Annotated in this window: 53 protein-coding genes and 1 pseudogene (1 of these 54 only partly in view); 41 read left to right on the forward strand and 13 right to left on the reverse strand. The window is 68.8% G+C overall.

The features are described from left to right. Together AC5Y36_RS17055 and AC5Y36_RS17060 are read left to right on the forward strand one after the other, a co-directional pair. Window positions 1–234 (forward strand): cupin domain-containing protein (locus AC5Y36_RS17055; protein WP_500042118.1); only part of this gene is annotated, 234 nt, incomplete at its 5' end. A gap of 7 nt (window positions 235–241) precedes the next feature. Beyond that, window positions 242–1189: an NAD(P)H-dependent flavin oxidoreductase gene (locus AC5Y36_RS17060; RefSeq protein WP_500042119.1), complete on the forward strand. Its 948-nt coding sequence runs from the start codon at window positions 242–244 to the stop codon at window positions 1187–1189. On the opposite strand, the gene AC5Y36_RS17065 is transcribed toward AC5Y36_RS17060, so the two are convergent. Next, window positions 1190–1876, reverse strand: a complete 687-nt coding sequence (locus AC5Y36_RS17065) for a helix-turn-helix transcriptional regulator (RefSeq protein WP_500042120.1) — start codon at window positions 1874–1876, stop codon at window positions 1190–1192. A 95-nt stretch (window positions 1877–1971) separates the two neighbouring features. Here AC5Y36_RS17065 and AC5Y36_RS17070 point away from each other — a divergent pair, with 95 nt between their 5' ends. Beyond that, window positions 1972–2427 (forward strand): Rv2617c family stress response/phage resistance protein, encoded by a 456-nt coding sequence (locus AC5Y36_RS17070; RefSeq protein ID WP_500042121.1) that lies wholly within the window; start codon window positions 1972–1974, stop codon window positions 2425–2427. Between the two features lie 16 nt (window positions 2428–2443). Here AC5Y36_RS17070 and AC5Y36_RS17075 read toward each other — a convergent pair whose 3' ends face one another. Next, window positions 2444–2941 carry a DUF1990 domain-containing protein gene (locus tag AC5Y36_RS17075; RefSeq protein WP_500042122.1) on the reverse strand — a complete coding sequence of 166 codons (498 nt, stop codon included), beginning with the start codon at window positions 2939–2941 and terminating at the stop codon, window positions 2444–2446. Between the two features lie 48 nt (window positions 2942–2989). Here AC5Y36_RS17075 and AC5Y36_RS17080 point away from each other — a divergent pair, with 48 nt between their 5' ends. From AC5Y36_RS17080 to AC5Y36_RS17115, 8 genes are all read left to right on the forward strand, one after another. After that, window positions 2990–3598, forward strand: a complete 609-nt coding sequence (locus AC5Y36_RS17080; RefSeq protein ID WP_500042123.1) for a PaaI family thioesterase — start codon at window positions 2990–2992, stop codon at window positions 3596–3598. A gap of 72 nt (window positions 3599–3670) precedes the next feature. Next, window positions 3671–5773 carry a threonine--tRNA ligase gene (gene thrS, locus AC5Y36_RS17085; RefSeq protein ID WP_500042124.1) on the forward strand — a complete coding sequence of 701 codons (2103 nt, stop codon included), beginning with the start codon at window positions 3671–3673 and terminating at the stop codon, window positions 5771–5773. A gap of 38 nt (window positions 5774–5811) precedes the next feature. After that, a complete protein-coding gene (locus tag AC5Y36_RS17090; RefSeq protein WP_500042187.1) occupies window positions 5812–6408 on the forward strand; it encodes an ATP adenylyltransferase in 597 nt (198 codons plus the stop codon). Then, complete coding sequence (gene pgsA / locus AC5Y36_RS17095) at window positions 6405–7076, forward strand: phosphatidylinositol phosphate synthase (protein ID WP_500042125.1); 672 nt, start codon at window positions 6405–6407, stop codon at window positions 7074–7076. Before AC5Y36_RS17090 ends, pgsA begins: the two co-directional genes overlap by 4 nt. Further along, complete coding sequence (locus AC5Y36_RS17100) at window positions 7073–8017, forward strand: phosphatidylinositol mannoside acyltransferase (RefSeq protein ID WP_500042126.1); 945 nt, start codon at window positions 7073–7075, stop codon at window positions 8015–8017. The genes pgsA and AC5Y36_RS17100 overlap by 4 nt, the downstream gene beginning before the upstream one ends. After that, complete coding sequence (locus AC5Y36_RS17105) at window positions 8017–9141, forward strand: glycosyltransferase family 4 protein (protein WP_500042127.1); 1125 nt, start codon at window positions 8017–8019, stop codon at window positions 9139–9141. The genes AC5Y36_RS17100 and AC5Y36_RS17105 overlap by 1 nt, the downstream gene beginning before the upstream one ends. Next, window positions 9141–10175 (forward strand): NUDIX hydrolase, encoded by a 1035-nt coding sequence (locus AC5Y36_RS17110; RefSeq protein ID WP_500042128.1) that lies wholly within the window; start codon window positions 9141–9143, stop codon window positions 10173–10175. Before AC5Y36_RS17105 ends, AC5Y36_RS17110 begins: the two co-directional genes overlap by 1 nt. 103 nt (window positions 10176–10278) lie before the next feature. Next, entirely contained in the window at window positions 10279–11292 is a 1014-nt protein-coding gene (locus tag AC5Y36_RS17115) for an alcohol dehydrogenase catalytic domain-containing protein (RefSeq protein ID WP_500042129.1), read from the forward strand. Between the two features lies 1 nt (window position 11293). Here the strand turns inward: AC5Y36_RS17115 and AC5Y36_RS17120 are convergent, their stop codons facing one another. Then, window positions 11294–12082, reverse strand: a complete 789-nt coding sequence (locus AC5Y36_RS17120; protein WP_500042130.1) for a Coq4 family protein — start codon at window positions 12080–12082, stop codon at window positions 11294–11296. Between the two features lie 57 nt (window positions 12083–12139). Here AC5Y36_RS17120 and AC5Y36_RS17125 point away from each other — a divergent pair, with 57 nt between their 5' ends. The 8 genes from AC5Y36_RS17125 to AC5Y36_RS17160 all read left to right on the forward strand — a co-directional run bounded on the left by AC5Y36_RS17125 (window position 12140) and on the right by AC5Y36_RS17160 (window position 20141). Next, window positions 12140–12829 (forward strand): TetR/AcrR family transcriptional regulator, encoded by a 690-nt coding sequence (locus AC5Y36_RS17125; protein WP_500042132.1) that lies wholly within the window; start codon window positions 12140–12142, stop codon window positions 12827–12829. Window positions 12830–12923: 94 nt separating this feature from the next. Further along, window positions 12924–13841, forward strand: a complete 918-nt coding sequence (pdxS, locus tag AC5Y36_RS17130; protein ID WP_500042133.1) for a pyridoxal 5'-phosphate synthase lyase subunit PdxS — start codon at window positions 12924–12926, stop codon at window positions 13839–13841. A gap of 10 nt (window positions 13842–13851) precedes the next feature. Continuing rightward, window positions 13852–14691, forward strand: coding sequence for an acyl-CoA thioesterase II (locus AC5Y36_RS17135; RefSeq protein WP_500042134.1), 840 nt, complete (start codon window positions 13852–13854; stop codon window positions 14689–14691). After that, on the forward strand, window positions 14688–15287 hold the full coding sequence (gene pdxT, locus AC5Y36_RS17140) for a pyridoxal 5'-phosphate synthase glutaminase subunit PdxT (protein WP_500042135.1): 600 nt from the start codon (window positions 14688–14690) through the stop codon (window positions 15285–15287). The genes AC5Y36_RS17135 and pdxT overlap by 4 nt, the downstream gene beginning before the upstream one ends. Window positions 15288–15363: 76 nt before the next feature. Further along, window positions 15364–16725, forward strand: a complete 1362-nt coding sequence (locus tag AC5Y36_RS17145) for an ABC1 kinase family protein (RefSeq protein WP_500042136.1) — start codon at window positions 15364–15366, stop codon at window positions 16723–16725. A 91-nt stretch (window positions 16726–16816) separates the two neighbouring features. Further along, window positions 16817–17572 (forward strand): YebC/PmpR family DNA-binding transcriptional regulator, encoded by a 756-nt coding sequence (locus AC5Y36_RS17150; RefSeq protein WP_500042137.1) that lies wholly within the window; start codon window positions 16817–16819, stop codon window positions 17570–17572. A 118-nt stretch (window positions 17573–17690) separates the two neighbouring features. Then, on the forward strand, window positions 17691–19061 hold the full coding sequence (locus AC5Y36_RS17155; protein WP_500042138.1) for a DUF2252 domain-containing protein: 1371 nt from the start codon (window positions 17691–17693) through the stop codon (window positions 19059–19061). A gap of 69 nt (window positions 19062–19130) precedes the next feature. After that, window positions 19131–20141 (forward strand): class I SAM-dependent methyltransferase, encoded by a 1011-nt coding sequence (locus tag AC5Y36_RS17160; RefSeq protein WP_500042188.1) that lies wholly within the window; start codon window positions 19131–19133, stop codon window positions 20139–20141. A 20-nt stretch (window positions 20142–20161) separates the two neighbouring features. Here AC5Y36_RS17160 and AC5Y36_RS17165 read toward each other — a convergent pair whose 3' ends face one another. After that, complete coding sequence (locus AC5Y36_RS17165; RefSeq protein ID WP_500042139.1) at window positions 20162–23941, reverse strand: PE family protein; 3780 nt, start codon at window positions 23939–23941, stop codon at window positions 20162–20164. 602 nt (window positions 23942–24543) lie between these two features. Here AC5Y36_RS17165 and ruvC point away from each other — a divergent pair. The 6 genes and pseudogenes from ruvC to AC5Y36_RS17195 all read left to right on the forward strand — a co-directional run. Then, window positions 24544–25101, forward strand: coding sequence for a crossover junction endodeoxyribonuclease RuvC (ruvC, locus tag AC5Y36_RS17170; RefSeq protein ID WP_500042140.1), 558 nt, complete (start codon window positions 24544–24546; stop codon window positions 25099–25101). After that, window positions 25098–25688 carry a Holliday junction branch migration protein RuvA gene (ruvA, locus tag AC5Y36_RS17175; protein ID WP_500042141.1) on the forward strand — a complete coding sequence of 197 codons (591 nt, stop codon included), beginning with the start codon at window positions 25098–25100 and terminating at the stop codon, window positions 25686–25688. Before ruvC ends, ruvA begins: the two co-directional genes overlap by 4 nt. Next, window positions 25685–26740: a Holliday junction branch migration DNA helicase RuvB gene (gene ruvB / locus AC5Y36_RS17180; protein WP_500042142.1), complete on the forward strand. Its 1056-nt coding sequence runs from the start codon at window positions 25685–25687 to the stop codon at window positions 26738–26740. The genes ruvA and ruvB overlap by 4 nt, the downstream gene beginning before the upstream one ends. Window positions 26741–26858: 118 nt before the next feature. Beyond that, window positions 26859–27479 carry a hypothetical protein gene (locus tag AC5Y36_RS17185; protein ID WP_500042143.1) on the forward strand — a complete coding sequence of 207 codons (621 nt, stop codon included), beginning with the start codon at window positions 26859–26861 and terminating at the stop codon, window positions 27477–27479. A 104-nt stretch (window positions 27480–27583) separates the two neighbouring features. Continuing rightward, the gene (locus AC5Y36_RS17190; protein ID WP_500042144.1) at window positions 27584–28177 is read left to right on the forward strand and encodes a hypothetical protein; all 594 of its coding nucleotides are present in this window, start codon (window positions 27584–27586) and stop codon (window positions 28175–28177) included. Window positions 28178–28259: 82 nt separating this feature from the next. After that, window positions 28260–28760, forward strand: a pseudogene (locus AC5Y36_RS17195) (hypothetical protein); the annotation flags it as partial. A 13-nt stretch (window positions 28761–28773) separates the two neighbouring features. Here AC5Y36_RS17195 and gabT read toward each other — a convergent pair. After that, window positions 28774–30114 carry a 4-aminobutyrate--2-oxoglutarate transaminase gene (gene gabT, locus AC5Y36_RS17200; RefSeq protein WP_500042145.1) on the reverse strand — a complete coding sequence of 447 codons (1341 nt, stop codon included), beginning with the start codon at window positions 30112–30114 and terminating at the stop codon, window positions 28774–28776. Between the two features lie 101 nt (window positions 30115–30215). Further along, window positions 30216–30542, reverse strand: a complete 327-nt coding sequence (locus AC5Y36_RS17205) for a hypothetical protein (protein ID WP_500042146.1) — start codon at window positions 30540–30542, stop codon at window positions 30216–30218. Window positions 30543–30938: 396 nt separating this feature from the next. Here AC5Y36_RS17205 and AC5Y36_RS17210 point away from each other — a divergent pair, with 396 nt between their 5' ends. Beyond that, complete coding sequence (locus AC5Y36_RS17210; RefSeq protein ID WP_500042147.1) at window positions 30939–32945, forward strand: nuclease/transposase family protein; 2007 nt, start codon at window positions 30939–30941, stop codon at window positions 32943–32945. Window positions 32946–32976: 31 nt separating this feature from the next. On the opposite strand, the gene AC5Y36_RS17215 is transcribed toward AC5Y36_RS17210, so the two are convergent. Then, window positions 32977–33648, reverse strand: a complete 672-nt coding sequence (locus AC5Y36_RS17215; RefSeq protein WP_500042148.1) for a nitroreductase family protein — start codon at window positions 33646–33648, stop codon at window positions 32977–32979. A 160-nt stretch (window positions 33649–33808) separates the two neighbouring features. Between AC5Y36_RS17215 and yajC the strand changes: the two genes are divergently transcribed. The 6 genes from yajC (at window position 33809) to AC5Y36_RS17245 (ending at window position 42132) form a co-directional block, all read left to right on the forward strand. Further along, window positions 33809–34147 (forward strand): preprotein translocase subunit YajC, encoded by a 339-nt coding sequence (gene yajC, locus AC5Y36_RS17220; RefSeq protein WP_500042149.1) that lies wholly within the window; start codon window positions 33809–33811, stop codon window positions 34145–34147. A 108-nt stretch (window positions 34148–34255) separates the two neighbouring features. Next, the gene (gene secD / locus AC5Y36_RS17225) at window positions 34256–36253 is read left to right on the forward strand and encodes a protein translocase subunit SecD (RefSeq protein ID WP_500042150.1); all 1998 of its coding nucleotides are present in this window, start codon (window positions 34256–34258) and stop codon (window positions 36251–36253) included. A gap of 5 nt (window positions 36254–36258) precedes the next feature. Beyond that, entirely contained in the window at window positions 36259–37542 is a 1284-nt protein-coding gene (gene secF, locus AC5Y36_RS17230) for a protein translocase subunit SecF (RefSeq protein WP_500042151.1), read from the forward strand. A 4-nt stretch (window positions 37543–37546) separates the two neighbouring features. Then, window positions 37547–39202, forward strand: coding sequence for an ABC transporter substrate-binding protein (locus AC5Y36_RS17235; protein WP_500042152.1), 1656 nt, complete (start codon window positions 37547–37549; stop codon window positions 39200–39202). Beyond that, the gene (locus AC5Y36_RS17240; protein ID WP_500042153.1) at window positions 39199–39723 is read left to right on the forward strand and encodes an adenine phosphoribosyltransferase; all 525 of its coding nucleotides are present in this window, start codon (window positions 39199–39201) and stop codon (window positions 39721–39723) included. The genes AC5Y36_RS17235 and AC5Y36_RS17240 overlap by 4 nt, the downstream gene beginning before the upstream one ends. Window positions 39724–39807: 84 nt before the next feature. After that, window positions 39808–42132, forward strand: coding sequence for a RelA/SpoT family protein (locus tag AC5Y36_RS17245; protein ID WP_500042189.1), 2325 nt, complete (start codon window positions 39808–39810; stop codon window positions 42130–42132). A gap of 83 nt (window positions 42133–42215) precedes the next feature. Here the strand turns inward: AC5Y36_RS17245 and AC5Y36_RS17250 are convergent, their stop codons facing one another. Both AC5Y36_RS17250 and AC5Y36_RS17255 read right to left on the reverse strand, forming a co-directional pair. After that, window positions 42216–43109 carry a peptidylprolyl isomerase gene (locus tag AC5Y36_RS17250; RefSeq protein WP_500042154.1) on the reverse strand — a complete coding sequence of 298 codons (894 nt, stop codon included), beginning with the start codon at window positions 43107–43109 and terminating at the stop codon, window positions 42216–42218. A gap of 4 nt (window positions 43110–43113) precedes the next feature. Continuing rightward, window positions 43114–43992 (reverse strand): peptidylprolyl isomerase, encoded by an 879-nt coding sequence (locus AC5Y36_RS17255; RefSeq protein ID WP_500042155.1) that lies wholly within the window; start codon window positions 43990–43992, stop codon window positions 43114–43116. A gap of 60 nt (window positions 43993–44052) precedes the next feature. Here AC5Y36_RS17255 and AC5Y36_RS17260 point away from each other — a divergent pair, with 60 nt between their 5' ends. The 3 genes from AC5Y36_RS17260 (at window position 44053) to AC5Y36_RS17270 (ending at window position 46947) form a co-directional block, all read left to right on the forward strand. Continuing rightward, window positions 44053–44718: an MBL fold metallo-hydrolase gene (locus tag AC5Y36_RS17260; protein WP_500042156.1), complete on the forward strand. Its 666-nt coding sequence runs from the start codon at window positions 44053–44055 to the stop codon at window positions 44716–44718. A gap of 2 nt (window positions 44719–44720) precedes the next feature. Then, complete coding sequence (hisS, locus tag AC5Y36_RS17265) at window positions 44721–45977, forward strand: histidine--tRNA ligase (RefSeq protein WP_500042190.1); 1257 nt, start codon at window positions 44721–44723, stop codon at window positions 45975–45977. Window positions 45978–46056: 79 nt separating this feature from the next. Continuing rightward, window positions 46057–46947, forward strand: a complete 891-nt coding sequence (locus AC5Y36_RS17270; RefSeq protein ID WP_500042157.1) for an endonuclease domain-containing protein — start codon at window positions 46057–46059, stop codon at window positions 46945–46947. A 36-nt stretch (window positions 46948–46983) separates the two neighbouring features. Here AC5Y36_RS17270 and AC5Y36_RS17275 read toward each other — a convergent pair whose 3' ends face one another. Beyond that, window positions 46984–48498 carry a purple acid phosphatase family protein gene (locus tag AC5Y36_RS17275; protein ID WP_500042191.1) on the reverse strand — a complete coding sequence of 505 codons (1515 nt, stop codon included), beginning with the start codon at window positions 48496–48498 and terminating at the stop codon, window positions 46984–46986. Window positions 48499–48601: 103 nt separating this feature from the next. On the opposite strand from AC5Y36_RS17275, the gene AC5Y36_RS17280 reads away from it, so the two are divergent. Next, the gene (locus AC5Y36_RS17280; protein WP_500042158.1) at window positions 48602–49009 is read left to right on the forward strand and encodes an Rv2576c family protein; all 408 of its coding nucleotides are present in this window, start codon (window positions 48602–48604) and stop codon (window positions 49007–49009) included. Between the two features lies 1 nt (window position 49010). On the opposite strand, the gene AC5Y36_RS17285 is transcribed toward AC5Y36_RS17280, so the two are convergent. Together AC5Y36_RS17285 and AC5Y36_RS17290 are read right to left on the reverse strand one after the other, a co-directional pair. After that, window positions 49011–49349: a gamma-glutamylcyclotransferase family protein gene (locus AC5Y36_RS17285; RefSeq protein ID WP_500042159.1), complete on the reverse strand. Its 339-nt coding sequence runs from the start codon at window positions 49347–49349 to the stop codon at window positions 49011–49013. Further along, on the reverse strand, window positions 49346–49867 hold the full coding sequence (locus AC5Y36_RS17290) for a helix-turn-helix domain-containing protein (protein WP_500042160.1): 522 nt from the start codon (window positions 49865–49867) through the stop codon (window positions 49346–49348). The genes AC5Y36_RS17285 and AC5Y36_RS17290 overlap by 4 nt, the downstream gene beginning before the upstream one ends. Window positions 49868–49940: 73 nt before the next feature. Between AC5Y36_RS17290 and AC5Y36_RS17295 the strand changes: the two genes are divergently transcribed. The 3 genes from AC5Y36_RS17295 to AC5Y36_RS17305 all read left to right on the forward strand — a co-directional run bounded on the left by AC5Y36_RS17295 (window position 49941) and on the right by AC5Y36_RS17305 (window position 52986). After that, window positions 49941–50738, forward strand: a complete 798-nt coding sequence (locus tag AC5Y36_RS17295; RefSeq protein ID WP_500042161.1) for an aldolase — start codon at window positions 49941–49943, stop codon at window positions 50736–50738. Beyond that, complete coding sequence (locus tag AC5Y36_RS17300; RefSeq protein ID WP_500042162.1) at window positions 50735–51616, forward strand: dihydrodipicolinate synthase family protein; 882 nt, start codon at window positions 50735–50737, stop codon at window positions 51614–51616. Before AC5Y36_RS17295 ends, AC5Y36_RS17300 begins: the two co-directional genes overlap by 4 nt. A gap of 257 nt (window positions 51617–51873) precedes the next feature. Further along, the gene (locus AC5Y36_RS17305; RefSeq protein WP_500042163.1) at window positions 51874–52986 is read left to right on the forward strand and encodes a hypothetical protein; all 1113 of its coding nucleotides are present in this window, start codon (window positions 51874–51876) and stop codon (window positions 52984–52986) included. A 3-nt stretch (window positions 52987–52989) separates the two neighbouring features. On the opposite strand, the gene ypfJ is transcribed toward AC5Y36_RS17305, so the two are convergent. Continuing rightward, window positions 52990–53871 (reverse strand): KPN_02809 family neutral zinc metallopeptidase, encoded by an 882-nt coding sequence (gene ypfJ / locus AC5Y36_RS17310; RefSeq protein ID WP_500042164.1) that lies wholly within the window; start codon window positions 53869–53871, stop codon window positions 52990–52992. A 487-nt stretch (window positions 53872–54358) separates the two neighbouring features. Here ypfJ and AC5Y36_RS17315 point away from each other — a divergent pair, with 487 nt between their 5' ends. Both AC5Y36_RS17315 and AC5Y36_RS17320 read left to right on the forward strand, forming a co-directional pair. Continuing rightward, the gene (locus tag AC5Y36_RS17315) at window positions 54359–54658 is read left to right on the forward strand and encodes a PE family protein (RefSeq protein ID WP_500042165.1); all 300 of its coding nucleotides are present in this window, start codon (window positions 54359–54361) and stop codon (window positions 54656–54658) included. A 12-nt stretch (window positions 54659–54670) separates the two neighbouring features. Continuing rightward, window positions 54671–55725, forward strand: partial view of a PPE family protein gene (locus AC5Y36_RS17320; RefSeq protein WP_500042166.1) — the 5' portion only. The gene runs 142 nt beyond the window's last position; 1055 of the gene's 1197 nt are visible here — the first part of the coding sequence; its start codon is at window positions 54671–54673; its stop codon lies beyond the right edge, outside the window.

Below are 55725 nucleotides of genomic sequence, written 5' to 3' on the forward strand. Positions count from 1 at the left end.
CACGACCTGAGGCAGACACTGGTCGCGCTGAGCGCGGGGCATGGACTGGCCGAACACGACGGTCCCGGCGAGGCGACACTGCAGGTCCTGCAGGGGCATGTTCGGCTGACCGCCGGTGAGGACACCTGGGACGGGCGCGCCGGCGACTACGTCACCATTCCACCGGTGCGCCACGCCCTGGACGCCGTCGATGACTCGGTGGTCGTGCTGAGCGTCTCGATGCGCGTCGGCTAAGCCGCCGGTGTTGGCCACGGCGTGGTCTCGCAGCGCGGGGCTGCGGGTCCCGATCGTCAACGCCCCGATGGGCGGGGTGGCCGGCGGGCGATTGGCCGCCGCGGTCACCGCCGCCGGGGGACTGGGCATGGTCGGCATGGGCAGCACGGCGACCGCAGCGGCACTGCAGAGCCAGCTGCGGCTGCTGGGTGAGGTGCCGCGATTCGGAATCGGCCTGGTGGACTGGGTTGTTCGGTCCCAGCCCGGGCTGCTCGACGTTGCGCTGGAGGCCCGCCCGACGCTGCTGTCGATCAGCTTCGGCGCCGACTTCGCCTGGGTGCAGCGGGCCCACGCCGCCGGAACCGTCGCGGCCACCCAGGTGTACGACGCCGAAACGGCACGTCGCGCCGTCGATGCCGGGGTCGATGTCCTGGTCGCCCGCGGAGCCGAGGGCGGGGGCCACGGTACGACCGGGCTCGCGACGCTGCCATTGCTGGACGTCGTGCTCGACGCGGTGTCGGTGCCGGTGCTCGCCGCCGGCGGAATCGCTTCCGGGCGAAGCCTTGCCGCGGTACTGGCGGCCGGGGCCGCCGGTGGATGGCTGGGTACCTGCCTGTCGGCCTGCGTGGAGGCGCTGAGCACCGACGGCGTGCGCCGCGCCCTCATCGGCGCCGCCGCCGGCGACACCGTCAGCACCCGGGTCTTCGACATCGGTCAGGGCCTGGCGTGGCCGGCGCAGTATCCGTCGCGCGTGCTGCGCAACGACTTCGTGGCGCGCTGGAGCGGTCGGGAGGAGGCGCTGGCTGCCGACCCTGCGGCCCACGCCGAGCTGGCCGACGCCGACGACGCCCAGGACTACCGGATCGCGCCGGTGGACGCCGGACAGGGCGTGGGCATGGTCACCGCGGCGCGCCCGGTGGCCGAGGTCATCGAGGAGCTGTGCACCGATGCGCAGCGGCTGCTGACCCGCTGGTAGTCAGACGCTGAGCACCACGCAGCAGCGCTCGGCTCCCGGACACAGCCGCGCGCGCGGCGGGTAGGGGTCCAGCGCCTCGGTCACCCCGGTGACCAACGCGTGGTTCATGGTGCACGCCAACTGGGTCTGCGCCTGGGCCAGCGCGTGAAACGGGCAGTTGGCCAGGTGCACCTCGCCGGCCAGGTGGCGGGGCTCGTAGCCGTGCTCGCGCAGCACCGCCACCGCCAGTTCGAGGGCGGCCTGGGCATCGGCGGGGGGATCGGCGATCGCCACATCGCCCATCTCGCGACCGTAGTCGCGGGCGATCTGGTTGAGCACCTCTGCGACCGGCGCCCCGGTGCGGGTGGACTCGGCGATGGCGTCGGCCATCAGCCGACCGGCCAGTTCGTAGTCGCGCGGCGGCAGACTCACCGCGATCTCGTCGGAGGCTCGGCGGTAGCGCTTTGACGTTCGGCCGGCGCCCGGGCCGCTTCGCCCGGACAGCCGGGCGAAGTCGGTCTCCAGCAGACCGTCCGCGGCCAACCGGTCCAGATGGAATTTGGCCTGGTGATGGGCGATCCCGACGGCCTCGGCCGCCTGCTCGCGGGTCACCGGGCCGGCCTGGGAGCACACGAATTCGTAGAGCCGGCGGCGCATCGGGTCGGCGAGCGCGCCGATCCCGGCGGCGCGGCGTTCCAGAGATCCCATCGCGATCACCCGCTTCTAAAAGATAAGACCCTTGACGATACATTGTACGAAGTTCTAACGTTTAAAATGTCATCTGTTAGAAAAAGGAGTCAGCAATGAGCAGCACGATCGCCAGCAGCACGCCCAGCCTCGGGGCGCGGTTGAAGGACCCGCTCTTCGAGGCGTTTTTCCTGCTGCGCACCCTGTTCACCGTCGCACCGATCCTGTTCGGGCTGGACAAGTTCTTCAACGTGTTGCCGACCGACCCGGACCGGTGGAGCAAGTACCTGGCCGGCTGGATCGACAACCTGTTGCCTGGCAGCGCGACCAGCGACATGTATCTGGTCGGGGTCATCGAGATCGTGGCCGGGTTGCTGGTCGCGGTCGCCCCCCGCATCGGAGCGTGGGTGGTTGCGGCCTGGCTGGCCGGGATCATCCTGGACCTGCTCACCTTGCCCGGCTACTACGACGTGGCGTTGCGCGACTTCGGTCTGCTGGTGTCCGCCGTGGTGCTGGCCCGACTGGCGCAGGCCGTGCACACCGCCGGCCACGGAACACGGCGGCGGACCTAGCCGCAACGCAGGGGCGTCACACCGCGCGCAGGTAGCGCGCGGTGATGACGCGCTGCGCCAGCGAGACAACCGGGGCGCCGAGCCTGCTCCACCAGGTGGCGGGCCTCGAGAACGCCCGCACCTCGGCGTACACGCTGTCGTCGGCGGGGTCATAGCGCACCGAGAACATTTCTTCGCCGGACTCGGGGTGTCCGGGCAGCGTGCCGTAGGCGAACCCGCGCCGATCGGGTTCGGCGACGACGTAGACCACACGGCACGGCGCCGGCAACACGCCCAGGCGCACCACCAGCACCGTGTCCACGGCGGCGACATCGCTGCTGGCCGTAACCCGCAGGCCGGAGCCGCGCTGCATGCCGTAACGCATGACGGCGTCGGCGGCGTCTTCGAAGCGTTGCCGCCCGGTTCCGATGCGCGCCGACACGGTGATGTGGTGATAGCCGTGCGGCAGTGCACCCGCGGTGGCGCCCACATCCGGATAGGTGAACGGCTGCCCTGCGAGCTTGGTGATATCCACGGGTCCAGCTTGACATTTCCCCGGCTGCCCGCCCGATACGGTGTGGTGATGGTCGAACACCCCGGTGGCGGATTCAACCCGCCGCAACCCACCACCAAGGGCGGACCCGACTACGGTCGGTTCATCGCGGCGGTCCGCACCATGCAGGATCACGCCCGGCTCGTCGATGCGCCCGACGACGTGATCACCGAGGCCGCCGACCTGCTGGAGAAGGTCTCGACGCTGCTCGCGCCGTTCGACTCCGACGAATGGTCGGCCCCGTCGGGCCGGCGGATGGATCTGCCGAATCGCGGCAACATCCTGGGGGTGCCGATGGAGATGCGGCGCGACGGCGACCGGATGCGCGGCACCGCCCGATTCGCCCGCTTCCATCTGGGCCGCAACGGCGCCGTGCACGGTGGCGCGTTGGGTCTGCTGTTCGATTCGGTGCTGGGCATGACGTCGGCGCTGCTGACCGGCAACCTGTTCCAGCGCACCGCCTACCTGCACATCGACTACCGCAGCATTGTGCCGATCGAGAAGGAGTTGCAGGTCGACGGCGGCGTGGACCGGGTCGACGGGCGCAAGATCTTCGTGTCCGGCAGGCTGTGTGACGGCGACACCCTGCTGACCGAGGCCCAGGGGCTGTTCATTCTGCTGAAGCCGGGCCAGCCGTGAGGGCTGCCCTGCGGCCGCCCCGATAGCATGGTCGCGACCGTATCCACCGCCTGCACACCTGGAGAGCCCGCCATGAGCGCCCCTGCATCACCCGGAGCCGATGGCGGCGACCCGGCGCGCCCGGCTGCGCCGGCCTTGCGCTCCCCGCAAGCTCCGATCCGGGTGACTGCCGGGGCCACCGCCGCCGCCGCGGTGCGCGACGCCGGGTTGCCCAGCCGTGGCGCCCCGGACGCGATCGTGGTGGTGCGCGACGCCGAGGGCAAGCTGCGCGACCTGAGTTGGATCCCCGATGCCGACGTCGAGGTCACCCCGGTCGCGGCCAACACCGACGACGGTCGCAGCGTGATCCGGCATTCTTGCGCTCATGTGCTGGCCCAGGCCGTACAGGAGCTGTTCCCGGCGGCCAAGCTGGGCATCGGCCCGCCGATCACCGACGGTTTCTACTACGACTTCGATGTGCCCGAGGCGTTCACCCCGGACGACCTGGCAGCCCTGGAAAAGCGGATGCGGGCGATCGTCAAGGACGGCCAGCTGTTCGCCCGGCGGGTTTACGAGTCGAAGGACCAGGCCCGCACCGAGCTGGCCAACGAGCCCTACAAGCTGGAACTGGTTGACGACAAGTCCGGCGACGCGGAGATCATGGAGGTGGGCGGCGACGAGCTGACCGCCTACGACAATCTCAATCCGCGTACCAAGGAACGGGTTTGGGGTGACCTGTGTCGCGGCCCGCACATCCCGACCACCCGCTTCATTCCGGCGTTCACCCTCACCCGTTCCTCGGCGGCGTACTGGCGCGGTGACCAGAAAAACGCCAGCCTGCAACGCATCTACGGCACCGCCTGGGAGTCGCAAGAGGCATTGGATCGCCACCTCGAGGTGATCGAGGAGGCGCAGCGTCGGGATCACCGCAAGCTCGGCGTCGAGCTCGACCTGTTCAGCTTCCCCGACGAAATCGGTTCGGGTCTACCGGTTTTCCATCCCAAGGGCGGCATCGTGCGTCGCGAGTTGGAGGACTACTCGCGGCGCAAGCACATCGAGGCCGGATACGAGTTCGTCAACACCCCGCACATCACCAAGTCTCACCTGTATGAGACCTCCGGGCACCTGCAGTGGTACCGCGACGGCATGTACCCGCCGATGCACATCGACGCCGAATACAGCGACGACGGTGAGCTGCGCAAGCCGGGCCAGGACTACTACCTGAAGCCGATGAACTGCCCGATGCACCACCTGATCTACCGCGCCCGGGGGCGTTCGTATCGGGAACTTCCGTTGCGGCTCTTCGAATTCGGGTCCGTGTACCGATACGAACGCTCCGGTGTGGTGCACGGGTTGACCCGGGTGCGCGGCATGACCCAAGACGATGCCCACATCTACTGCACCCGCGAGGACATGCGCAACGAGCTGACCTCGTTGCTGCAGTTCGTGCTGGATCTGCTCGCCGACTACGGGTTGAACGACTACTACCTGGAGCTGTCCACGAAGGATCCGGAGAAATACGTCGGGTCCGACGAAGTGTGGGACGAGGCAACCGACACGCTGCGGGAGGTCGCCGAGGCGTCCGGGCTGGAACTGGTTCCGGACCCGGGCGGCGCGGCGTTCTACGGGCCGAAGATTTCGGTGCAGGTCAAAGACGCGCTCGGGCGGTCCTGGCAGATGTCGACCATCCAGCTGGACTTCAACATGCCGGACCGCTTCGACTTGGAATACACCGCGGCCGACGGGACGCGGCAGCGGCCGGTGCTGATCCACCGGGCGTTGTTCGGCTCGATCGAGCGGTTCTTCGGGGTGCTCACCGAGCACTACGCCGGCGCGTTTCCGGCCTGGCTGGCCCCGGTGCAGGTGGTCGGTATCCCCGTCGCCGACGAGCATGTGCCCTACCTGCAATCTGTTGCCGCGCAGTTGAAGACCGCCGGGGTACGAGTGGACGTCGACTCCGGTGACGACCGGATGGCCAAGAAGATCGTCACCCACACCAACCAGCGGGTGCCGTTCATGCTGCTGGCCGGTGACCGCGATGTCGAGGCCGGAGCGGTCAGCTTCCGGTTCCCCGACCGCACCCAGATCAACGGGGTTCCCCGCGATCAGGCCGTCGCCGCGATCGTTCGGTGGATCGCTGAACGCGAAAACAGCGTTCCCACAGCAGATCTGGTGAAGGTGGGCGGCGCGACGTGAGCGAGGCCGAGCACGACGCGCGCGAGGAGACGGCGACCGTGGCGGACTCCCGTGGTGGCGACGACGAGCGCTCGCGCGAGGAGACGGCGACCGTGACCGACAGAGGCGTCGGGCGCCCCGATCATCTGGAGCGGCTGTGGACGCCCTACCGGATGACGTACCTCGCCGAGGCCCCGCTGCAGCGCGACGCGTCGGGGTCGGCCCGATCCGAACGGCCCTTCACCGACATCCCGACACTGTCCGATGAGGACGGCCTGGTGGTGGCCCGCGGTGAGCAGGTGTACGCGGTGCTGAACCTGTACCCGTATAACCCCGGGCACCTGATGGTGGTGCCCTACCGGCGCTTCTCGGAGATGGAGGACCTCACCGACACCGAGAGCGCCGAGCTGATGGCGTTCATCCAGAAGGCGATTCGGGTGATCAAGGCGGTTTCACGGCCACACGGGTTCAATGTCGGCCTGAACCTGGGATCCTCGGCGGGCGGCTCGCTGGCCGAACATCTGCATGTGCACGTGGTGCCGCGGTGGAGCGGCGACGCCAACTTCATCACGATCGTCGGCAACTCCAAGGTGATCCCGCAGCTGTTGCGCGACACCCGGGCGCTGCTGGCCGCCGAATGGGCCAGACAGTCATGAGCGCGTTCAGCTTCCTGTCGCGGGCCTCGGTGTCCGGGCTGACCAACCCGGTGGGCCGGGCCCTGCTGCGGATGGGCTTCACCGCCGACGGCGTGACGATCTTCGCCACCGCTGCCGCGGTGCTGTCCGCGCTCACGCTGTTTCCCAGCGGACACTTGTTCGCTGCCGCGCTGGTGATCTGGTTCTGGGTGATGTTCGACCTGGTTGACGGGGCGATGGCGCGGCAGAGCGGCGGCGGTACCCGGTTCGGCGCCGTGCTGGACGCCACCTGCGACCGGATCAGCGACGGCGCGGTGTTCGCCGGGTTGCTGTGGTGGGCCGCGTTCGGGCTGCACAGCCCGTCGCTCATGGTGGCGACGCTGATCTGTCTGGTGACCTCGCAGGTGATCTCCTACATCAAGGCCCGGGCCGAGGCCAGCGGGCTGCGCGGTGACGGCGGGCTGATCGAGCGCCAGGAGCGGCTGATCATCGTGCTGACCGGCGCGGGACTGTCCGACCTGCCGGTCATCCCGCTGGCACCGGCGCTGCCGATCGCCGTGTGGGGGCTGGCCGCGGCCAGTCTGATCACCTGCGCGCAGCGGTTGCACGCGGTGCGGATATCGCCCGGTGCGGCGCAACCGTTGCAGCCGGCGGACCCGGACCAGCGCCGCGAGAAGCCCGAGCCGTGAGCGAGGTCCCGGCCGGGTGGGAGCTGCCCGGGCGAAGCCTGCTGGAGGGGCAGCTGACCGACTGGGGGTATGCCACCGGCTGGCGGATGGTGCGCGCCATGCCAGAGTTCGCAGCCCGCAACGTGTTCGACGCCGGTGCCCGCTACGCGGCGCTCGGAGGCGGTCCAGAGCAGCTGCGCAAGAACCTGGCCCGGGTCATCGGCGTCGCACCGAAATTCGTGCCGGCGTCGCTGATGCGGGCCTCGTTGGCCTCCTACGGCCGCTACTGGCGCGAGGCGTTCCGGCTGCCGTCGATGGACCATGCCGCGCTGGCCCCGCAGCTGGACGCCGCGGTCACCGGCAAGGACAACGTGGTCGCCGCGCTGGCGGCCGGGCGTGGCGTCGTGCTGGCGCTGCCGCACAGCGGGAACTGGGACATGGCCGGGGTGTGGCTGGTCCAGACCCACGGCAGGTTCACCACCGTCGCGGAGCGGCTCAAACCCGAGTCGCTGTACCGGCGTTTCGTCGACTACCGGGAAAGCCTCGGGTTCGAGGTGCTGCCGTTGTCGGGTGGCGCGCGGCCGCCGTTCGAGGTGCTGGCCGAACGATTGGCCGACAACCGGCCGGTGTGCCTGATGGCGGATCGCGACCTGACCCGCTCCGGGGTGCCGGTCGACTTCTTCGGTGAACCCACCCGGATGCCGGCCGGCCCGGCCAAACTCGCCATCGAGACCGGAGCGGCACTGGTACCGGCCCACTGCTGGTTCACCCGCCGCGGCTGGCGGGTCAACCTGCATCCACCACTGGACACCAGCAGCGGCGACGTCGGTGTCATCACCCAGGCGCTCGCCGACCAGTTCGCCCGCAACATCGGCGCGCATCCCGCCGACTGGCACATGCTGCAACCCCAGTGGCTGGCCGACCTGTCCGACGAGCGACGGGCCCGGTTGGAGGAGCGCTGATGCGGATCGGCATGGTGTGCCCCTACTCGTTCGACGTGCCTGGCGGGGTACAGGCACACGTGTTGCAACTGGCCGCGGTGCTGCGCGAGCGAGGCCATGGGGTCAGCGTGCTGGCGCCGGCGTCACCGCACGTGGCGCTGCCGGACTACGTCGTCTCGGCCGGCAAGGCCGTCGCCATCCCGTACAACGGGTCGGTGGCTCGGCTTCAGCTCAGCCCGGCCGCCCACCGCAAGGTCAAGAAATGGCTTTCCGAGGGCGATTTCGATGTGCTGCACCTGCACGAGCCGAATGCTCCCAGCCTGTCGATGCTGGCGCTGAACGTGGCCGAGGGCCCGATTGTGGCGACGTTTCACACCTCGACGACCAAGTCGCTGACACTGAGCGTCGTGCAGTCCTTCCTGCGGCCGATGCACGAGAAGATCATCGGACGCATCGCGGTGTCCGACCTGGCCCGGCGCTGGCAGATGGAGGCGCTGGGAACCGATGCGGTGGAGATCCCCAATGGTGTTGACGTCGCCGCGTTCTCGTCGGCTCCACTGCTGGATGGTTATCCGCGGCCGGGCCGTGCCGTGCTGTTCGTGGGCCGCTACGACGAATCCCGAAAGGGGATGGCGGTACTACTCGGGGCGCTGCCGGCGCTGGTGCAGCGGATACCCGACGTGCAGGTGTTGATCGTCGGACCCGGTGACGAGGATGAATTGCGCAGCCGGGCCGGAGATTTGGCGGGACATCTGCGGTTCCTCGGGCAGGTCGACGATGCCGAGAAAGCATCGGCGTTGCACAGCGCCGACGTGTACTGCGCGCCCAACACCGGCGGGGAGAGTTTCGGCATCGTGCTGGTCGAAGCGATGGCCGCCGGCACCGCGGTCGTGGCCAGCGACCTTGACGCTTTCCGGCGGGTGCTGGGCGATGGCGAGGCCGGTCGGCTGGTGCCGGTCGGCGACGAGGCAGCGCTGGCAGCCGGGCTGGCCGAGGTGCTCGAGGATGATGCACTGGCCGCACGCTACGTCGAGGCCGGCTCCACGGCGGTGCGCCGCTACGACTGGCCGGTGGTGGCTGCCCAGATCATGCGGGTCTACGAAACCGTGGTCAGTCCGGGCAGCAAGGTGCAGGTGGCCAGTTGATGATCTCGGCGGTCGTGGCGCTCGCGCTGCTGGTCGTTCTGGTGCTGCTGCTGCTCGGCGGCTGGGCCTACCAGACGGCGCATCGGCTGGACCGGCTGCACGTCCGCGGCGACCTGTCCTGGCAGGCGCTGGACGCGGCGCTGGCCCGCCGCTCGGTGGTGGCCCGCGCGGTGGCTGTCGACGCCTACCACGGTGCGCCGGAGGGAAAGCGGTTGGCGGCCTTGGCTGATACCGCCGAACGTGCGCCCCGGATCGCCCGGGAGTCGGCCGAGAACGAGCTGTCGGCGGCGCTGGCGCTGGTTGATCCGGCAGCATTGCCGGCCGCACTGGTCGCCGAACTGGCCGACGCCGAGGCCCGGGTGCTGCTGGCCCGCCGATTCCACAACGATGCGGTACGCGACACGCTCGCGTTGCGGGAACGGCCGGTGGTGGGAATGCTCCGGCTGGGCGGGCGGGCCCCGCTGCCCAGCTACTTCGAGATCGCCGAGCGGCCCGACGCGGTCGCCGCGGTCGCGCACACCGATCACCGGGTCCCGCGCACGTCGGCGCGGGTCGCGCTGCTCGACGACGACGGCGCGGTGCTGCTGCTGTGTGGGTCGGACCCGGCCCTGCCCGGACCCGATTCCTCGCGCTGGTGGTTCACCGTCGGCGGTCAGGTGCGGCCGGGGGAGCGGCTGGCCCGCGCCGCGGTCCGCGAGTTGGCCGAGGAAACCGGACTGCGGGTGGATGCGGCCGAGCTGATCGGGCCGGTCTGGCGCCGCGACGCGAGATTCGAGTTCAACGGCGCCGAAATCGACAGCCAGGAGTTCTTCTTCGTGTGCCGTACCCGGCGCTTCGAGCCCTCCGACGCCGGGCGCACCGGCCTTGAGCAGCGCTACCTGCACGGGTATCGCTGGTGTGATGCCGCCGCCATCGCGGAGCTGTCCGACGCCGGCCAGACGGTGTATCCGCGCCAGCTCGCCGAGCTACTGGATGAGGCGAACACCCTGGCGGACAGCCCGCGCCCCGGTGAAGGCCCACGGTCAATCGAGTGAGCATCCCCGCCACGAGGGTGCGCACCTGTACGCATGCACGGCGTCATACCCCGGCATGGTGGTCACCCTCGCGACGTGGTGGGTCAGTGCTTACGATGAGCCGATGCCGACCCATCGCGCCGTCCACGTAGCATCCGCCGGCGGGGAGCTGGCCGTCGTCGAAACCGAAACCATCGCCCCGCTGCGACATCAGGTGCGCATCGCCGTCGCGGCCTGCGGGGTCTGCGGTACCGACCACGGCATCGTCAACGGCGGGTTCCCCGGCCTCACCTGGCCGCTGACCCCCGGGCACGAAATCGCGGGCACCATCGCCGAACTCGGAGCGGCCGTGGCGGGCTGGGAAGTCGGCGACCGGGTCGCGGTGGGCTGGTTCGGCGGTCACTGCAACCACTGCATCCCTTGCCGAAAAGGTGATTTCATCCACTGCGCCAATGGGCAGGTGCCCAGCTGGCACTACCCGGGCGGATATGCGGAGTCGGTGACGGTTCCGGCCAACGCGCTGGCCAAGATTCCCGACGGTCTGTCGTTCGCCGAGGCCGCCCCGATGGGTTGCGCGGGAGTGACCACGTATCACGCACTGCGCTCGACGCGCGCGATCGCCGGTGATCGCGTCGCGGTGCTCGGCCTCGGCGGCCTGGGCCACCTCGGGGTCCAGTTCGCCCGGGCCATGGGTTTTGAAACCATCGCCATCGCCCGCGGCGCCGCCAAAGCCGAGGATGCCCGAGCACTCGGCGCCCATCACTACATCGACTCGACGGCGGGCGATGTGGCGGCCGCGCTGCGGGACCTCGGTGGCGCGTCGGTGGTGCTGGCCACCGCCGCCAATTCGCGCGCCATGGCAGACACGCTCGGCGGGCTGTCGCCACGGGGTGAGCTGGTGATCATCGGCGTCACCCCCGATCCACTGCCCATCTCCCCGGTGCAGCTGATCTCGCCCGGGCTCAGCGTGGTGGGCCACCCGTCCGGCACCGCACGCGACGTCGAGGAGACCATGCAGTTCGCGGTGCTGTCCGGGGTGCGGGCACGCATCGAAGAGCGGCCGCTGGACCACGCCGCGGAGGCCTATGCCGCCATGGCGGAGGGCAGGGCCCGCTACCGCATGGTGTTGACCATGTGAGCTACGCGCTCTGCAGCACCGCGTCGTAGTCCCATCGCGTCGGCGGTTTCATCCCCGGCGGCATCCAGCCGACGAACATGTGCCCGTCGCGGTGGGCGCGCCGCGTCGGCTCGACCCCGAGCAACTCCCGCACCTCGGTGATCGGCTTGTCCAGGAGTTCCTCGTAGGGGGCGGCCATCAGGTTGTCGGCACGCTGCCCGCGGCGAACCGCCTCGCGGAAGTAGCGCAATTTGCGACGCGGCGAAACCGGGATGATGGACCCGAGCCCGGCGAGGGTGAGCGCCTTGAGCGCACCCGACGGCTCCATCTGGCCGCAGTGGAAGCCGAGGTTGCCGAACTCGCCGCCGATGTCGGGGCCGTAGCCGCCCAGGGTGTGGAACATGTCGTGCAGGGCGGTCCCGCGCCGGATCATGTAGAAGAAGTCGTCATCCCAGCCCCGGCGTTCGGCGATCGGCCTTATCACCGTGTCCACGTCGAACACGCCGGCGTCCAGCCGGTTGGTACGCAGAAACGACCGGTAGGCATGGCCCAGCGACCCGACCGGCAGCGACGCCAGGTAGTCATCGTCGCCGAGCACGGCGAGCAAATCCGGCTTCTCGGCGAACAAACGCCGGCCGTTGGGATGCGCCCGCAGTTGGTGGTAGCTGCGCGCCAGGATGGGGGCCGCCAGGCCTACGATCAGCTCGAATGACCAGCCTTGATTCTTGCCCGGATTGACCAGCAGCCGCCACGAACCCAACACCGCCTGCCAGTCGCGCTGCTCGGGTACTCCGGCAAACGTAGCAACCATGCGACGATCCCTTCGTTGGAAACGCACCTTCCACCAATAATAAACATTTGAACGGAGATGTCCATATATGTCGGCGAGGCGATTCGACGCGAGGGGCAGGCGATGACGGTGCGGGGACGGGGCCGCCCGCCCGGCGGCGGCAATCCGCCCGAGCATGCCCGCGAGTTGCTGCTCGATGCCGCCGAACGATCCTTCGGCCAGCGTGGCTACCGGGCATCGACGATGCAGGCCATCGCACGCGAGGCCGGTTACACCCGCGGCGTGATCTATCGGCACTTCGCCACCCGAGATGAGTTGCTGGACGCGCTGGTGGTGCGGGTCGCCGCGCGCAAGATGGCCGAGATCGCCACCCGGCTCCAGACGGCGGCTGACCCCGCCGAACTGGTGACCGAGTCGCTGGTGATCGTGGCCACCGAAGTCGGTCAAGACCCGCTGCTGCGGGTGATCTCCGAGCACACCGAGGAGGGCAACGTTGCCGCGCTGATCGCTGAGTCGGCGACGTTGAGCGAGATGCTGGCCGGGCAGTACGAGCTGGGGTTTGCGGAGGCGGGCGAGTATTTGCGGGCCGGGCTTCTACCCGGGGACGCCGCCCGTTTCGTGCTGTCGGTCGCCCTGGGGCTGCTGCTGGGGCTGATTCCCGGCGTCGATGACGCCGAGCAGGTCCGTCGCTACGTGCGGGTGTTCGTGTTGCCCGCGCTGGTCGCCGATCCGCCACCGGCCGGACCGGTCTTCGTGGCATCCGAGTAACACCGCTGTAGCGCTGCAGCGGCGAGGCCCGAAATCCGCTGGCGGCTGCCCACTACACTGAGCGAGTATCCCGGGTCAGCAAGGAGAAGCATCAGTGGACAGCGCGGCGCAGAACGGATCGCCCGCCGGCGGGCAGACCGGAACGGCGCGGGTTAAGCGGGGGATGGCCGAGATGCTCAAGGGCGGCGTCATCATGGATGTCGTCACCCCCGAGCAGGCCCGCATCGCCGAGGGTGCCGGCGCCGTCGCGGTGATGGCCCTGGAACGTGTGCCCGCCGACATCCGCGCCCAGGGCGGGGTGTCGCGAATGAGCGACCCCGACATGATCGAGGGCATCATCGCCGCGGTCACCATCCCGGTGATGGCCAAGGCCCGCATCGGGCACTTCGTCGAGGCGCAGATCCTGCAGAGCCTCGGGGTGGACTACATCGACGAATCCGAGGTGCTCACCCCCGCGGACTACACCAACCACATCGACAAGTGGAAGTTCACCGTGCCGTTCGTGTGTGGGGCCACCAACCTCGGTGAGGCGCTGCGCCGGATCACCGAGGGCGCGGCGATGATCCGCTCCAAAGGCGAGGCGGGCACCGGGGATGTCTCCAACGCCACCACCCACATGCGGACGATCGGCGCGGAGATCCGCCGGCTGGGCACGTTGGGCGACGACGAACTCTATGTCGCGGCCAAAGACCTGCAAGCCCCCTACGAGTTGGTCGCCGAGGTGGCCCGGGCCGGGAAGCTGCCGGTCACGCTGTTCACCGCCGGCGGTATCGCCACCCCCGCCGACGCGGCGATGATGATGCAACTCGGTGCCGAGGGTGTGTTCGTCGGCTCGGGCATCTTCAAATCCGGCGACCCGGCGTCGCGCGCCGCTGCCATCGTCAAGGCCACCACCTTCTACGACGACCCGGACGTGCTGGCGCGGGTGTCGCGCGGCCTGGGCGAGGCCATGGTCGGCATCAACGTCGAGGAGATCGCGCAACCGCACCGGCTGGCCGAGCGCGGCTGGTAATACAACCTGTATGGCGATCGAAGAGATCCTTGATCTCGAGCAACTCGAGATCAACATCTTCCGAAGCACGGTGGTCAACACCACCCCCGGCGCGCGGAACCGTGCCTTCGGAGGCCGGGTCGCCGGACAGTCTCTGGTGTCGGCCGTGCGCACCGTGGACCCGCGCTACCAGGTCCACTCCCTGCACGGATATTTTCTGCGGCCCGGAGATCCGGTGGCGCCCACCGTGTTCCTGGTCGAGCGAGTGCGCGACGGCGGCTCGTTCTGCACTCGCCGGGTCAGTGCGGTGCAGCACGGCGAGGCCATCTTCCACATGTCGGCGTCGTTCCAGGTCGCTCAGCACGGCATCAGCCACCAAGACGCGATGCCCGGTGCGCCGTCTCCCGAGGACATGCCGCCCATCAGCGCGATGATCGCCTTCGACGACGAAGGCTTCCGGCAGTTCGAGGAATGGGACCTGCGCCGGGTGCCGCGCGATCAGCTGCCGCACATGCCGGGCAAGATCGCCGAGCAGCAGGTGTGGTTCCGCCACCGCGACCCGCTGCCGGACGACCCGGTCCTGCACATCTGCGCCCTGGCCTACATGAGCGACCTGACCCTGCTGGGCACGTCCTGGTCGATTCACCCCGGGGAGAGGGACCACCTGGAGGTGTCGTCGCTGGACCACGCGATGTGGTTCATGCGACCGTTTCGGGCCGATGAGTGGCTGCTGTATGACCAGTCCTCGCCGTCGGCGGGAGCCGGCCGGTCACTGACCCAGGGCAAGATCTTCAACCAGCGCGGAGAGATGGTGGCTGCGGTGATGCAGGAGGGCCTGACCCGCTACCCGCGCGGCTTCACGCCGTCGTGAACGGGAGCCCCCGCGTCGGAGTGCTGGCCCTGCAGGGCGACACCCGGGAACATTTCGCAGCGCTGGCCGATGCCGGAGCCGATCCGGTGTCGGTGCGCCGCCGTGACGAGCTGGACTCGGTCGACGCGCTGGTCATTCCGGGTGGGGAGTCCACCACGATGAGTCACCTGTTGCGTGAACTGGATCTGCTGGAACCGCTGCGGAAACGACTGGCCGACGGGCTGCCGGCGTACGGATCGTGCGCCGGGATGATCCTGCTGGCCACCGAAATCCTGGATGCCGGAACCGGCGAACGCGTCGCACTTCCGCTGTCCGGGATCGATATCACGGTGCGACGCAACGCGTTCGGCCGTCAAGTCGATTCCTTCGAAGGCGATCTGGAGTTCGCCGGGTTGGACGATCCGGTGCACGCGGTGTTCATTCGCGCCCCTTGGGTGGAGCGGGTCGGGCCCGAGGTGGCGGTGCTGGCCCGCGCGGGCGGGCATCCGGTGGCGGTGCGCCAGGGTCCGGTGCTGGCGACGTCGTTTCACCCGGAGATGACCGGCGATCGCCGTATCCACCGGTTGTTCGTCGACATCGTCACCGGCCGGGCCTGAAAGCGCGGGTACCCGTGCCGACCCGATAGCGGTACCGGCGGTACCACCAGCGGCGGCGGCCAGGCATGATGGGCGGATGGCAGACATCGTGCGGGGACGGTTGGGCCGGGTCGCGAAGTTGGCGAGCCTGCCGGCAGGGGTGGCCGGTCGCGCCGCGTTGGGTGTGGGCAAGCGGATGACCGGCAAGTCCAAGGAGGAGGTCAACGCCGAGCTCCTGGAAAAGGCCGCCGACGAGCTGTTCAAGGTGCTGGGTGAGCTCAAGGGTGGCGCCATGAAGGTCGGCCAGGCGCTGTCGGTGATGGAAGCAGCGATCCCTCCGCAGTTCGCCGACCCGTTCCGCGAGGCGCTGGTCAAGCTGCAAAGCGAGGCGCCGCCGCTACCGGCCGCCAAGGTGCACCGGGTGCTCGACGCCCAACTCGGCACCAAATGGCGCGATCGCTTCGAATCGTTCGATGACACCGCGGTCGCCTCCGCCAGCATCGGTCAGGTGCACAGGGCCATCTGGAAGGACGGCCGCGAGGTCGCGGTCAAGATCCAATACCCGGGTGCCGACGAGGCGCTGCGCGCCGACCTGAAACTGATCCGACGGGCCAGCTGGATCGTCAAGCAGATCGTGCCGCGAGCCGATGTGGACCGGATCATCGCCGAAGTCAGCGAACGCGTCGAGGAGGAGCTGGAGTATCGGCAGGAGGCCGACAATCAGCGTGCCTTCGCCAAGGCGTACGCCGACGACCCGAAATTCTTCGTGCCGGCCGTGGTGGCCAGCTCGCCGAAGGCCATCATCTCCGAATGGGTTGAGGGCCGGCGACTCTCGCAGATCATCACCGAAGGCACCCGCGCCGAACGCGACGCGGCGTGCGCGTTGCTGCTGGAGTTCACCCTGAGCTCGCCGGCACGGGTCGGCCTGGTGCACGCCGACCCGCACCCGGGCAACTTCATGATGCTCGGCGACGGCCGGCTGGGTGTCATCGACTTCGGCGCGGTGGCCGAGCATGCCGGCGGGATCCCGCCCGAGTTCGGTGAACTGCTCTGCTGGGCACGCGACGAACAATGGGACGAGGCGATCCGGCTGCTCAAGCAGCTCGGCTTCATGCCGCACAGCTACAACCTGAGCTCTGAGCAGCTGGTGGAGTACCTGGGCCCGCTGTGGGCCTACATCGACCCGCTGCGCTCCGGCGAATTCCACTTCACCCGGGCGTGGTTCCAGAAGACGGCGTTGGCGACCTCGGATCCGTTCGAGGAAGGGTTCGGTGATCGGTTCAAGGTCGCCCGGCAGCTGACCATCCCGGCCGGCTACGTGATGTTGCTGCGCACCCTCGGGGGCCTGGTGGGGGTGGCCGTGCAGCTCGATGCCCATGTCGACTACGCCGCGCTGATCGAGCGATGGGTGCCCGGTTTCTTCCCGCCCGAGCAGCCCCCAGCGCGCGACCTGGGCTGACGGGGCCCGGGGGAGTCCGCTGGGGTGCGCAGCGGGTGACCCGTAGACTCGGCGAGCGAACTTCTTGAAGTAACAGTGAGGTAGGCGAGCGATGAGCGGCCATTCCAAGTGGGCCACGACCAAGCACCAGAAGGCCGTCAAGGACGCGCGCCGTGGCAAGGAGTTTGCCCGGCTGATCAAGAACATCGAGGTCGCCGCCCGAACCGGCGGCGGTGACCCGGCCGGAAACCCGACGCTGTATGACGCCATCCAGAAGGCCAAGAAGTCCTCGGTGCCCAACGACAACATCGAGCGGGCCCGCAAACGCGGCGCCGGTGAGGAAGCCGGCGGCGCCGACTACGTGACCATCATGTACGAGGGCTACGGCCCCAACGGGGTGGCGGTGCTGATCGAGTGTCTGACCGACAACCGCAACCGCGCCGCAAGCGAAGTGCGGGTGGCGATGACCCGCAACGGCGGCAACATGGCCGACCCCGGTTCGGTGGCCTACCTGTTCGCCCGTAAGGGCGTGGTGACGCTGGGCAAGAACGGGCTCAGCGAGGACGACGTGCTGGCTGCGGTGCTGGAAGCCGGTGCCGAGGATGTCAACGATCTGGGCGACAGCTTCGAGGTGATTTCCGAACCCGGCGATCTGGTCGCGGTGCGGTCGGCGTTGGTCGAAGCCGGCATCGACTACGACTCGGCGGAGGCCGGGTTCCAGCCGTCGGTCAGCGTGCAGGTCGACGTGGAAGGCGCCCGCAAGGTGTTCAAGCTGGTCGACGCGCTCGAGGACAGCGACGACGTGCAGAACGTCTACACCAACGTGGACATCTCCGACGAGGTCGCCGCGGCACTCGACGAGGAGTAGGTCCGGTCGCTGCTGAGATCGACGCCTAAATTTCACAAAACCCCGTTTTGCGGGGCGATAAGTCAATCTGGACGTCGTTTTCAGCAGCGCAGGCGGATGTAGAACCTAAACTCCGGGCATGACAGCCGCGGATCGACACGACTTCGGCCGGTCGCGGCGGGTCGCTTTGCCGCGTTCAGCTCTGGCAGACTACGAACCGGCGCTGGATCGGCCGAATCCGGTGGCGCTGCTGGAATCCCAAGCGGTCACCCGGGTGCCCGAGCTGGTGCCGATCCGATATCAGCGGATGCTGGTGTCGCCGTTCGCCTTCTTCCGGGGTGCGGCGCTGATCATGGCCTCCGATCTGGCCGCCGGGGCGCACACCGGGCTGCCGGTACAGCTGTGCGGCGATGCGCACCTGTCGAACTTCGGGTTGTTCGCCACCCCGGAGCGCAGCCTGGTATTCGACGTCAACGACTTCGACGAAACCCTGGCCGGGCCGTGGGAGTGGGATCTCAAACGGCTGGTGGCCAGTTTGGCGGTCTTGGCCCGCAGCAACGGATTTGGCGTTGACCAACAGCACGCCGTGGTACGCGACTGTGCGCAGGCCTACCGGATCCAGATGCGTGAGCTTGCCGCGCTGGGCGAGCTGGACATGTGGTACGCGCAGGCCGTCGTCGACGATGCGCTGATCGACAGTGTCGATCCGAAGCTGGGCAAGGAGATTCAGCGCGCCGCCGCCAAGGCACGTTCCCGCGACGGGCGGCGGGCGGTCTCGAAGCTGACCCGGGTGGTCGATGGAAAGCGTTGCCTGGCCAGTGATCCGCCGTTGCTGGTACCCGTCGAAGAGCTCGTCGCGCCGGATCTGGCCGCTGCCTACAACCAGCAGATGGGCGAGCTGATCGAAACGTATATGGACAGCCTGCCCAGCCATCGCCGCGTGCTGGCCGGCCGCTACGACTATGTCGGGATGGCCCACAAAGTCGTCGGTGTGGGCAGCGTGGGCACCCACTGCTGGGTGGTGCTGATGCTGGGTCGCGACGACGACGATGCGCTGCTGATGCAGGTCAAGGAGGCGCAGCTGTCGGTGCTGGAGGGCTACCTGCAGCCCAGCCTGTATCCCAACTGCGGCCAGCGAGTCGTGGAAGGGCAGCGGCTGATCCAGGCGGCCAGCGACACCCTGCTGGGTTGGTTGCACGCCGCCGGTCCAGACGGCCACGACGGTGACTACTACGTGCGTCAGCTCTGGGATATGAAGGGTTCGGCGGCGGTGGAGGCGATGGGCCCGAAAGTGCTGGCCGGCTATGGCCGGGCGTGTGGACGGGTGTTGGCCCGGGCGCACGGTCGTTCCGGTGACCGGATCGCGATCGCGGGCTATCTGGGATCCGGTGACACCGCGGACGAGGCGCTGGCCCGGTTCGCGGGCGGCTACGCCGATCAGAACGAACGCGACTACCAGGCGTTGCAGGAGGCGGCGGCCAGCGGTCAGGTTGCCGCGGCCGAGGCGTAACGGGCGCAACGTGCGCGTGTGGTGCAGGATCGGTCAGTGATCTTCGATCCGTTGACCCTGCGTGCGGCGATGACTCGACGCCTGTATCGCCGGATGGTGGCGGAGGGTCAAATCGTGCTGCCCGCCGTTCCAGGCCTGCTCGATGAATACGTCAGAATCTGCGAGCACATCTTCGCCGGCCTGGGTGTGCATTACAGCCCTGAAGAGACCGCTCAGCTCACCAAGGTGCTGCGGGCCGAGCTGGGCAAGGCGTTCAAGGCACCCTCGCGGTCGAACATCGTCGTGTCCTACCAGGTTCCTTTCGGTACGGCGCTGCACTATCGAGTCCAAGCCGAGTGGTCACCGCTCGACGTGCAATACGACCGCTGGCTCGACACGCGCGAGGGACCCCTGTTCGGGAGCGAACCGGATGCACGCGTATGGGCGTTGGCGGAGCAAGCCGCCGATCCGCGGGCCCATCGGGTGCTCGATGTCGGCGCCGGGACCGGGCGCAACGCGCTGGCGCTGGCCCGGCGCGGCCACCCGGTGGATGCGGTCGAAATGGCGCCGGCCTTCGCGGACATCATTCGTTCTGGGGCCCAACAGGATTCGCTCGACATCCGGGTGATCCAAAGTGACGTGTTCACCGCGATGGAGGGTGTTCACGAGGACTACCAGCTGATGGTGGCCGCTGAGGTGGTACCCGATTTCCGGACGGTGAACGAACTGCGTGGCCTGTTCGAACTTGCCGCGGATTGCCTGGCGGTCGGTGGGCAGCTGGTGTTCAACACCTTCCTCGCGCACCCGGGCTATGCACCCGATGATGCCGCGCGAGAACTCGGCCAGCAGTGCAACACCATGATCTTCACGCGAGACGAGCTGGCGGGTGCGCTGGCCGCGCTGCCGCTCGAACTCGTCAGCGACGACTCCGCCTACGACTACGAGAAAACCCACCTGCCCGAGGGGGCCTGGCCGCCGACCGATTGGTTCGATGGCTGGGCCAGCGGACTGGACGTGTTCGACGTCACCCGCGACGAATCCCCGGTCGAGCTGCGCTGGCTGGTCTACCGCAAGACAAGCGTCCCCCTGATCACGAGGTGATCAGGGGGACGCGTTCGGGGCTACGGATTGTTGGCCCCGCCCGTGCCGACGGTGTGTTGGTCGTCGATAACCTGGGCGTTGATGGCGTAGACATCGCCCTCGCTGCCGTTTCCGCCGGTGTGGCCGGAGCCGGTGCCGCTACCGCCATCGCCTCCGGTGCCCGAGGAGTTGGTCACCGTCGGGTGGTCGGTGGACGTCCCGGTGCTGTCGAGACCCGCGGCGACATTGCCGTCGGCACCGTTGCCGCCGGTGCCGAGGAGGGCACCGGCACCACCGTCGCCGCCGGTGGCGTCGTCGCCGGTGGCCAGACTGTTGGCGCCCAGTGCGTTCACCCGGCTCCAGCCCGCCGCGCCGCCCTGGCCGCCGCCGGAACCGGCGCCGCCGGTGCCGCCTTGCGCGGTGCCGCTGGCGACGGCATCCTCGCCGCCGGCCGCGATGCTGGCCTTACCGCCGGCACCGCCGTGGCCGCCGGTGCTGGCCGCACCGCCGTCACCGCCGGTCGACGTACCGCTGGCCGTCCCGCCAGGACCGCCGGCGGTCGGGTTATCGAAGAACTGCGTCGTCTTGGCGCTCTCGATATCCGAACTGCCGCCGTTACCGCCGACGCTGCCGGTGCCGGTCGCATCGCCACCGTTGCCACCGGTAGAGGTGCCGTAGGAGAGTCCGCCCTGGCCGTCGGCCTCAAGTTCACCCCAGGAACCGTTGCCGCCGTGGCCGCCGTCGCTGCCTTCGCCACCGTTACCACCCTGCCCGACAGCGGCATTGCCGCCGCCGACCGTACCGCCGGCGCTGTCGACGATGAGTTGTCCGCTACCGCCGTTGCCGCCGGTGCCCGCGTCACCGAGTCCGCCGACCCCGCCGGTGGCCTTGCCGGTGATGCTGCTGCCGGCGCCGGTTGCCGCGGCGATACCGTCGCCGCCGGTGCCGCCCGTACCGCCGTCGGTGCCGACGCCCCCGGTGTTGCCCGCGACCGTGGTGCCGGTGATGCTGGCGCCGTTGCTCGCGTTGACGTAGGCGTTGCCGCCGGTTCCGCTGCTGCCGCCATCGGCACCGCCGGCTCCGCCGTCCCCGCCGGTGGCGCTGCTGGTGTCGACGGTGCCACCGCCGTTGGCGTCGATGTATGCAGCCCCGCCGTCGCCGCCGTCACCACCGGCGGAGGTGGCGTCGCCATCCGCGCCGGCCCCGCCGTTCCCGCCGGTGGCGGAGCTGTCGGTGATGGAGTTGAGCGGGCCGTAGCCGTTGACGCTGGAATAGCCGCCGGCCCCACCGGCGCCACCGTCGTTCCCGGCGCCGGCGCCGCCTGCTCCACCGGCCCCACCGTTTCCGCCGGTGGAGGTGTTGTCGGTGCCCAGCCACATCTGCGCGTTGCCGCCGGCCCCGCCGGCCCCGCCGAGCGCCCCGCCGGTACCGCCGTCGCCGCCGGCACCACCAGCCCCGCCCTGGGAGACGCCGCCGGAGGTGTTGATAGCGGAATCCAAGTAGCCGTAGCCGCCGTTGCCGCCGTTGCCGTTGCCGACGCCGGTGCCGCTGTCGCCACCGGCGCCGCCGATGGCCGTACCACCGGTGGTGACAGCGCCGTACTGGCCGATGACGAAGCCGGTGCCGCCGTCGCCGCCGGTACCGCTGTCGTAGCCGTTGCCGCCGGCGCCGCCTGTGCCGGTGCCGTTGAGGGCGGTGCCGCCGCTGGGGTTACCGCCGGTGCCGGCGCCAACGATGCCGGTGCCGCCGGCACCGCCGTGGCCGCCGGTGCTGCCGTTGCCGCCGGCGCCGCCGGTGGCGACACCGCTCGCGACGGCGGTGTTGTTGCCATATCCGGTGGCGGCCACCACCCAGCCGTTGCCGCCGTCGCCGCCGGTGCTGCCGGTACCGTCGCCGGTACCGCCGGCGCCGCCGGTCGCGTTGCCGCTGGCCGAGCTGCCGGGGGTGTTCGCGTAGCCGCCCCACACGGTGCCGCGTCCGCCCGCGCCACCGGCGCCGCCGTCAACGCTGGCGCCGCCGGCACCGCCGGTAGCCGTGCCGGTGGCCGTGCTACCGGTGTTGCTCGCCTGAACCAAGGCCCCGCCGCCGGCGCCGCCGGTGCCGCCGTCGGTGCTGCCGTCCGCGCCGGCGCCGCCGATGGCGGTGGCGTTGGTGACGGTGCCGCCGTTCAAGCCTTCGACGCTCGCGTAGCCGCCGGTGCCGCCCGCTCCGCCGGTGGCGGAATCGGTGCCGGCGCCGCCGGCGCCGCCGTCCCCGCCGGTCGCGGTGGCGTTGATGACCCCGCCGCCGGTAGCGGTTGCGATGAGGGCGCCGCCGCCACCACCGCCGCCGCCACCGCCGTAGCCGGGCCCGCTGTCGGTGCCCGCGCCACCGCCGCCGCCGGCGCCGCCGGCGCCGCCGCTTGCACCCGTTCCGATGCTGGCACCGGCCCCACCGGCGCCGCCGTCACCGCCGGCGCCGTTCGCGCCGTCGCCGGTGCCGGTACCGCCGGCCCCGCCGCTGCCGCCGGTACCGCCGGACTGCGCGGTGAACGAGGTCAGCAGGGTGCCGGGGTCAGTTTGGGAGACCACGCCCTGGCCGTCGCCGCCGGCGCCGCCGACCCCACCGGTGCCGCCGGCGCCGCCGCCGGCGCTATCGATGCCGGCGCCGCCGGTGCCGCCGTCACCGCCGTCACCGCCGTTGCCGGCCACCAGCTGGTCGCCGACCCCCGCGACGCCGCCGCCGCCCGCGCCGCCGGCTCCACCGGTGCCGCCGGCGCCACCGGTGCCGTTGGCACCGTCAAGTCCTGCGCTGCCCAAGGATCCGCCGGTGCCGCCATTGCCGCCGGTCGCGGCCTTGCCGCCGGTTCCACCGTCGCCACCGTTGCCGCCTTGACCGGTGCCCGCGGCGTCGAGCGGGCTCGGCGGAACGATGACCCCGGCTCCGCCAGCGCCACCTGCGCCGCCCTCTCCGCCGTCGCCACCCGCTCCGCCGGCGCCGCCGCTGCCAAGGAACGTCGCGCCCTTACCGCCGTCGCCACCGACCCCGCCGTTGCCACCGGTCAGGCCGTTGGTTCCATCGGTTCCGGTGCCGGTGGTGTCGCTGTGGGTGAACCCGGCATAACCGTCGGTTCCCGCTACACCCGTACCGCCGGTACCGCCGGTTCCGCCGGCGCCGCCGATGCCGAAGAACCAGCCGGTCGCGTTGCCGCCGTCGCCACCTGCTCCGCCGTCGCCGCCGGCGACTCCTGTCCCGCCGGTCCCGCCGACGCCGCCTATGCCATAGGCCGTGTTGCCGCCTATGCCGCCATCACCGCCGTCGGCGCCGGCCCCGCCTGCGCCACCGTTGCCGTCGTACGCCAACCCGCCGGCGCCGCCGCTCCCATCGGCGGCGGTGCCGCCCGCGCCGCCGTCGCCGAACCACAATCCGCCGACACCACCGGCGGCCTGGGCGAGCGTGCCGCCGTCCATGCCCGGATCCCCGTTACCGATCAGGATGCCCTGGCCGCCGATGGCCTGCCAGAAGTTGTTCAGCGAGTCGTCGAGTTGCACCGTGAAGTTGCCCAAGAACGTCGTGCCGTTGATCCAGTCCTGGTCCCACTCGTAGCCCGGCATGTAGACGTACTGGTCGTATAACGCCGCCCAGTCGGTTGCGGCCAGACTCGGCGCGTCGAGGGTGGAAGCCCCGTTCAGCGCGGAGTCCAGACCCGCGAGCCAGTCACTCATATCCGTGGCCAGCGTGGGGTCGACACCCGATATGGCGCTGATGATCGGGTCCAGGAGGTTGTCAAGGAAGCCGAAGTCATCGGCCTGCGCCGCAGGTGCAGCGGTTAACGGCGTCATCCCGAACGCCAGAAAAGCACCGGCGGTACCGGTAAGACCGACTGTGCGACGGCGACGCTGCATCTTGCTGTTGCGTGACCGCTGGTTTCCTTTGTTGGAGCGCTGACGAGACATCGACTGAACCTTCCCCGTGGAGAAATGTGAAAATATTCTGGGGCGCCCGGGGGACATGAAGTGCCCCTGCTTTGCCGGATGGTGCGCTGATGTAGCTGTGGAGTGCTCTGGAGTGCTCTGGTGTGCCGAATTGAGGAAGATTCCGTGCGAGCAGTCTGAAGGTTATGTGAGCGGATATTAGGACTCTGATCTAGAACACGCAAGGTTTTTCGTGGAATTCCACGTTAGTAATCGGTCGTCTATAAAACGGCATATTATTGCCGATATGGAGACTTACTAGATTAGCTAGAATATTGACACCGAGGGTAATTCAAATAGGCGAAGACGTCAATTTAAATGTTGGGGCAATCGGAGCCCAGCCCCTGCGGGGCCGAAACTTGCAGCTCCAGCGGCGCTCGGCCAACGCGACCCCGCGTGTCCTGTCCGCCGATGTCGGGCCCAGCCGCTACGATATCGAACAGTTGTTCGGGACAAGGATGGAGCGTGTCGTGCGTGTCATGGGTGTTGACCCGGGGCTCACCCGCTGCGGGCTGTCAGTGGTCGAGGGCGGCCTGGGCCGCAAGGTGACCGCCCTGGACGTCGACGTGGTCCGCACACCCGCCGATCAGCCCCTGGCGCAGCGCCTGCTGATGATCAGCGAACAGGTCGAGTACTGGCTGGACACCCATCATCCCGATGTGATCGCCATCGAGCGGGTGTTCTCCCAGCAGAACGTGTCGACGGTGATGGGCACCGCCCAGGCCGGCGGGGTGATCGCGCTGGCCGCCGCCAAGCGTGACATCGACGTGCACTTCCACACCCCCAGCGAGGTCAAGGCCGCGGTCACCGGAAACGGCGCCGCGGACAAGGCGCAGGTGACGGCGATGGTCACCAGAATCCTTGCACTGCAAGCGAAACCGACACCCGCGGACGCCGCTGATGCGCTTGCGTTGGCGATCTGTCATTGCTGGCGGGCCCCGATGATCAAACGGATGGCCGCAGCCGAAGCGTTGGCCGCCGAGCAGCGCCGCCGCTACAACGCCAAATTGAAGGCGGCCCGAGCATGATCGCCGCAGTGCGCGGGGAAGTGCTCGAGGTGGCGCTGGACCACGCGGTGATCGAAGCCGCCGGGGTGGGCTACAAGGTGATGGCCACCCCCGCCACGCTGGCCACACTGCGCCGCGGTACCGAGGCCCGGCTGATCACCGCGATGATCGTGCGTGAAGATTCGATGACGCTCTACGGGTTTCCCGACGGGGATAGCCGCGACCTGTTCCTGACGCTGATCGGGGTGTCGGGGATCGGACCCAAGATCGCGCTGGCGACGTTGGCGGTCTACGACGCGACCGCGCTGCGCCAAGCGCTGGCCGACGGCGACGTCACCGCGCTGACCCGGGTGCCCGGCATCGGCAAGCGCGGCGCGGAGCGGATGGTGCTGGAATTGCGCGACAAGATCGGGCCGGTGGGGCCGTCGGTGATTGGCTCGGCTCTCAACGGGCACGCGGTGCGCAGCCCGGTGGTGGAAGCCCTTGTGGGGCTTGGCTTCGCCGCTAAACAAGCAGAGGAGGCCACCGACAAGGTGCTGGCCGCAGATGAGGCCGCCACGACGTCGAGTGCGCTGCGCGCCGCTTTGAGTCTGCTGGGCAAGAAATGACCGAGCCCGACGACCGTGAGGCCGAGCGGGACGTCTCTCCGGCGCTGACCGTCGGAGAAGGCGATATCGACGCCAGCCTGCGGCCTCGTTCGCTGCGGGAGTTCATCGGCCAGCCGCGGGTGCGCGAACAGCTGCAACTGGTCATCGAGGGCGCCAAAAACCGCGGCGGCACACCGGATCACATCCTGCTGTCCGGTCCGCCCGGGCTGGGCAAGACCTCGCTGGCGATGATCATCGCCGCCGAGCTGGGGTCATCGCTGCGGGTCACCTCGGGTCCGGCGCTGGAGCGGGCCGGTGACCTGGCGGCGATGCTGTCCAACCTGGTCGAACACGACGTGCTGTTCATCGACGAGATTCACCGGATCGCCCGACCGGCCGAGGAGATGCTGTATCTGGCGATGGAGGACTTTCGTGTCGACGTCGTGGTCGGTAAAGGTCCTGGGGCAACGTCGATTCCGTTGGAGGTAGCGCCGTTCACGCTGGTGGGGGCGACCACCCGGTCAGGGGCGTTGACGGGTCCGCTGCGCGACCGGTTCGGGTTCACCGCGCATATGGATTTCTACGAACCGCCCGAACTGGAGCGGGTGCTGGCGCGCTCGGCCGGCATCCTGGGCATCGAATTGGGTGCCGACGCGGCGTCGGAAGTGGCGCGGCGCTCGCGCGGCACGCCACGCATCGCCAACCGGCTGCTGCGCCGGGTGCGCGATTACGCCGAGGTGCGTGCCGACGGGGTGATCACCCGTGATGTCGCCAAGGCGGCGCTGGCGGTGTACGACGTGGACGAGTTGGGGTTGGACCGGCTGGACCGTGCGGTGCTGTCGGCGCTGACCCGCAGCTTCGGCGGCGGCCCGGTCGGGGTCTCCACGCTGGCGGTCGCGGTGGGGGAGGAAGCCACTACCGTGGAGGAAGTCTGCGAGCCGTTTCTGGTGCGGGCCGGGATGATCGCCCGCACCCCACGAGGCCGGGTCGCCACGTCGGCGGCCTGGACACATCTGGGGATGGTGCCGCCGGTCGGCGCCGGCGGCTTCGGGCCGCCCGGGCTGTTCGAGTAGCTCTTGCGCCGACCGTGACATCGCGGTGACGCTCGGCGGGGGGAGCCGTTGTGCTCCAGCGGTTACTGGTCGGCCCAACAGGGTAGACATCCCGTTGCCCCACCCCGAGGAGATTCTGATGACCCAGGCGGGTTTGCGTGGACTGCAGATGTCCCGCAGTCGTGGTGCGCTCAGTGGACTGCTGTTGATGCTGTTGGGGGTGGGGGGTGCGCTGGCCCCGTTCGTGGGTCCGCGGTTCGGGTTCGCCTATACCCCGGATCATGCGTGGACGTGGACCGCGGCGCGCGGCTGGCTGGAGGTGCTGCCGGGGTCGGCGACCGCGCTCGGGGGCCTGGTTCTGCTGCTGTCGGCCAACCGGGCGACCGCGATGCTGGGCGGCTGGATCACGGTGCTGGGCGGGGCGTGGTTCGTGGTCGGCCGTCACCTGGCGCCGCTGCTGCGTATCGGCGACATCGGTAACCCGGTCGCGGCGACGCAGGCCCGGCGGGTCCTGATCGAGCTGGCCTACTTCTCCGGGCTCGGCGCGGTGATCGTCTTCCTGGCGGCGGTGGTCATGGGACGCGTGTCGACGCCGGTGCTGCGTGGGGCGGCAGCGGTTCGGGCACCCACGCCGCCACCGGCGTCCGCTCCTCTGAGGGGCCGGTCGGCGACGCCGCCGAATCCGCCGCCCCGCAATCCGGGTGAACCGGAGCGGTTCGCTGCTTTCCGACGCAATCGCCGCGCCCGCCTCGGTCTGTGACACAGCGCATCGGTTTAGGCCATCGTCGGCCTCGGGTACTCAGCATCCCTAGTGTGAGGAGGTCCGCGATGGTGGTCTCACGGGCAGGTACCGGCAGATTGAGGATGCCGCGCAGTCGTGGCGCGGTCAGCGGCGTGCTTTTGGTCATCCTGGGTGCGTGGGGCGCATTGGTCCCGTTCATCGGGCCCTATTTCGACTGGGCGTACACCCCGGGCCCGGGTTGGACCTGGACGGCGGACCGCGGCTGGCTGGAGGTTTTCCCGGGGGTGGCGGTGGCCGTGGGCGGCCTGCTGCTGCTGGTGTCCGGTAACCGGGCTACGGCGACGCTCGGCGGATGGTTGGCATTACTGGGCGGTGCCTGGTTCGTCGTCGGGCGGGCGTTCGCCCCGGTGTTGCAGCTTCCGGGTGCGGGCCAGCCGGCGGCGGCGACCGACGCCAAGCGCGCGCTTCTGGAGGTCAGCTATTTCTCCGGGGTCGGTGCGGCGATCGTTTTCCTGGCCGGGGTCGGCCTGGCTCGGTTGTCGGTGCGGATGTCGGCACCGGCGGCGGCACCAGCGCCGGCACCCGACACCGCGACGGACGTGTTGCCGGCAGCCGACTACCCACCGGTGGCCAGTCCCGGCGCACCCGCCCAGCCCGCACCGCAGCGGTTCAGCGGCGGCATTTTCCATCGCCGCCATACCGCCGTCGGGCGCTGACGTGGGCCGAGGAGGCTGAGTCCAAACCGGTTACTCGACAGCCGAATAGGGTGGACATCAAAATCTATCCGAGGAGGCTGCGATGACCCAGGCGGGTTTGCGTGGACTGCGCATGCCCCGCAGTCGTGGTGCGCTCAGTGGACTGCTGTTGATGCTGTTGGGGGTGGGGGGTGCGCTGGCCCCGTTCGTGGGTCCGCGGTTCGGGTTCGCCTATACCCCGGATCATGCGTGGACGTGGACCGCGGCGCGCGGCTGGCTGGAGGTGCTGCCGGGGTCGGCGACCGCGCTCGGGGGCCTGGTTCTGCTGCTGTCGGCCAACCGGGCGACCGCGATGATGGGCGGCTGGATCACGGTGCTGGGCGGGGCGTGGTTCGTGGTCGGCCGTCACCTGGCGCCGCTGCTGCGTATCGGCGACATCGGTAATCCGGTCGCGGCGACGCAGGCCCGGCGGGTCCTGATCGAGCTGGCGTACTTTCCGGCGTTGGGTGTGCTGATCGTGTTCCTCGGCGGCGTGGCGCTGGGGACGCTGTCGGTGGTCAGCGTCCGCGACGTGGAGAAAACCCGCGCACCGCAGCCAGTCGCGTCGGTGCCCTAGCTCAAAGCCCGGACAGCGCCTCGGCCACTACGTCGAGCCCGTCGGTGAGCAGCTCGTCGCTGATCGACAGCGGCGGCACGAACCGCACCACGTTGCCGTATGTTCCGCAGGTCAGCACGATCACCCCGGCGGCGTGTGCGGCGTCGGCCAGCCGACCGGTCAGCTCGGCGTCGGGTTCGGCGGTGCCGGGGCGCACCAATTCCATGCCGATCATCGCGCCCCGGCCGCGGACGTCGCCGATCCGATCGTCGCCGGCCTGCAGCCGGCTCAGCCGGTCCTTGACCAGCCGTTCGATCCGCTGAGCCCGCTCGATGAGCCCGTCGTTCTCGATGGTGGCGATAGCGGCCAACGCTGCCGCACACGCGACGGGGTTGCCGCCGAACGTGCCGCCCAGGCCGCTGACCTGCGGGGCGTCCATGATCTCGGCGCGCCCGGTCACTGCCGACAGCGGCAACCCTCCGGCGATGCCCTTTGCGGTGCAGATCAGGTCGGGTACGACTGCGTCGTGCTCGCAGGCGAACATCGCCCCGGTGCGGGCGAACCCGGACTGCACCTCGTCGGCGATGAACACCACGTTGTTGTCGCGGCACCACCCCGCCAGTGCGGGCAGGAAACCGTCGGCCGGAACGATGTAGCCGCCTTCGCCCAGGATCGGCTCGATGACGACCGCAGCCAGGTTGTCGGCGCCGATCTGCTTGTCGATGACATCGATGGCGCGCGCGGCGGCCAGCTCGCCGTCGGTGGCCAGATCCTTGTCGAGCAGCCCGTCGCGATACGGGTACGACGGCGGTACCCGGTAGATGTCCGGGGCGAAGGGCCCGAATCCGCTCTTGTACGGCATGGATTTGGCGGTCAGCGCCATCGTCAGGTTGGTGCGGCCGTGATAGGCGTGGTCGAACGCGACCACGGCCGACTTGCGGGTGTAGGCGCGGGCGATCTTGATGGCGTTCTCGACCGCTTCGGCGCCGGAATTGAACAGCACCGAACGTTTCTCGCCGGATCCCGGGGTGAGCCGGTTCAACTGCTCGGCGACGGCGACGTAGCCCTCGTACGGCGTGACCATGAAACAGGTGTGGGTGAACTGCTCGACCTGGGTACGCACCGCGTCGACGACCAGCGGCGCGCCGGCACCGACGGTGGTGACCCCGATGCCCGACGCCAGGTCGATCAGCCGGTTGCCGTCGACATCCTCGATGATGCCGCCGCCGGCGCGCACCGCGAAGACCGGCATGGTGTTGCCGACGCCGCGAGCCACCGCGGTGGCGCGGCGGGCGGTCAGTTCCTGCGATCGCGGTCCGGGAATGGAAGTGGCGAGGTGACGGCTCTGCTCGGGTGCGGGCACGGCTGTCTCCTTAGCTCGACGGTTTTTGTGGATACCCCGAGCCTATCGACTGTGGCGCCTGACGACGACCGAACACGTCGCCAGTCGTCGTCCGCGGCGGTTCAGACCTGGCCGAGGGGCCGGCAGACGTTGCCGAAGGGGTTCCACCACTCGCCGGGCGGACAGTCCAGCGGGGTCGGTCCCTGGCCGAGTGGCATGCAGGTGTTGGTGCTCGGCTCCCAATACTGGCCGCCCGGGCAGTCCAGCGGGGTTGGTCCCTGGCCGAGTGGCATGCAGGTGTTGGTGCTCGGCTCCCAATACTGGCCGGCCGGGCAGTTCAGCGGCTCCGCCGAGCCGATCGCCGTGGTGATGCTCATCCCGACTGTCCCGGGCACCGCCAGCACGGCCGCCGCGGCCAGTCTGCAAACCAGACTCTTCATCACCAACATCACCAACCTCCTCGAGTTTCGATGTCAACCCGAACCAGCCTAAGAGGTGGCCCGTAATTGTGTGCGGGCTTTGAGGTTCCGGAGTCTGGTGACGACCTGGAGGCTGTCTTTGATGGCGTCCCCGCGTTGTCGGCATCGCTGAGGGACCTGCCAGTCTTTGATCCTGGCGATGACGTGTTCGGCGCAGGCTCAGATGCGACTGTGCCGGCGGTGGCGGTGATCGCAGATGATCCGGGCGTCGGGCCCTCGCCGGGGCCGGTGATGGTGGTGATGTCGCCGTCGTCGCGGACAGTGCGGCGGCCGTCGATCAGGTCAGCTACGGCGTGACGGGTAGCCAGGTTCGGTATCGCCCGCGGCAGCGGTTCGGTGTCGGTGGCCTGTGATTGCATGAGTTCCATGGCAGCCACGTCCACCGAAATTATGACCGCGACCTGCGGCAACGATGTAGTGGGTGCGCAGCGGTGCCGCGGTAAATCCAAGGCCCGGAACTTCAAATACGACGGGCCCGTGGCGGTGATCCGCCTCGAACTGGATCTCGCCGACGAACACGTCCGACGGCGACTGGAGCGGCAATGGGAGACGGTGTTCCGGTTGCGGCGGGCATTGCAGCGTGATGCCGCCGCGCGGTGTCGCTTGTATTGGGTTGCTCACCATGAACGAGCGCGTGATCCACAGGGGCTACGTGAGCGGTTGGGGTTGACCCGCAAAGGCATGGAAGGCGCCGCGAAACGCCACATCGAAGCATCCGGGTGGATACGGGATCACCTCACGAAGGCAGTTGGATTGCATGTCGCCGATGAGGTGTGGGAAACCGTCGACCGGCATTTGTTCGCTGATGCGTCGGGGCGCCGGCACGGCCCGCCGCGGGTGGGGTCGTGGTGGGATTTCAGGCATATTCCCGGCCGGGCGCGTTCACACACCAAAGCTCAGCCGACGTGGGAGACCTACCGTCTGGTCGGCGCGTTGGATGGGCATCTGGCCGCCTACCGACACCCGCAGCTGCCCGCGTCGGTGTGTACCGCCTATCAGGCGGCGGGCCAGCCAGCAGGGACTTCGATCCTGGCCCAACCCGCCCGGATACCGGCGCCGGCGCGGCCGGCGAGTAAATCGTGGTGGGATCACGCCGGCGCGTTGGCGGTGGTGTTCACGGGGCTGCCCGCCGGCGACCTCGTCCTGCCTGTGCGGCTACCGTCGGGCGCCGGCCAGTGGCCACACCTGGGGCATTTCCTGGCCAACCCGCATATCTGGCACAAGATTGATCTGGTGCGGGTGCGTGACCGCAAAGCGCCTGGGGGCTGGCGCTACTACGCGCATTTGCTCATCCACGGCCGCGGCTATCAGTCGCCGTCGACGATCGCACGCCGCGAACAGATTCCGGGCGGTCGTCGTGCTGGGGTGGATGCCAATGTGTCCAACCTGGCAGTCGCCTCGTTCCCCGCCGAGCATCCCGAACAGTTGGTGGTCGCCCAGATCGAGTGCACTCCGGCCCAGCAGCGTGCCGCAGCGCGTGCGGCCCAGCAGGCGCGGGCGCGGCACAAGGCGTTGGATCGCTCCCGGCGCAACACAAATGCCGGCCAGTACGGCCCCTCGGCGCGACAGCACAAACGCGCCCAGCGCCGCGCAGCGAAAGGACTGGGCGCCAAGCAGGTCGCCAATCCGGGCGGGGCGCGCCATGCCCGTTGCGATGGAGTACCGCTGCGCGCCTACCGCCACGACGAACTGTCCAAGGGGTATCGGCGCGCCCGCTGTGATCACGGCGCCGTTGCGCGCCGCACGAGCCAGGCCAAGCAAGCCCGCGCCAACGAGATCGCCGCCACCATCGTGGCCGCCCACGGCGCCACGGTCACGGTGGAAGACTGCCGCATGTCGGCGTGGGCGCGGTTGTGGGGTAAGCGGATCGCCTTGTTCAGTCCCGGCATGCTGGTGGCTGCCCTGGGGCAGGAATGCCGCGCCGCTGGAGGGTGGTTTTACCGGGCCGGCACGCACGCCACCGCGATGTCTCAGCACTGCCTGTGCGGCGCACGCGTGCCGAAAACCCTCGCTGAGCGCACCCACGACTGCCCACAGTGCGGATTGCGCGGCGGTCGCGACATCGTGTCTGCGGTCTTAGCGGCCTGCAGCGAACTCACCGATCCCGACGATCCGCGCACCGCGCGGGTCGATTACCGACTTGCCCACGCTGTGCGCGATGGGCTGGCCTCCCAGCAAGAGTGGGAGGGTTCAGTCAACCGGTACCAGCCACCAACACCACCCGGTGAGGGATCGGCCAGGACCGGCAGCCACCCGGTGGCCTCTGCTGAACAAGCGGCACCCGGCCTACCCCCGAACAGACCACGCCCACAGCGTGGACGTCACGGGACCAGCCGAAAACAACCAGCACCCAAACTGATTGGCGCCGCGTGACCCATAGCCGGTCAGCTCTTAGGCGGAACCGTTACCCGAACGCTGGGCCATCGAGCGAATCGACCGTGGCGAACGCCGCGGCAGGTTCCCGGCGGAGCCGGCGCGGCGCGCGCACCGGATGTCCGAGGGCGACCACCGCGGCCAACGCCAGCGGGTCGGGAGCGCCGAACAACGCTTTGACCTCTGTTTCCTCCCGGATCGCGATGGTAGTGATGACACCGCCCAGGCCCTCTTGGCGGGCGGCCAGCAGGATGCTCCACGCGAACGGGTAGATCGACGCGCCGCCGGCGAAGGTGTACCGGTCCAGATCGCGGTCCACCGCCGCTAACCGGGACAGGTCGGCGAACAACGCCAACAACACCGGCGAGAAGTCAAAGCGTTCGGCAAAACCCTCGCCGCCCGAGGCGGGTGGCCCGCCCTGCAGTGCCCGGGCCTCGGCGTCGCGGTCATTGGTCGGCGCCCACGGGCGCAGCCCTGCTGCCTGCAGCGTCTGGTAGTCCCGCGATCCGGTCAGATACAGGTCACGCAGCCGGCGGCGGATCGCTCGATCCTTGACGACCACGACACGCCAGGACTGCGCGTTGGCCCCGCTGGGCGCAAACCGGGCGGTGTCGAGCACCCGGGCCACGGTGGCGTCGTCGACGGGTTCGTCGGTGAAGTCACGAACCGCGCCGGTCGTCCGTAATGCCTCGATCAGTTCCATAGGCACATCTTGCCCGCGCCGAAATCGACGGCGGTGCGACCAGGGCATCCTGGGGCGTGCGTCGAGCGACGGTGATGGCAGACTGGTGGCTACCCAGGGGCTGGGACTGTGCTGGTCCGGTGCCCTTTAACTGAACCAACACGAAAGAACTGCTGACCTCATGAGCAACAACCTGGTCTTATTCCTGCCGCTCTTCGTTGTCATGGGCGCGTTCATGTTCTTCGCGTCGCGACGCCAGCGGCGCGCCATGCAGGCCACCATCGATCTGCACGAATCGCTGCAGGTCGGGGACCGGGTGCACACCACCTCGGGGCTGCAGGGAACCATCACCGCCATCACCGATGACAACGTCGATCTGGAGATCGCGCAGGGTGTGGTGACCACCTGGATGAAGCTGGCCATCCGCGACCGCATCGAGCCGGAGGACGCCGAGCAGGATGACGCCGACGACACGGCCGCCGAGTTGACCGCGGACGCGGACCGGTTGCACCAGGATTGAACACGTACCCTTTTGCGGGTGCGGTTGAACTGATCGTCAAAAGCCAGGACTGAGCGCGGGTGACCCGAAGGCCGCGGGATCGCGCACGAACGTAGGAGACTCAACAACGTGGCAACGCCTTCGGCGCCGGTGCACCCCGCCCGCTACCTGTCGGTGTTCCTGGTCCTGCTCATCGGTGTTTTCCTGCTGGTGTTCCTGACCGGGGACAAGCATGCGAAGCCAAAACTGGGCATCGACCTGCAGGGCGGCACCCGGGTGACGTTGACCGCACGCACCCCGGACGGTTCGGCGCCGACCCATGACGCGCTGAACAAGGCGCAGCAAATCATCAGCGCCCGTGTCAACGGGCTGGGCGTGTCCGGGTCGGAAGTCGTGATCGACGGCGACAACCTGGTCATCACGGTGCCCGGCACCGACGGCAACGAGGCCAAGACCCTGGGGCAGACGGCCCGCCTGTACATCCGGCCGGTGATCAACGCGATGCCGGCGGGAGAACAGCCGCAAGGCATGCCGGGAATGCCGGGCGGGATGCCGGGAATGCCCGGTGGAGCACCGGGAATGCCGGGCGGGATGCCGGGAATGCCGGGTGGCGTACCGGGAATGCCGGGTGGCGTACCGGGCATGCCGGGGCGGCCGCCGGTACCGGGTCAGCCGGGCCAGCCGTCGGACTCCGGTCAGGCGCCGGCGCCGGGTCAATCAGGAGCTCAGGCACCCACGCCGGGTCTGCCGGGAGCGCAGAGCCCGTCGCAGCCGCTGGCACCCGGTTCCGCGGATTCGGAGATGCCGCTGCCGGTCGGACCGGCCGACGATTCCGCTGCGGTGCAGCCGCGGCCCTACCCATTGGAGCCGCCGCCGCCGACACCCAGCCCGAACCCGAACCCGCAGCCACCGGGTGCTCCCGCGCCCGGAGCAACGGGAGCTCCCGGGCTGCCCGGTATGCCGGGTGCGGGCGGGCCGGCGCTGGGCCCCAACGGTCAGCCGGACAAGAAGCAGGACCTCGCGGCGCGCATCGCGATGGCCAAGAAGCTGCGGCAGAGCGACAACAAGCTGATCCAGTCGCTGGCGTTGCGGATGCAGGCCACCCAGTGCGGCAAAGAGGGCGTCAAGGACATCCTGGCCGGCAACGACGACCCCAAGCTGCCGTTGGTGACCTGCTCGGAGGACGGCAACGCCGCCTACCTGCTGGCGCCGTCGATCATCAGCGGCGACCAGATCCAGGATGCGACATCGGGATTGGATCAGCAGAGCGGTGGCTACATCGTCGAACTGCGGTTCAAGTCCGATGCGGCTAACACCTGGGCGGACTACACCGCCGCCCACATCGGCACCCAGACCGCGTTCACGCTGGACTCGCAGGTGGTCAGCGCCCCGCAGATCCAGGAGGCGATCCCCGGCGGGCGCACCCGGATCAGCGGCGACTTCACCCAGTCGCAGGCCAGCAACCTGGCCGGCGTGCTGCGCTACGGTTCGCTGCCGCTGTCCTTTGAATCCTCGGAAGCCGAAACCGTGTCGGCGACCCTGGGCATGCAGTCGCTGCAGGCGGGCCTGATCGCCGGGGCGATCGGTCTGGCTTTGGTGCTGGTGTATTCGCTGCTGTACTACCGGGTGTTGGGCGTACTCACCGCGCTGTCACTGATCGCTTCCGGTGCAATGGTTTTCGCGATCCTGGTTTTGCTGGGCCGATACATCAACTACACCCTGGACCTGGCCGGTATCGCTGGTCTGATCATCGGTATCGGGACCACCGCCGACTCGTTCGTGGTGTTCTTCGAACGCATCAAGGATGAGATCCGTGAAGGCCGCTCGTTCCGCTCGGCGGTGCCGCGCGGTTGGGCGCGGGCCCGCAAGACCATCGTGTCCGGCAACGCGGTCACGTTCCTGGCCGCGGCGGTGCTGTACTTCCTGGCCATCGGGCAGGTCAAGGGCTTCGCGTTCACGCTGGGCCTGACCACGATCCTCGACCTGGTGGTGGTGTTCCTGGTGACCTGGCCGCTGGTGTACCTGGCATCCAAGTCGCCGACCCTGGCCAAGCCGGCGTTCAACGGGCTCGGCGCGGTGCAGCAGGTCGCGCGCGAACGGCGAGCCGTGACGACGGGACGGAAATAGCGAACATGGCATCCAAGGCCGACACCAAGCGCAGCAAGGACCTCGCCGGCGAGACCCGCGAGGTGACCGTATCCACCGGGGACACCCCCACCCTGCCGCACCACAGCTGGCTGTCGCGGTTGTACACCGGCACCGGTGCCTTCGAGGTGATCGGGCACCGTCGGCTCTGGTACGGGATCAGCGGCGCCATGATGGTCGTCGCCATCGCCAGCATCGGGATCCTCGGGTTCAACTTCGGCATCGACTTCAAGGGCGGCACCAAGGTGTCGTTCCCGAGGAGCGGCGCGGAAACCAGCCAGGTGGTGGACGTTTACCACAAGACGCTCGGGTCGGATCCCGAGTCGGTGGTGATCGTCGGCAAGGGCGATGCGGAATCGGTGCAGATCCGCACGGAGCACCTGGACAACGACCAGACCAACCAGTTGCGCGATGCGCTGTTCGAGGCGTTCCACCCCAAGGCCAAGGACGGCCAGCCGTCCAAACAGACGATCAGCGACTCCGCGGTCTCAGGGACCTGGGGCGGCCAGATCACCCAGAAGGCGCTGATCGCGCTTGGCGTGTTCCTGGTGCTGGCCTCGCTGTACATCACCGTGCGCTACGAGCGCTACATGACCATTGCGGCGATGGCGTCGATGGTCTTCGACGTCGTGGTGACCGCCGGGATCTACTCCCTGGTCGGCTTCGAGGTCACCCCGGCCACCGTCATCGGCCTGCTGACCATTCTCGGGTTCTCCATCTACGACACCGTCATCGTCTTCGACAAGGTCGAGGAGAACACCCACGGCTTCCAACACACCACCCGGCGCACCTTCGCCGAACAGGCCAACCTGGCGGTCAACCAGACCTTCATGCGGTCGATCAACACCAGCCTGATCTCGGTGCTGCCGGTGCTCGCCCTGATGGTGGTGGCGGTGGTGCTGCTGGGGGTCGGCACGCTGAAGGACCTGGCGCTGATCCAGCTGGTCGGGATCATCGTGGGCACCTACTCGTCGATCTTCTTCGCGACGCCGCTGCTGGTCACCATGCGCGAACGCACCGAGCTGGTGCGGGTGCACACCCGCCGGGTGCTGCGCCGTCGCGACCGCAGCGCCGGCCGGGACATCGGGGATTCCCGCGAGTCCGACGCCGACGCCGACGAGGCTGATGACGACGACGCCCCGGCGTCAGCCGACACGGCGACCGAGGCCGTGGCGACGACGCGGCCGGTAGCGACCAAGCCGGCGCCGGGAGCGCGGCCGGCGCGGCCGACCGGCCGGCCCCAACGTCCGTCCGGCAAGCACAGTAGGTAGCCCGATGGCGGCGCGGTGGCGGCGAGCGATGGTTCTTCCGATCGCGGCCGTCGCAGTGGCCGGCTCAACGGTCACCGCCTGCACGCCCGGCTCCGCCGATCAGATCCGCTACGCCGTCGACGGCGAGCTGCTCACCTACAACGCCACCACGGTCGTCGGCGCCGCCTCGGCCGCGCCGCAGGCCTTCGCCCGGACGCTGGGCGGCTTCGGTTACCACGGACCCGACGGACAGGTGGTCGCCGACAACGACTTCGGCAGCATCTCGGTGGTGGGCCGCACGCCGCTGGTGCTGGACTATCAGATCGCCGACAAGGCCGTCTACTCCGACGACAAGCCCATCACCTGCGACGACATGGTGCTGGCCTGGGCCGCCCAGTCGGGGCGGTACCCGCAGTTCGGCGCCGCAAGCCAGGCCGGCTACACCGACATCGCCACCATCGACTGCCACCCCGGTGACCGGAAGGCGCGGGTGGCGTTCGCTCAGGACCGCAACTTCGTCGACTACAAGCAGCTGTTCACCGCGACGTCGATGATGCCGTCGCACGTCATCGCCGAGCACCTCGGGATCGCCGATGGCGGGGTCACCGACGCGCTGATGAACACCGACGTCGCGATGGTGGACAAGATCGCCGAGGCGTGGAACACCATCTGGCAGCTCAAGACCGATCTGGACCTCAAACGCTTCCCGTCGTCGGGTCCCTACAAGATCGATTCGGTGCTCGACGACGGGACCCTGGTGCTGGTCGCCAACGACCATTGGTGGGGCGCCAAACCGGCCACCAAGCGGATCACGGTGTGGCCGCAGGACACGGACCTCGCAGACCGGGTGAAAAACGGCTCCGTCGACGTGGTGGACGTGGCCACCGGATCCGCGGGTGCGCTGAGCGCCTCGGACGACTACCAGCGCACCGAGTATCAGTCGGCCGGCGTCCAGCAGCTGATCTTCGCCCCCGAGGGCCCGCTGTCGGAGATACCCGCCCGCCGCGCGCTGGCGCTGTGCACACCGCGCGATGTGATCGCCGGCGAAGCGGGGGTGCGCATCATCAACACCCGCCTGTTCGATGCCTACGACGACGCGTTCGACGACGCGGAGAGCACCCCGGAAGCCGAGCCGTTCGCGCACTCCGATCCCGAGGCCGCCCGCGCCGAGCTGGACGGCAAGCCGCTGAGCGTCCGGATCGGTTACCGCGAACCCAACGCGCGGCTGGCCACCGTCGTCGAGGCGATCACCCGTGCCTGTGAACCGGCCGGGATCACCGTCGTCGCCCAGAGCGCATCGGACACCGGGCCGCAATCGCTGGTCGACGGGCAGATCGATGTGCTGCTGGCGGGCACCGGCGGCGCATCGGGCAGCGGCTCGACCGGCTCCTCGGCGATGGACGCCTATGTGCTGCATACCGGCAACGGCAATAACCTGCCGCGATACACCAACGGCCAGATCGACGGCATCATCAGTGCGTTGGTCGTCACGCTCGACCCGGCGGAGGTGGCCCGGCTGTTGGCCGAGAGCGCCCCGGTGCTGTGGACCGATGTGCCGACCCTGCCGCTGTACCGCCAGCAACGCACCCTGCTGACCTCGAAGAAGATCTTCGCGGTCAGTGCCAACCCGACCAGCTGGGGCGCCGGCTGGAACATGGACCGCTGGGTGCTCAAGCGGTGAGCGACGCGGCTGAGCTGGTCGCGGCGCTGACCCGCGAGGTGGCTGACTTCCCGTCGCCGGGAGTCCAGTTCAAGGACCTGAGCCCGGTTTTCGCCGACGCCCGCGGCCTGGCCGTCGTGACCGACGAGTTGGCGCAGTTCGCGGCGGGCGCCGAGCTGATCGCCGGGCTGGACGCCCGCGGGTTCCTGGTCGGGGCCGCGGTCGCTTCGCGGCTGGGTGTCGGGATGCTGGCGGTCCGCAAGGGCGGCAAGCTGCCCCCGCCGGTACACACCGAGGCCTACAGTCTGGAGTACGGCACCGCGAGCCTGGAAATCCCGGCCGACGGAATCGAACTGGCCGGCCGGCGCGTTGTCATCGTCGATGATGTGCTGGCGACCGGAGGCACGGTGGCCGCGGCGTGGCGATTGTTGGAGCGTGGGGGTGCGACGGTGATCGGAGCGGCCGTGGTGCTTGAGCTGGCCGGACTGGGCGGGCGCGGCGCGGTGGCGGGGCTGCCGGTGCACAGTGTGCGCCGCGTCTAGCCGATATTCTTGTGATCGGAGGTGACGAACGTGGCAGATGAGGAACCCGGGACGGGCCAGGCTGTCCAGTTGCCTACCGAGCCGATGTCGCTGGCCGACGTTCTGCCGGTCGACGCTCCCGGCGAGCGCACCGACATCCTGAGAATCCCGACCAGTGCGTCGCGGCGGGTGCGGGCCCGGTTGGCGCGCCGGATGACCGCGCAGCGCGGAGCGCTGAACCCGGTGCTGGAACCGCTGGTGGCCGAGCATCGGCAGGTCTACCCCAAGGCCGACCTGTCGCTGCTGCAGCGCGCCTACGACGTCGCCGAAGCCCGGCACTCCAGCCAGATGCGCCATTCCGGGGACCCCTACATCACCCACCCGTTGGCGGTGGCGACCATCCTGGCTGAACTGGGTATGGACACCACCACACTGGTGGCGGCGGTGCTGCATGACACCGTCGAGGACACCGGCTACAGCATCGAGGAACTCACCGCCGATTTCGGCGAGGAGGTCGGCCATCTGGTCGACGGGGTGACCAAGTTGGACAAGGTGGTGCTGGGCACCGCCGCCGAGGGCGAAACCATCCGCAAGATGGTCATCGCGATGGCCCGCGACCCGCGGGTGCTGGTGATCAAGGTCGCCGACCGGCTGCACAACATGCGCACCATGCGGTTCCTGCCGCCGGAGAAGCAGGCCCGCAAGGCGCGCGAGACCCTGGAAGTCATTGCGCCGCTGGCACACCGGCTGGGGATGGCCAGCGTCAAATGGGAGCTGGAGGATCTGTCGTTCGCGATCCTGCATCCCAAGAAATACGAGGAGATCGTGCGCCTGGTCGCCGACCGGGCGCCGTCGCGGGACACCTACCTGGCCAAGGTGCGCGCCGAGATCGTCGCCACGCTGGGAGCCTCGAAGATCAACGCGACGGTGGAAGGCCGCCCGAAGCATTATTGGTCGATCTACCAGAAGATGATCGTCAAGGGCCGCGACTTCGACGACATCCACGACCTGGTCGGGGTGCGCATCCTGTGTGACGAGATCCGGGACTGTTACGCCGCGGTGGGCGTGGTGCATTCGCTGTGGCAGCCGATGGCGGGCCGGTTCAAGGACTACATCGCTCAACCGCGCTTCGGGGTGTACCAGTCGCTGCACACCACCGTGGTGGGTCCCGAGGGCAAGCCGCTGGAAATCCAGATCCGTACCCGCGACATGCACCGCACCGCCGAGTACGGCATCGCCGCGCACTGGCGATACAAGGAAGCCAAGGGCCGCAACGGGGTTCCGCCGTCGCATGCGTCGGCCGAGATCGACGACATGGCTTGGATGCGCCAGCTGCTGGACTGGCAGCGGGAGGCCGCCGACCCCGGCGAGTTCCTGGAGTCGCTGCGCTATGACCTTGCAGTGCAAGAGATTTTCGTGTTCACGCCGAAGGGCGATGTGATCACCCTGCCGGCCGGGTCGACGCCGGTCGACTTCGCCTACGCCGTGCACACCGAGGTCGGGCACCGCTGTATCGGCGCGCGGGTCAACGGCCGGCTGGTCGCGTTGGAACGCAAGCTGGAAAACGGGGAAGTCGTCGAGGTCTTCACCTCCAAGGCGCAAAACGCCGGGCCGTCACGGGACTGGCAGGGCTTTGTGGTGTCGCCGCGGGCCAAGACCAAGATCCGGCAGTGGTTCGCCAAGGAACGCCGCGAAGAAGCGCTGGAATCCGGCAAGGACTCGATCGCCCGCGAGGTGCGTCGCGTCGGACTTCCGTTGCAGCGCTTGGTAAAGGGCGAGTCGATGGCCGCTCTGGCGCACGAACTGCATTACGCCGACGTGTCCGCCCTCTACACCGCCGTCGGCGAAAACCATGTCTCGGCCCGCCACGTGGTGCAGCGGCTGGTGGAGGCGCTCGGCGGGGTGGACGAGGCCGAGGAGGAGTTGGCCGAGCGCTCGACCCCCATGACCATGCCGCGCCGCCAGCGCAGCACCGACGACACCGGGGTGGCGGTGCCGGGCGCGCCCGGCACCCTGACCAAGCTGGCCAAGTGCTGCACACCGGTGCCCGGCGACGACATCATGGGATTCGTCACTCGCGGCGGCGGGGTGAGTGTGCACCGCATCGACTGCACCAACGCGGCGTCGCTGCAGCAGCAGGCGGAGCGGATCATCGAGGTGCAGTGGGCGCCGTCACCGTCGTCGGTGTTCCTGGTGGCGATCCAGGTCGAGGCGCTCGACCGGCACCGACTGCTGTCCGACATCACCCACGCGCTCGCCGATGAGAAGGTCAACATCCTCTCGGCGTCGGTGACCACGTCGACTGACCGGGTGGCGATCAGCCGGTTCACTTTCGAGATGGGCGACCCCAAACACCTGGGTCACCTGCTCAACGTGGTGCGCAACGTGGAGGGCGTCTACGACGTCTACCGCGTGACGTCCGCGGCATAAGGACGGGCGCCGCGAGCGTGCACAGTTGCACGCTCAACCGCGGGCTGAACCGTACAACTGCGCACGCTCGCCGAGGAGCGCCGTCAGCTCACCCGTACCGAGCTGATCGTCACGTCGCGGGCCGGTGCGCCGTCATCGGCGCCGCGCGGGCCGGCGGTGACACCGGCCGCGGCGATCTTGTCCAAGGTGGCCAGCCCGGCGTCGTTGATGGTCCCGAACACCGTGTACTGAGGCGGCAGCTGGGAATCGCCGTACACCAGGAAGAACTGGCTGCCGTTGGTGTCCGGGCCGGCGTTGGCCATGGCAACCGTGCCGCGCGGGTAGGTGACCGCGGATTTCAGCCCGATGTCATTCGGCGGGTACTGGTCGGTGGGGTATTCGTTGGCGAACTCGTAGCCCGGTCCGCCGGTGCCGCTGCCGGTCGGGTCGCCGCACTGCAGCACCTTGAGCGCCGGGTTGGTGGTGAGCCGGTGGCACGGGGCGTTGTTGAGAAAGCCCTGCTTGGCCAGGCTGACGAAGCTGTTCACCGTGCACGGTGACTTGGCGTTGTCCAAGGTCAGACCGATCGGACCCTGATTGGTTGTCATCTGGGCGCTGATCTGGGCGGGTTCGGTGGCTACCTTGCCCGACTTCGGCGGCTCGACGGGTTTGCTGGCCGGCTCCCGCGACGGGGTGTACTGGCAGTTGGCGCCCAAATCGGCTGACGGGGTGAACGACGGGAGCTCCCCGTTGGCCGGCGGCGCTTTGGCGACCGGGGTTTGGCTGCTCTGCTGGGGCGGCAGCGGCGGCAGCGGGGCGCGGGTGGTCGAGGACGCCAGCGGCCGGATGCCCTCGCTGTCGCCACCACCTCCGGCGACCAGCACCACGGCGATGGCCACCAACGCCACCACGGCGACGACCGCGCAGGACAGTCCGACGATGACAGCCGTCTTCGTCGGATGCTTCTTGGGGTTCGGGGATTCCGGTGTGGTGGTCATCGGCTCAGTCCAGCCGCGCCGAGGTGATGGTCACCTTGGTGTTGGGTGCGCCGTCGTCGGGGCTGCGGCCCCCTGCTGCGACGCCACCCTTGGCGATCTTGTCCAGCGTGGCTAGTCCGTCCTCCTGGATCTTGCCGAAAACTGTGTACTGGGGCGGCAGTTGGGAGTCCTTGTAGACCAGGAAGAACTGGCTGCCGTTGGTGTTGGGGCCGGAGTTGGCCATGGCCAGCGTGCCGCGCGGATAGATCACCGGGGCCTGTGATGCAGGGTCGCCGGCCGGATACTGGTTGGTGGGGTATTCGTTGGCGAATTGGTAGCCCGGGCCGCCGGTGCCGTTGCCGGCCGGGTCCCCGCACTGCAGCACGCTCAGACCCGGAGCGGTGGTGAGCCGATGGCATTCGGTGTTGTCGAAGAATTTCTGCGAGGCCAGGCTGGCGAAGCTGTTGACCGTGCACGGCGACTTGGCGTTGTCCAGCATCAGGCCGATGGGGCCCTGGTTGGTCATCATGCTGACGCTGACCTCGGCCGGCTCGGTCGGCACCTTGCCGGACCGCGGGGCCTTCGCCTCTTTTGCGGCCGGCTCCGCAGACGGCGGGTACTCGCAGTTGCTGCCCAGCCCGGCCGGTGCCTTGAACTCCGGCAGCTTCGCCGTGCCGTCGGGCGCCGCGGAAGCCTCGGTGTCGGTGGCGGGGCTGGCCGTGTCGTCGGAGTTCTTCCCGGTGAGCAGCACCGTCGCGGTGACCGCGCCGATGACCGCCAGAACCGCCACGGCGGATCCGATGATCGTCAGAAGGCGGTTGCGGCGGGCCTGCTGGGCGCGACGCTCGAGCTGCCGTTCGAGCTTGCGTTTGGCGGTGGCGCGTCGTTGTTCGTTGGTCGGCACGGCCTTGAGTGTGCCAGCCCGAGAAGAAACCGGCTGGTTTGGGATGGGAAACTGGGCAGCGTGTTGATCACCGGATTTCCGGCCGGGTTCCTGGCGTGCAACTGTTACGTGCTGGCCGAACGCGCCGGCGCTGACGCCGTCATCGTCGACCCCGGACAGCGCGCCATGGGCCCGCTGCGGAAGATCCTGGACGAAAACCGGTTGACACCGGCCGCGGTGCTGCTCACCCACGGTCATCTCGACCACATCTGGTCGGCGCAGAAGGTGTCCGACACGTACGGCTGTCCGACCTACATCCATCCCGAGGACCGGTTCATGCTGGCCGACCCGATCAAGGGCCTGGGGCCGCGGCTGATCGGCGCGATGGTCAGTGCCGTTTTCAAGGAGCCCAAGCAACTCGTCGAGCTGGACCGGGACGGCGACAAGATCGGCGTCGGCGGCACCACCGTCACCGTCGACCACACACCCGGGCACACCCGCGGATCGGTGGTGTTCCGGGTCGTCGGCGACTCGTCCGAGGTGGTGTTCAGCGGCGACACGCTGTTTTTGGGGTCGGTAGGCCGCACCGACCTGCCCGGCGGCAGCGGGCGGGACCTATTGGGCTCGATCGTGGACAAGCTGCTGGTGCTCGACGACGACACCGTGGTGCTGCCCGGGCACGGCCCGCGCACCACCATCGGCGCCGAGCGGCGCAGCAACCCGTTCCTGCAGGGGCTGAGCGCGTGAGCATGTTCAATGCGCCCAAAGGGGTGCCCGACTACTTCCCGCCGGACTCGGCGGCCTTCGTTGCGGTGCGAACCGGCCTGCTGGAGGCCGCCCGCCGCGCCGGCTACGGCGACATCGAACTGCCGATCTTCGAAGACACCGCGCTGTTCGCCCGCGGGGTGGGGGAGTCCACCGATGTGGTCTCCAAGGAGATGTACACCTTCGCCGACCGCGGCGACCGTTCGGTGACGCTGCGCCCGGAAGGCACTGCCGGGGTGGTGCGCGCGGTCATCGAGCACGGGCTGGACCGCGGCCAGTTGCCGGTCAAGCTGTGTTACGCCGGACCGTTCTTCCGCTACGAACGCCCGCAGGCCGGTCGTTATCGCCAGTTGCAGCAGGTCGGGGTGGAGGCCATCGGCGTCGACGACCCGGCGCTGGACGCCGAGGTGATCGCGGTCGCCGACGCCGGGTTCCGCTCGCTGGGCCTCGACGGCTTCCGGCTGGAGATCACCTCGCTGGGCGACGACACCTGCCGCCCGGCCTATCGGGAACTGCTGCAGGAGTTCCTGTTCGGGCTCGACCTCGACGAGGAGACGCGCCGCCGCGCACAGATCAACCCGCTACGGGTGCTCGACGACAAGCGCCCGGACGTTCGTGCCATGACAGCCGACGCGCCGGTGATGCTCGATCACCTCTCCGACGCCGCCAAACAGCATTTCGACACCGTGCTTGCCCACCTCGACGCGCTGGGCGTGCCGTATGTCATCAACCCGCGGATGGTGCGCGGACTGGATTACTACACCAAGACGACCTTCGAATTCGTGCACGACGGACTGGGCGCCCAGTCCGGTATCGGGGGCGGCGGACGCTACGACGGGCTGATGCGTCAGCTGGGCGGGCGGGACCTGTCCGGGATCGGCTTCGGACTCGGAGTGGACCGCACCCTGCTGGCGTTGGCTGCCGAGGGGCGCAGTGTCGGCGCGACAGCGCGCTGCGACGTGTTCTGCGTCCCGCTCGGCGAGCGGGCCAAACTGCACCTGGCGGTGCTGGCAGGACAGCTGCGGGCCGCCGGTGTGCGGGTGGATGTGGCCTACGGCGATCGCGGGATGAAGGGCGCGATGCGCGCAGCGGATCGGTCCGGCGCGACGCTGGCCCTCGTCGCGGGCGAGCGGGATATCGACGCCGGCACCGTGGGTGTGAAGGAGTTGTCGACCGGCGAGCAGGCGAGCGTCGCAACCGGTGAGGTCGTCGCGGACATCTTGCGCCGAACGTCGAGTTAATGCACGCCTGTCCCCAGATCGCGTAAATTAACCCGACACTGGCTGGTCGCCAGTGGTGCGCCCTGCCACCGTGTCGGCCATGGGGGATTCGAAGTGGCCGTTTCTTGGCACCGAGGCATTGGGCGCGGGCACCGCGACCCGCCGGACGTTACGCAGCCAGTACCAAATGATCCACCGCAACGTGTATCTGCCGCGGGGACAGCAGCTCACACCCGTGACCCGGGCGGTGGCCGGCTGGCTGTGGTCGGGCCGCCACGCCACCGTTGCCGGGTTGTCGGCCGCGGCGTTGCACGGGTCGCGGTGGATCGATCCGGGGCTGCCGGCCGAGCTGAACCGCCCTGCCGCCGGTGATGTCGGCGGCATCGTCGTCCACCGCGAGCGGCTGTGCGAGGACGAAGTCTGCCTGATCCGGGGCATGTCGGTGACCAGTCCCGCACGAACGGCGTTCGATCTGGGACGGCGAAAGGGTCTGGCGACAGCCGTCATCCGCCTCGACGCACTCGCGAATGCCACCGGTCTCAAACCTGCCGAGGTCAACCTGATCGCCGAGCGTCATCGCGGGATGCGCGGTGTGGTGCAGCTTCGCCGGGCATTGGGGCTGATGGACGCTGGCGCGGAATCGCCGCAGGAGACCCGGACGCGGCTGCTGCTGATTCGCTCTGGACTGCGACGGCCGCAGACCCAGATCGCGGTGCGCCACCGGCTCGGGCATTACCGCATTGACATAGGCTGGGCCGAGTACAAGGTCGGTGTGGAGTACGACGGTGAGCAACATTGGAGCGACCCGGCGCAGCGTGCCGCCGATATCGAGCGCCAGGTTGAGCTGGCCGCGCAGGGTTGGGTGATCATCCGGGTCAGCAGCGACTTGCTGAAGTACCGGCCCGAGGTGGTGGTCGCCCGGGTGTGTGCCGCGCTGCGGGCGGCGGGTTGCCCCTGGGTACCGCCGAACGTCGGGTTGATGCACGCCTGAGCGCCGAACGCGTGACAAAAGTCGACACTCGGCGATTTAGCGGCGTGGCTTGCGCAACGTGAACTTGTCCACCTCCACCAATGAACCCTGCGGGCCGGACACCGCGTAGTGCGTGGCCGTGATCGACGTCGTCCCGCCCGCCACCCCCGGGTCGACCTCGAAGGCCGCGAAGCCGTACGGGTGGTCGCGGTCGCGGAACGCCGACCACGGTGCGTCCTCGATCACGTAGATCGGTGCTTTGCGCCCGATCGCCGGATCGAAGCCACCCACCCCGGTCAGCACCCGGCACCGGGGCCGGTCGAAGAAGTTTCCGTTGGACGGCTTGGAGGTGCCGCCCCCACCGATGACCACGTGCACCGTCCCCGCGGTGGCGTCGATGACGTCGTCGTGGGTGGACACCGGGATCGGTGTTCGGGTGTCGGTGCCCAACTCGCCCCGCACCGGATGGGAGCGCTCGTAGTGGTGCTCATGCCCGCACACCACCAGGTCGACACCGTAGCGGTCGAACAACGGTAGCCAGTCGGTACGGATCCCCAAGTCGGCGCCGTTGCTGCGGTCGGCGGTGGAGATCGCGGTCTGATGCATGCACACCACCACCCAGTCGATCCCGGCGTCGCGGCGCGCCGAAGCCAATTCTGCTTCCAGCCAACGCTTTTGCGCGCCACCGGAATACCCGTGGACGTAGGAGTTCCCGCCGTCCTGCAGGCAAACGTCGTCGTTGGCCAGGCTGATCACCCGGACCGAACCGGCGGTGAACGCATACCAGAGTCCGCGCAGTTCTTCGTCGGCGCCGGAGTCGGGCAGCGCGAAATAGGTCTGGTAGGCGCCGTAGCCGATCGGTCCGTTGCCCAACTCGTTCTCGTGGTTGCCCGCCGCCGGCATCCACGGCCGGTAGCGGGCCGAGCGGGTGTTGTTGTCGAACCAGTCCGACCAGGTGCGGATCCGGTTGGTGGCCAGGTTGGCGTAACACAGGTCACCGTTGACCAGGTTGAACAACGGCGCGATCCGCTCGATCGCCGCGGTGGTGTCGGCGGCCGCGGGGGAGCCGATGTTGTCGCTCACATAGGCCGTGCCCGACAGCCGGCCCAGTGTGGGCGTGGCCTGGTCGCCGAAACTGGTGAAGCACAGCGGCGCTCGACCCGATGGCGCGGTTCGCACCGTACCCAGCTCGGCATCGGCCCCGTCGTGCACCGCGGCGTAGACGTAGTCAGTGTCGGGAGCCAGCCCCGCCACCCGGGCATGATTCACCCGGACCTCGATCCCCGACTTGGCGTCACGATAGGTGCGGGTCTGCGCGGCCACGCTGCGGCCGAAGCCGCCGGACGGTGTCCCCAGCAGCACCCGAGGGTTGGCGACCGCATCGGTGCTGTGCCACGACACGACCACCTCGCGGGCCGCATCCGAGCCGAACTGCAGATGCAGACCGCCCACCGGTGGCGCCCCAAGCGCTGACGGCCGTGTCCACAGTGTCGGGCCGGACCGTGGCTCGAGCAGGGTTGCCCCCGCCGCGCCCAGGCCCGCGCCGAGGATCGCCGATCCGCCGCCCACCATCAATGTCCGACGGCTGATACCAGTACTCACCCTTGCTTTCCTACCGCAGTCGAGGCGAGCGTGCGCGTGATGCGGGCGAGGCGAGCAAGGTAACCTGGCGAACATGCGAAAGACGACAGTGGCCACTGCGGCGCTGGTGCTGGCGGCCGCCGGAGTCGCGGCCAGCAACGCCACGTCATATGCCGAAGGTCACCAGGTCACCTACACCGTGACCACCACCAGCGATCTCAATGCCGACATTCAGTACATCGCAACCGATCCGCCCAGCCAGGCGGCCTACAACGCGGACTCGGCGCAGTACCTGACGACCGTCCGGCGCACCCCGATCGGCGGCGGGCAGCCGTTGGTGTACACCGTCACGCTCAACAACCCGAACCAGTGGGCGCTGATCACCGCCAGCGGGGGCTTGCGGATCAATCCCGAATTCCACTGCGAGATCGCCGTGGACGGCCAGGTCGTGGTGTCCCAGCAGGGCGGCAGCGGGGTGACCTGCTCCACCAGGCCCTGGTGACTCAACCGGCGAACACGTACACCCAGGCGTGCGGCCCCGACCGCAGCGGCACCGAGATGCGCCGGTAATCGTCGACCTCGTAATCATCGGCGGCGGCCAGTTCGTCGGTGCTGATCGCGAACACCGTGCCCGTGACACACGCGCCGTGCGCCTCCGATGGCCGCAGGATCGGATGGCGGTCGCTGCCGCTGGTGGCGACCACGTGCGGGTCGGTGATCGTGACGTAGTCCAGTTCGTAGCCGACGATCTCATCCGGCCGACCGTCCAACGCACGCCCGAAGGTGGCCAGCTGCACCTCGCGTTGCCGCAGCGTGCCGTAGGAGAACAACAACTCGCTCACAAGGCGCTCCCTGGTTCATTGGTGGCGACGACGACGACTTCGGCCGGCGCGGTCCCGACGGCGCGCAGCGTGTGGCGAATCGACGCATCGAAATAGGCGCTGTCGCCGCTGTTCAGGGTCAGCGTCTGCGGGCCGTACCGCAACTCGACCGTTCCGGTGTGCACGAAGACGAACTCCTGCCCGGTGTGCTCGGGGTGCGGGTCGTCGCCGGCGGCGACGGCGGGCCGGACCACGAACGGCGACATCTCCTTACCCAGCAGGGCGGTGGCCAGCGCCCGGTAGCGGCCGCCGTCGCCAACCCGGTCCACCGCGATGGTGTCGGAGGTCTCCTGGTCGGAGAACAGCCGGGCGACGTCGACGTCGAGCGCGCGGGCCACCTTGAGCGCTGCGGCGATCGACGGGATGCTCTGCCCGCGCTCGATCTTGGACAGATAGCTCTTGGTCAGCCCGCTCGCCGCCGCCAGCGATTCCAGCGTCAGCCCGCGTTGGCGGCGGACGGCTCGTACCAGTGCTGTCACATCGAAATCATGACACAATGTGTCCTATAGTGAGATCGAGTGTTGTAAAGCCCAGATTTCAGGGAGGCCCCCGATGGGCACCACGTTCACCGACACCAAGTCCGACCTGATGCGGCGCGCCCAGGATCGTCTTGCCCGCACCGTTGCCGAGCCCGACTGGAACATCCGCCAGAAAGTGGCGTTGACCTGCCGGGCGTTGTTCGACGCCGGCCACGACTCCGGGCTTGCCGGACAGATCACCGCACGCGCCGAGCAGCCGGCCACCTTCTACACCCAGCGGCTGGGGCTGGGGTTCGACGAGGTCACCGAGGACAATCTGCTGGTGGTCGACGAAGACCTGAACGTTCTGCAAGGAGCCGGAATGGCGAACCCCGCCAACCGGTTTCACAGCTGGATCTACCGGGCCCGCCCCGATGTGCAGTGCATCGTGCATACCCACCCCTTCCACGTGGCGGCGCTGTCGATGTTGGAAACCCCGTTGGTGGTCTCGCACATGGACACCACGCCGCTGTACGACGACTGCGCGTTTCTGGCGCAGTGGCCGGGCGTGCCGGTCGGCAATGAGGAGGGCGAGATCATCAGCGCCGCCCTCGGCGACAAGAAAACCATCCTGCTGGCCCATCACGGCCAGGTGGTCGCGGGCGCCAGCGTCGAGGAGGCGTGCTCGCTGGCGGTGCTGATCGAGCGGGCGGCCAAACTTCAGTTGGCGGCAATGGCCGCCGGGACCATCAAGGCGCTCCCCGAAGAATTGGCCCGGGAAGCCCACGACTGGACGCTGACCCCCAAACGCAGCACGGCCAATTTCGCCTACTATGCCCGGCGTGCGCTGCTGCGCCATCCCGACGCACTGACCCAGGAGCCCCCGCAGTGACCGAAACCCCGCAGTTCCACGGCATCATCGCCTACCCGGTTACCCCGTTCGGTCCCGACGGGGTCGACACCGCCCAGTTGGCCGTGCTGATTGATCGGCTGGTCATCGCCGGATCGCACGCGATCGCCGCGCTGGGCAGCACCGGGGAGCTTGCGTATCTGGATGAGCCCGAGTTCGACGCCGTGGTAGACACCACCGTCAGCGCGGTCGGCGGACGGGTACCGGTGATCGTCGGCGTCTCGGATCTGACCACCGCCCGTACGGTGCGACGAGCGCGCTACGCACAGGCCGCCGGCGCCGACGCGGTCCAGGTGGTGCCGGTCTCCTACTGGAAGCTGTCCGAGCGTGAGGTGTTCCAGCACTTCGCCAGCGTCTCCGACGCGATCGGTATCCCGATCATGGCGTACAACAACCCGGCCACCGCGGGAGTCGACATGAGCCCCGAACTGCTGGTGCGCATGTTCACCACCATCGACAACGTCACCATGGTCAAGGAGTCCACCGGTGACCTGTCCCGGATGCGCGGCCTCACCGAGCTCAGCGAGGGGCGACTGCCGTTTTACAACGGCAGCAACCCGCTGGTGCTCGACGCGCTGCGGGTCGGAGCCAGCGGCTGGTGCACAGCTGCGCCGAACCTGCGCCCCCAGCCCTGCCTCGACCTCTACGCCGCGGTCCGTGCCGGGGACCTGGGCACCGCGCAGGCGCTCTACGACGACCTCAAACCGCTCTTGGAGTTCATCGTCGCGGGCGGATTGCCCACCACCGTCAAGGCCGGGCTGGAGATGCTCGGCGTCCCAGCGGGGGAGCCGCGGCGGCCGCTGCTGCCGCTGGACGACGATGGGCGCGCTCAGCTCAAGAGTCTGCTAGCTAAATCCTGAGAATTAATTCAGCATAGGCGGATCGAACCGACGGAAAATTCCTCATCCGCGTTGCTGACACACGAAAGCCCGCTACCGGGCTGGGGGCCTGGCTAATGTGGCATACGCCGTTGTCCTGGTATGTAGTGGCGTTAGCCTACGCGCCGCAAAGTCTGTCTGAACTTTTATTAACGAATTTGTTTGTTTATCAGGATTAGCTCAGTATCGTGGTGGGCGTGGATTGGCCCCGGGGGTAACCACGAAGGAGATGGATCGAGATGGACAGATTCATACAGCCAACACTTCGTCCCTGGATCAGCACTGGTGTCGCCCTGGTGGGCACCGGCATGATCGCAGTCACGCCAGCGCTGACACCCGCGCTTGACCTGCACCTGCCGGCGATCCAGCTCACCGCCGTTGACGTCGTCGACGACCCGGTCGGCGATGGCGGGTCGGTCGACCCGCTCACGCTCTGGTCGGATGTATGGACCACGGCGTGGGCCAACATCCAGGGCCTCAGCCAGGAGGCCGCCGACACCCCCACGCTGATGCAGGCGGTGATGGACAACCAGATCGCCTATGCGCAGGCGCTTTCGGATGCGGGCCACGACGCCTTCACCATTCTGTCGGGCCAGCTGTCCAACCTGCCCGGCATCCTGCAGGACGCCATGACACAGTTCTCGGCCGGTGACATCAGCGCGGCGATGACCGAAGTGTCGAATTACCTGATGCAACTGCCGTTCCTGGTGATGCGGCCGATGCAGGAGGCGTGGGGGCAGGTCGCGCAATCGATGGCGAACAACTACGCCAATGTGGTGGACGCGTTCTTCGGTGACGGCGGACCCGTGAAGGCGGAGATGATCCGCGCAGTGGGTGACCCATGGCAGTTGTTGAGCACGGCGCCGCTGCTGCCGTGGGCCGCAGTCAACTCGGAGTTCGCCGACATCACCGAAGACATCGTCACCGCATGGAACAAGGGCGATTACACCGCGGTGCTCAATGACGTCCTCAACGCCCCGGCCAATCTCACCGGCGCATTCCTCAACGGATACGGGTCGGGTGACGTTGCCACCGAGGCGGAGCTGATGGCGGTGATGGCTCGCGGCGTGCCCGGTCTGCTGACCAACCCCGACGGCCCCGACGGGTTTGCCCGCGGCACGTTCGCGAATCTGCTCGACGTGCGGTCGATCCTCGAGGAAGCGATCGTGCCGTTCCGCTCCGCGACGCAGGCCGTCAGTGACACTGCGGCGGCGGTGAATCCCGACGAGTGGGTGGATGGCCTGGCGGGCATGTTGAGCAACGGGCTCAACGATCTCGGTTCAGCCCTGCACCTCGACCTCGGCGACCTGCCGGCTGATGTCGGCAGTTGGGTGGTGGCGCTGCTCGGCTGAGCGCTACCCGAGGTTGCGGGCGGCAAAGGTATCGCAGCGGTTCGGGTCGCCGGTCTGGTAGCCGACGGTGAACCAGTGCTGGCGCTGCTCGGAGGATCCGTGCGTCCAGGAGTCCGGGTTGACGCGCCCGGTCTGGGTCTGCTGGATGGTGTCGTCACCGACCGCAGCTGCGGCCGACAACGCGTCACGGATGTCGTCGTCGCTCAACGGCTCCAGGAACGGGACGCCGGTGCTTTCCTGGCGGGTGATCGACGCGTAGTGCGCCCATACCCCCGCGTAGCAGTCCGCCTGCAACTCGCTGCGGACCCCGTTGCCCATCGCGCCCTGCGCTCCTTGCTGGGCGCGGCCCAACACTCCGGCCAGGTTCTGCACGTGGTGGCCGAATTCGTGGGCCACCACGTACTCCTGGGCCAGTGGCCCACCGCTGGAACCGAACTGGTCGACGAGGAGCTGAAAAAAGTCTGTGTCGAAGTAAGCGGTCTTGTCCGCAGGGCAGTAGAACGGCCCGACGTCGCTGGTCGCGGCACCGCAGCCGGTGTTCACCTGGCCGCCGAACAGCTGTACCCGCGGGCGGGTGTAGCCGCGTAGCAGCTGCGACCACACCGCGTCCAGGGAGTTTCCGGTGGCCACCACCCGGCACTGCACGTACTTATTGGCGTCGCTGCCGGAGCGGCACTTGTTCAGGTCGAAACCGGGCGCGACGTTGTCGTGGCTGTCGACCGGCTGCTGGCTGAGCACGTTTCCGGGGTCGACGCCGAGCAGCAGCGCCACCACCATGATCAACAGGCCGCCCAGGCCGCCGCCGAGCGCGATTCGCCGGCCTCCGCCGCCCCCGCTGCTCGCCGTGGTGCTGGTGTCGATCTGCATGCCTTCGCTGAAGGTCATCCCACGCTCCGTAGGGTCTTCGTAGGGTCTTGGCGCGGTCCGGCCGGCGCTTCAATCAGCTTCGCATACGCGGTCGCCAGGCGCGTCGGCGTTGGTGTCCCATCTGTGGGAGGAATGAAGGGCCCGCCCCCGTTCCCAAATTGATGCTGAGAGTTCGTCTGTTCATTTGGACGGCGACTCCCATCGGTGTTAGTTTCCTCACGTCACCAGCAGATTTCCGTGTCACGCAGTGGCCGGGCTGAGGGCAGCTGTCTTCATAACAAGTCAATATGAGTAATGCAGAGGTTGCCCTCCCGGGAACCTCGACGCATCGCCCGGCCAGAGGAAGTGCGGTCGGGCGATCGGTTTCCAAAAACCCGGTTCCGGGGGGGCTCCACCGGAGTGCCAAGCGTCGATGTTCGAGGGGGGAGACAGCGTGCGGAGTGGCCCGACTCGGGTCCCACACACCGCGGCTGATCAACCTGCGTGGGGTTGAGGAGGAATTGAGATGACGTTTGTCAATGCCGAACCCGAGGTCATGTCGGCGGCTGCCGGCAACCTCGCGAGCGTTGGCGATTCGCTGAGCGCGGGAACCGCAGCTGCAGCAGCCCCCACGACCGGGGTGGTGCCGCCGGCGGCCGACCTGGTGTCGTCGTTCGCGGCTGGGACATTCGCCGCGCACGGGGAGATGTTCCAGGCGGTCAGCGCGCAAGCGGCGTTGATCCATCAGCAGATGGTCGCCGCACTGAGCGGCAATGCCAGCGCCTATGCCACCGCCGAAGCCGCCAACGCCACCAGCGCGGGCTGAGCGGGGATCGGCATGAGTTTTACTGCGTTCCCACCGGAGGTGAACTCCGGGCTGATGTACATGGGTGGCGGTTCGGCGTCCCTGATGCAGGCGGCCTCGGCATGGAACGGGCTGTCCTCCGACTTGGCTGGCGCGGCCGGCGGGGTCTCGCATGTGGTCGGCGGGCTGCAGTCCTCCTGGCAGGGTGCCTCGGCGGCCAAGATGACCGCCGCCGCCGCTCCCTACACCGCGTGGTTGGGCGAGACTTCGACCTTGGCCGGGCAGATGGGCGCCCAGGCCAGCGCGCAGGCCGGCTTGTATGAGACGGCGCACGCGGCGGTGATCCCGCCCGCGGTGATCGAGGCCAACCGTATTCAGCTGCTGACGCTGGTCGCGACCAACTTCTTCGGGCAGAACACCCCGGCGATCGCGGCGACCGAAGCGCAATACGCGGCCTATTGGGCCACCGACGGTGCGGTCATGGACAGCTACATGGCGTCGACCCAGGCCAACCTGGCGTCCCTGCAACAGCCGTCCAGTCCAGCGCCGGCGACCACCGATGCGGGCCAGGCGCAGCCTCTGGCCGCAGTCGACAACGGCGGTCCGGGTACCGGCGGGACCACGCCTCCGGTCGACACGGGCTCGGGTGCTGCCACCGGCGGCACCGTCGGCGACATGTTGAACATGTTCGGAGTTCCCACTAGTGCCTTGCCGGCATCGTTCACCGGCGCCAGTGCCACGACGTTGTCATCGACGCTCAACATGGCAGCTGTTCCGGCCCGGTTCGCGATGTACCCGATGAGCATGCTGATGCAGCTGGCCCGGATGGGGCAGTCGATGGGCAGTGCCGCCGGGACGAGCCTGGCCGGCAACAGCACCTCGCTGATGGAGTCGATCGGCCAGTTCGTCGACGGCAAGCTGCAGGGCGCGGTCGGCACTCTGGCCGGCCATTTCTCCTCGGCCACCCAAGCGATCTCGGCGAAGCTCGCAAACGCATCCTCGCTGGGCGCGTTGCGGGTGCCGGAGGGCTGGTCTTCGGCGGCGGCCGGCGTCACGCGCGCGGCCCCGATCCTGCCCAGCGCCCCAGT

It is taken from the genome of Mycobacterium sp. NGS50, assembly GCF_059812545.1.

What these genes read in the sequence shown, in the direction of transcription:
- AC5Y36_RS17065 (WP_500042120.1), bottom strand. Translation starts at nt 1,876, where the DNA reads ATGGGATCTCTGGAACGCCGCGCCGCCGGGATCGGCGCGCTCGCCGAC.
- AC5Y36_RS17070 (WP_500042121.1), top strand. Translation starts at nt 1,972, where the DNA reads ATGAGCAGCACGATCGCCAGCAGCACGCCCAGCCTCGGGGCGCGGTTG.
- AC5Y36_RS17080 (WP_500042123.1), top strand. Translation starts at nt 2,990, where the DNA reads ATGGTCGAACACCCCGGTGGCGGATTCAACCCGCCGCAACCCACCACC.
- thrS (WP_500042124.1), top strand. Translation starts at nt 3,671, where the DNA reads ATGAGCGCCCCTGCATCACCCGGAGCCGATGGCGGCGACCCGGCGCGC.
- pgsA (WP_500042125.1), top strand. Translation starts at nt 6,405, where the DNA reads ATGAGCGCGTTCAGCTTCCTGTCGCGGGCCTCGGTGTCCGGGCTGACC.
- AC5Y36_RS17105 (WP_500042127.1), top strand. Translation starts at nt 8,017, where the DNA reads ATGCGGATCGGCATGGTGTGCCCCTACTCGTTCGACGTGCCTGGCGGG.
- AC5Y36_RS17110 (WP_500042128.1), top strand. Translation starts at nt 9,141, where the DNA reads ATGATCTCGGCGGTCGTGGCGCTCGCGCTGCTGGTCGTTCTGGTGCTG.
- AC5Y36_RS17115 (WP_500042129.1), top strand. Translation starts at nt 10,279, where the DNA reads ATGCCGACCCATCGCGCCGTCCACGTAGCATCCGCCGGCGGGGAGCTG.
- AC5Y36_RS17120 (WP_500042130.1), bottom strand. Translation starts at nt 12,082, where the DNA reads ATGGTTGCTACGTTTGCCGGAGTACCCGAGCAGCGCGACTGGCAGGCG.
- AC5Y36_RS17125 (WP_500042132.1), top strand. Translation starts at nt 12,140, where the DNA reads ATGTCCATATATGTCGGCGAGGCGATTCGACGCGAGGGGCAGGCGATG.
- AC5Y36_RS17135 (WP_500042134.1), top strand. Translation starts at nt 13,852, where the DNA reads ATGGCGATCGAAGAGATCCTTGATCTCGAGCAACTCGAGATCAACATC.
- AC5Y36_RS17145 (WP_500042136.1), top strand. Translation starts at nt 15,364, where the DNA reads ATGGCAGACATCGTGCGGGGACGGTTGGGCCGGGTCGCGAAGTTGGCG.
- AC5Y36_RS17150 (WP_500042137.1), top strand. Translation starts at nt 16,817, where the DNA reads ATGAGCGGCCATTCCAAGTGGGCCACGACCAAGCACCAGAAGGCCGTC.
- AC5Y36_RS17155 (WP_500042138.1), top strand. Translation starts at nt 17,691, where the DNA reads ATGACAGCCGCGGATCGACACGACTTCGGCCGGTCGCGGCGGGTCGCT.
- AC5Y36_RS17160 (WP_500042188.1), top strand. Translation starts at nt 19,131, where the DNA reads ATGACTCGACGCCTGTATCGCCGGATGGTGGCGGAGGGTCAAATCGTG.
- AC5Y36_RS17165 (WP_500042139.1), bottom strand. Translation starts at nt 23,941, where the DNA reads ATGACGCCGTTAACCGCTGCACCTGCGGCGCAGGCCGATGACTTCGGC.
- ruvA (WP_500042141.1), top strand. Translation starts at nt 25,098, where the DNA reads ATGATCGCCGCAGTGCGCGGGGAAGTGCTCGAGGTGGCGCTGGACCAC.
- ruvB (WP_500042142.1), top strand. Translation starts at nt 25,685, where the DNA reads ATGACCGAGCCCGACGACCGTGAGGCCGAGCGGGACGTCTCTCCGGCG.
- AC5Y36_RS17185 (WP_500042143.1), top strand. Translation starts at nt 26,859, where the DNA reads ATGACCCAGGCGGGTTTGCGTGGACTGCAGATGTCCCGCAGTCGTGGT.
- AC5Y36_RS17190 (WP_500042144.1), top strand. Translation starts at nt 27,584, where the DNA reads ATGCCGCGCAGTCGTGGCGCGGTCAGCGGCGTGCTTTTGGTCATCCTG.
- AC5Y36_RS17205 (WP_500042146.1), bottom strand. Translation starts at nt 30,542, where the DNA reads ATGTTGGTGATGAAGAGTCTGGTTTGCAGACTGGCCGCGGCGGCCGTG.
- AC5Y36_RS17210 (WP_500042147.1), top strand. Translation starts at nt 30,939, where the DNA reads ATGGCAGCCACGTCCACCGAAATTATGACCGCGACCTGCGGCAACGAT.
- AC5Y36_RS17215 (WP_500042148.1), bottom strand. Translation starts at nt 33,648, where the DNA reads ATGGAACTGATCGAGGCATTACGGACGACCGGCGCGGTTCGTGACTTC.
- yajC (WP_500042149.1), top strand. Translation starts at nt 33,809, where the DNA reads ATGAGCAACAACCTGGTCTTATTCCTGCCGCTCTTCGTTGTCATGGGC.
- secF (WP_500042151.1), top strand. Translation starts at nt 36,259, where the DNA reads ATGGCATCCAAGGCCGACACCAAGCGCAGCAAGGACCTCGCCGGCGAG.
- AC5Y36_RS17235 (WP_500042152.1), top strand. Translation starts at nt 37,547, where the DNA reads ATGGCGGCGCGGTGGCGGCGAGCGATGGTTCTTCCGATCGCGGCCGTC.
- AC5Y36_RS17245 (WP_500042189.1), top strand. Translation starts at nt 39,808, where the DNA reads ATGTCGCTGGCCGACGTTCTGCCGGTCGACGCTCCCGGCGAGCGCACC.
- AC5Y36_RS17250 (WP_500042154.1), bottom strand. Translation starts at nt 43,109, where the DNA reads ATGACCACCACACCGGAATCCCCGAACCCCAAGAAGCATCCGACGAAG.
- hisS (WP_500042190.1), top strand. Translation starts at nt 44,721, where the DNA reads ATGTTCAATGCGCCCAAAGGGGTGCCCGACTACTTCCCGCCGGACTCG.
- AC5Y36_RS17270 (WP_500042157.1), top strand. Translation starts at nt 46,057, where the DNA reads ATGGGGGATTCGAAGTGGCCGTTTCTTGGCACCGAGGCATTGGGCGCG.
- AC5Y36_RS17275 (WP_500042191.1), bottom strand. Translation starts at nt 48,498, where the DNA reads ATGGTGGGCGGCGGATCGGCGATCCTCGGCGCGGGCCTGGGCGCGGCG.
- AC5Y36_RS17280 (WP_500042158.1), top strand. Translation starts at nt 48,602, where the DNA reads ATGCGAAAGACGACAGTGGCCACTGCGGCGCTGGTGCTGGCGGCCGCC.
- AC5Y36_RS17295 (WP_500042161.1), top strand. Translation starts at nt 49,941, where the DNA reads ATGGGCACCACGTTCACCGACACCAAGTCCGACCTGATGCGGCGCGCC.
- AC5Y36_RS17305 (WP_500042163.1), top strand. Translation starts at nt 51,874, where the DNA reads ATGGACAGATTCATACAGCCAACACTTCGTCCCTGGATCAGCACTGGT.
- ypfJ (WP_500042164.1), bottom strand. Translation starts at nt 53,871, where the DNA reads ATGACCTTCAGCGAAGGCATGCAGATCGACACCAGCACCACGGCGAGC.
- AC5Y36_RS17315 (WP_500042165.1), top strand. Translation starts at nt 54,359, where the DNA reads ATGACGTTTGTCAATGCCGAACCCGAGGTCATGTCGGCGGCTGCCGGC.